Below are 57671 nucleotides of genomic sequence, written 5' to 3'. Positions count from 1 at the left end.
CCTGGATGACCTTCTCGATGACCGCCTTGCCCTCGGTCGGGTGCTCCTCGAGCCAGGTGCCGAGCGCTTCGTTGACAAGCCCTTCAACCACCGGGCGGACCTCGGACGACACCAGCTTGTCCTTGGTCTGCGAGGAGAATTTCGGGTCGGGAACCTTGACCGACAGCACCGCGGTCAGCCCTTCGCGGCAATCATCGCCGATCAGCGCCACTTTTTCCTTCTTGGTCAGGCCCGAGGAGTCGCCATAGCCGGTTATCTGGCGCGTCAGCGCACCGCGGAAGCCTGCCAGATGCGTGCCGCCGTCGCGTTGCGGGATGTTGTTGGTGAAGGCCAGCACGTTCTCATGGTAGCTGTCGTTCCACCACATGGCGACTTCAACCGTGATGCCGTCGCGCTCGGCGCGGATCGAGATCGGCTTGTCGAGCAACGGCTTTTTCGTCCGGTCGAGATATCGGACGAACTCTTCCAGCCCGCCATCGTAGTGCAGTTCATGGCGCACGATGTCGGCATGGCGGGCATCGGTCAAAACGATGCGCACGCCGGAGTTCAGGAAGGCGAGCTCGCGCAGCCGATGCTCCAGCGTACCGTAGTCGAATTCGACCATGGTGAAAGTCTCGGACGACGGCAAAAACGTGATTTCGCTGCCGCTGCGCCCTTCATAGGTGCCGGGGACCTTGTCTTGTTCATAACTGCCGGTGATGCGAAGCGGCGCGTCGGCATTGCCATGCGTGAAACTCATCTCGTAGATCTGGCCGTTGCGGCGGATCTTCAGTTTCAGCCAGGCCGACAGGGCGTTGACGACCGACACGCCGACGCCGTGCAGGCCGCCTGAGACCTTGTAGGAGTTCTGGTCGAACTTGCCGCCGGCATGCAGCTGCGTCATGATAACTTCGGCCGCTGAAATGCCTTCGCCGGTGTGGATATCGGTCGGAATGCCGCGGCCATTGTCGATGACCGTCACCGATCCGTCCGGATTGAGCGTCACCGTCACCAGGTCGGCATGGCCGGCCAGTGCTTCGTCGATGGCGTTGTCGACCACCTCATAGACCATGTGATGCAGGCCCGAGCCGTCGTCGGTATCGCCGATATACATGCCCGGCCGCTTGCGAACGGCATCCAAGCCCTTCAAAACCTTGATGGAATCGGCGCCGTATTCGGCTTCAACGCCGTTGGCGATGTCGGTCTGGTCGCTCATGAAAACCTGTCTGATTGATGCCGTGTGCAGAGCGCGAAAAATCGGCTTCGAATCGCGCATTTCTAATGTCGTAGATATAGGCGCAAAAGGCGGTTTTTCCAAGGTTTGCAGGCATTTCGGAACGGAATGACCATCGCGTGAGCCGGCTATCGGCGCCTGGCTTCGATCCTGGCCAGCCGCTCACGTAAAAACTTGATCATGAACTTGTGGCGCGGTGCCAACCGCCCGCTCCGGTCGAGCTCTCGCGTCATGTCGAGCGCCTTGGAAAGCACAGCCTTCGGGTCCTTTGCGACTTGGGCGTAGTCGATATAGGCGACCACCAGGTCGCGCTGCCAGGTGGCGTTGTCCGGATCGGACCGGGCAAGTTTCTCGCGAATGGCCAGGCTGTCCTGAAGGGCTTGCCGGGCGCCCCTGACGTCGCGCTGCCTGAGGCGCAGCGTGGCGACTTCGGACAGCGTTATCGACAAGTCCCGCTGCCAGTCGGAATTGGCGGGATCGAGCTTGGCCAGCCTCTGCGCAATCGCGTAGCTGTCCAGATAGGCTTTCAGCGCGCCTTTGTGGTCGCCCTGTATGGCCAGGATGCCGGCGACTTTCTCGATGCACACGGACAGGTCGCGCTGCCATTCGGTGTTGTTCGGGTCGCCGGCGGCGAGCACGCTGGCCTGCGAAAGTGCCTCACGATAAGCCGAAAGTGCCGCCGGCCAGTTCTGCTGGTCGCTTAGCGCATTGCCGATTTTGGCGTTGCCGACCGACAGGTCGCGCTTCAACTCGGTGTCGTCCGGATCGCGTTTCGCCAGTTGTTTGACGATCGCCAGACCTTCCTTGTAGGCCGCCAGCGCCCCGGCGGCGTCGCCGCGTTCGCGCAACAGGTCGCCTATCGTATCGTGGCTGACCGAGACGTCACGCTGCCGGTCGGCGTCTCCCGGTTTGTCCGCCGCCAGCGCCAGCCGCACCTTCAGGCTCTCTTCATAGGCCGCCTGTGCGTTGTCCAGTTGGCCTGCGATATGGGCAAGGTGACCGATCTCATCGTAGGTGATGGTCAGGTCGCGCTGCAGTTCGGCACGGTCGGGCTCTCCGGCGGCGAGCTGCTTCTTGATCGACAGGCTTTCCTGGTAGACCTCTGCGGCGCCGGCCAGATCGCCTTGCGTCGCCAATACGTTGCCGATCTTGTCGTCGGCCATGGCGAGGTCGCCGAACCACTCCAGATTGTCTGGTTCTGCCTCGGTCAGGCCCTGCAGAATGGTCTTGGCGGTCTCATAATTCTGCAGCGCTGACGGCAGATTGCCTTGCGCCATCCGCACGTTGCCGAGCTTGACGTGGCTGACGGCGAAGTCGCGCTTCACGTTGGGATCGGTTTCATGATGCGACCGCCGCTCGAGATCGGCTTGCAGCGCCTCGAAGGCACGGCCAGCCGCATCGATATTGCCGACCGTGGTATAGAGCTTGCCGAGCTCGTCCAGCGTGCGGATCAAGCGGTCGGCGTCGTCGAGCGACAGCACCACCTGTCCGGCTTCGCCATAAAGCGCCAGCACGGACTCATAGTCCCTGATGGCTGTGGCGTAGTCGAGGTCGGCGCGCGCGGCCCCGCCGGACAGATAGCGCGTTGCGGCCTCGGAGAGCGTGCGGCTGACGAAATTGGCCTTCAGCGCGTTGCGCGAGACATTGTCGATCTCGGCTGCCTCGGCGAGCTTTTTACGCGCGGCATCGAACGCTCCCAGCGAAAGCTGCTCTTCGGCCTGCCGGCGCAACGCTGCCACCCGCAGATCGTCGGAGCCAAGCGTCTGCATTTCGCTCCGCACCTTGACGAAGGCGTCGGCTGCCTCACGCAGCCTGGCGTTCAGACTGTCCGCGGAGAGGTGGCCGGCATCGGAACTGATCAACGCGCCATAGAGCGGTGCCAGCGGCATGTCGGCGTCGCTGGCGATCTTCTCCACTTCGCCGCGCATCGCGGGCGTCACCTCGGCCATGGCCAGCAACAGGCGTTCGCGTTCCGGCAATTTCTCCTTGGCCGAGGCGGCAAAGAACAGCTGCGGCAGGCCGCTCTCGACATAGGGCAATTGCTTGCCGCGCGAGAGGTCGTAAACCTCCTGCTGCACGAGCGTCAGCACGGAGCGGATCTCGAGACCTTCGGTGCCGAGGTATTTCGTCAGCGCCGCGGTAAACGGCGAATTCTGGTCCGTCCCATCCGCGGCGGTCTCGCCGGGCGCCGCCGAGAAGGCAAACAGGATGTTTTCTGCCCGCCCGATGCGGCCAAGACCCGGCCGGACCTTGTCGCTGACCTCTTTTACCAGCGCCGTTGCGCCGCGGCCTTCGCCGCCCGTAGCCGCAAACGGATCGCTGCGGCAGGCATCGAGCACGATCAGTCCGACCTTGCTGGTGGCGGCGACGGTCGCGCGGATCTCCTCCAGCGGCAGGCTGGTCCTTTCCAGCGTAGCGAGCGACGACGCGTCTGCATCGACCGGCAGGAGCCGATTCTCGCCGGCTATCTCGACGCCGTGGCCGGAGAAGAACACCAGCGCCACGTCGGCGCCTTTGGCATCCTCGCGGAAATCGTCAAGCGCCCGGCGCATGCGCCGCAGGTCGCGGTTGGTTTCGAGGAAGACCTCGAAACCGAGCTTCCTCAGCACCGTTTCCATGATCTCGCCGTCATTGACGGGATTGGCGAGCGGCCGGATCAGCCGGTAGTCGTTCTCGGCGATGACCAGCGCAGCGCGCCGCTCCGCCATTGCAGCGGAGGCCGTCGAGAGGATCAGCAGCAAGGCAAACAGAAAACGCAAATCGAACCGCCCCGGCCCGGTCATTTGCCGGAGCATTCCATCTCTTTATGGCATGAGCAAGTTACGGCATCGGCAAGCCGGGCCGTTCGCGTTGTCAGCCAACCCGCATCGGCTTCAGCGCTTCGCTCCAGCGGAACAGCTCGTCCAGCATGGTTCTGGCCCCGCCGAGCACCTGCTCGCTGGGCAGGAAGGCGCCGGTCTCGTCGAGCAGCTTCTGGTACATCGGCAGCGCCACGCCTTCCGGAATCGGCATGACACCGACGGCGGTCAGCAACGGTTTGACCGCCTGCGCCGCTCGTAAGCCGCCGGAGACACCGCCGTAGCTGAGGATGGCGGCCGGCTTGTATCGCCATTCCCTGAGCAGGTAGTCGACCGCGTTGACGATCGCGGGAGCGGTGAAATAATTGTACTCCGGCGCCACGAAGACGAATGCGTCGGCGGCGTCGATTGCTTTCGACCAGGCTTTCGTGTGGCTGTTTTCGTATTTGCCGAGTCTCGGATGATGCGGCTCGTCCAGCACCGGCAGGTTGAATGCGGCGATGTCGGTGAGCACCGGCTCGAATTTGCCATGCTCGCGCGCAAAGCTCTCCAGCCACTTTGCGAAAGCGGGTCCGGCGCGGCCCGGCCGCGTGCTGCCGATGATGACGTTCAACTGGTGCTTCAAGGCAGGCTCCCGCCGGTTCTGACATCTGTGGTGCTGCCACCTAAGACACGCAGCCGGACACAGCAAGCAGGCACTTTCCGGTGCCCGGGTCACATTCCAGAGAGCGGATGCATCACCTTGTCGTCCGCTCACATGGACGCCTGCCTTGCCCGCCACTACATTGAGGTGTCAGCGGAGCAAGTCATGGACAGTCAGCCCGTCCCCTTCGTCCCGCCGGCGCCGAAGCCGCGCACCGCGCCGCCCTCGACGCTGGAGATGATCCGCATCGTCTACCGCAATCCGCTCGAACTGTGGGGCGAGCCGACCTACAACGAGCCCTGGATTTCGGTGACCGGCATCGGCGGGCCGCTGGTCATCGCCAACGACCCCGGTCTCATTCGCCACGTGCTGGTCGATAACGCCAAGAACTACAAGATGGCGACGGTTCGCCAGCTGATCCTGCGGCCGATCCTGCGCGACGGCTTGCTGACCGCCGAGGGCGAGGTGTGGAGGCGTTCACGCAAGGCCATGGCGCCGGTGTTCACGCCGCGCCATATCTTCGGTTTTGCCGAGCCGATGCTGAGGCGCACGCGGGAGTTCGTCACGCGCTACGAGGGCGGCGGCACGTTCGACATCGCTCACGACATGACGCTGCTTACCTTTGACATCCTGGCCGAGACGCTGTTTTCCGGTGAGATTTCAGGCGAGCCGGGCAGCTTTGCCAAGGAGATCGACCGCCTGTTCGAGACCATGGGTCGGGTCGATCCGCTCGACCTGTTGCGGGCACCCGATTGGCTGCCGCGTCTGACCCGCATCCGCGGCCGCAAGACCATGGCCTACTTCCGCAAGATCGTCACCGACACGGTGCAGATGCGCGAGGCGCGGTTGAAGCGTGATCCGGACACGGTGCCGCAGGATTTTCTCACGCTGCTGTTGAAAGCGGAGGGACCGGGCGGGCTGACCCGGGCCGAGGTCGAGGACAACATCATCACCTTTATCGGCGCCGGCCACGAGACTACGGCCAGGGCGCTCGGCTGGACGCTCTACTGCCTTGCCGAAGCGCCGTGGGAGCGCGAAAAGATCGAGCACGAGATCGATGCCGTGCTGGCGCGTGAGCCCGACCCGACGAAATGGCTCGACGCTATGCCGCTCACCCGTGCCGCCTTCGAAGAGGCGCTCAGGCTCTATCCGCCGGCGCCATCGATCAACCGCGAACCGATCGAGCCCGAAACCTGGAACGGCCTCTACATACCGCGACGTGCCGCGGTGCTGGTGATGCCGTGGGTCGTCCACCGCCATCGCAAGCTGTGGGACAGGCCCGACGCCTTCATGCCGGAACGCTTCCATCCGGGAAACCGCGAGAAGATCGACCGTTTCCAGTATTTGCCGTTCGGCGCCGGGCCTCGCGTCTGCATCGGCGCCAGCTTTGCCATGCAGGAGGCAATCATCGCGTTGGCGATCATGCTGTCGCGCTATCGTTTCGATACCACCGCGCAAACCCGCCCCTGGCCGGTGCAGAAGCTGACGACGCAGCCGCAAGGCGGGCTGCCTATGCAGGTTACCAGGCGCGCGGCGTAGGCAACCCGACGTCCGTTCGTGTTATGCGGCGGACTTGCGTTGGAACTGGCCGGCGGCGCGGTAGCGCCAGAGATAGCTGGGCAGGATGGTTCCGATCGACCGCGGCTGGATACCGAGGCCGGCGAGCGTCCTGTTGTCCTTGACGGCGGCATCCGACACCACATTGTGCTGGCGCAACAGCAGGACCTGGTCCTTGGTCAACAACGGATTGGGCAGCAGCCCGAGAATTGATGCCTGGAAGTTCGCCAGCCACCATGGCACGGGCAGCAAAAACCGCTTGCGTTCGATGATGACAAGCAGCTCTTGCATGCATTCCTTGAAGCTAAGCACCTGCGGCCCGCCGAGTTCATAGATCCGGCCGCCCTGGACCTTGCCGTCGACCGAGTGTGCCACCGCTTCGGCGACGTCGCCGACATAGACCGGCTGGAATTTCGTCTGCCCGCCGCCGATCAGCGGCAGCACTGGGGAAAAGCGAGCCATGTTTGCAAAGCGGTTGAAGAAACCGTCCTCCGGCCCGAAATTGATCGATGGCCGAAAGATCACGGCGTCCTGGACCGTCTCAAGAACGGCCTTTTCGCCGAGCGCCTTGGTACGCGCGTAGTCCGATTGCGCGTGGAGATCCGCACCCAGAGCCGAGATATGGGTGAGGCCGGCGCCGACGGCGCGCGCCGCTTCAGCGACAGCCCGCGCGCCGAACTCGTGGACGGCAGTGAATTTCTGCCGGCCGGCCTCATGCGCGATCGCCACCAGATTGACGACATGGTCCGCGCCTTGCACGGCGCGGTCGACCGACCAGCGCACCCGGACATTGGCTTGCACCGGCTGGATCTGCCCGACATTGCCGAGCGGCTGCAGGTGGCCGGCGAGATCGGGCCGGCGGCAGGCGACCCGGATGCGGTAGCCGCGCTTGGCCAGCGCCCGCACGACATGACGGCCGACAAAGCCGGAGCCGCCGAACACGACCACGAGCTTTGGGGTCTGCAGGATTTCGGTCATGGCTGGCTCCGGCGGCTATCCAGATGGCTTGGTTGAAGCCGTTTCATAGTCGGTTTCGCGCCAAAGGCAAAGGGCGACCATCGGTCGCCCGGCATTGTTGAAGCATGATTTCCAGTATCCGTTGGAAACGGCAGAAAACCCGCCGACGCCGGGCTTTAGGGTAACTCCATTCGGGACAGGAACCTTTGTTCCGGCCGGCGATTTTAGGATGTATGGTTTGATTCCGAATGGAGGATATTGCCGATGACGACAAAACGCGTTGCGATCTTCGCTCTGGCTTTCGCAACAGGCTGCAGCATTGGTGCCTCGGCATTCGCGGCAAACCGGCATCACCACCAAGCTCAACCCGAACGCTACGTTCCGGCCAACGGCAACATCATCGACATTCTGTTCGGTGGCCCGCGCTACTATGACAACCACCTGTTCACGACGGCCGCCGAACCCTGCTCCTACAACAGGGTAGGGCCGGACGCGAATGCGGCGAACGTCATCAACGATCATTATTGCGGGAAGTAGGCTCGCGCTGCCGGATCGGCAGGCGTTCTCAGCCGCTCATCGGACAAACGAATTTCTTCAGGACGAATAGCGGGCGGCGAATTCGGAAATGCGCTGCACCACGGCTTTCGGCGCGCTTATGCCGCGCGCCGCCGCCTTCTCCGCGGCCTCGGCCCGGGCACGCCCCGGCACATGCACGCCATAGCGCCGCCGCAGCCGGTCGAGTTGATCCTTCATCCGCTTTTCGAAGTCCGGATCGAGCAGCTTGGGCTCGAGGGCAAGCACGAAAAGGCCGGTCCCCGGACTGTCCGGCCCGCCGCTGAACCATGGCGCATCGAGCGACCAGTTGGCGCCCGACAGGCCCGCAGCCAGCACCTCGACCATCAGCGCGATGTTGGCGCCGCGCTGGCCGCCGAAGGCAAGCATGGCGCCCTTCATTGCAGCTGCCGGGTCCGTGGTCGGATTGCCGCTCGCATCCAGTGCCCAGCCTTCGGGTATCTTCTTGCCGTCCTCGGCCGCCTTGCGGATGTTGACGAAGGCGGTGGCGCTCGACGATTGGTCGATGACCAGCGCCGCCCCGTCCGCGGCGGGTGCCGCAAAGGACATCGGGTTGGTGCAGTAGACCGGCTTGACCGAGCCCGAGCCGGCAAGCACGGCCGGGCCGTTGGTGGCGGCGAACGACACCAATCCCTGCGCGGCCAGCCTTCCGGTGAAATAGCCGAGCGCGCCGCACGTATAGGCATTCTTCTGCGAAAAAATCGCGACGCCGAACAGCCGCGCCGCCTTGGCGAGTTCATCGATCGTGCGGTCGAAACCGGTATGCGCCAGTCCGCCGCGCGCATCGGAGAGATAGACCGCGAGCGCCGGCCTGGTGATCACCGGATCGGCGTTGCCGTCGATGCGGCCGGCTTCCAGCGCTTCGAGATAATCGATGAAGTGCGACAGCCCAACGGTCGACAGTCCTTCCGCCTCGGCCGCGACGATCGAGGCAGCCAGCGACTGCGCCGCCTCTTCGTTGGCGCCAGCGCCAAGTGCGGCCATCCGGCACAGCCCTGTCGCCTGGTCGAGACTGAGTTGCATTGTGATTGCCATGGATATCTGAGGGAATGGGTGAATAGTGAATGGTGAGTGGGACTTAGCCGGTAACACTACGGGCTACTCACTACTGACTATTCACCATTCACTATTCCCTAACCAACCTTGTTCGGAATCCGCGCCTCGATCTTGCCCAGGGTGAAGACGAGGATGCCGGTGATCGCCATATAGATCAACGCCAGGAGCAGCAAGGGTTCATAGGTGAGGTAGGTATCCTGACGCACCTTTGAAGAGACGGCGAATATATCGATCACGCTGATGGTCGCCACCAGCGGCGTCGATTTCAGCTGCAGCACGGTTTCGCCCGTCAGTGTCGGCAGCGCGCGGTAGAAGGCCTGCGGCAGCCAGATTCGCTGGAAAATCCTCCAGCGGCTCATGCCGAAGGCGCGGGCGGCTTCCAATTGGCCTTTCGGCACGCCGGCGAAAGCGCCTCGCATCACCTCGCCCTCATAACCAGCGAAGGACAGCGTCAGCCCGAGGACGCCATAGGGCCATGCCTGCCTCAGATAGGGCCACATCCAGGACTCGCGAATCCATGGATATTGTGGAAACAGCGAGCCCAGCCCGTAATAGAGCAACCAGAGCTGCAGCAGCAGCGGCGTCCCTCTGATGACGGTGCAGAAGACCTTGGCGGGTGCCGCGAACCAGAACGAGCCGGCAGCCTGCGCCAGACCGAGCGGCACGGCGAGCAGGAAACCCAGCGTGCAAGTGACGGCGAGAATCCACAGCGCGCGCCAGATGCCGAGCAATCCCATCCCGTAATATTTCGGCAGCCAGTCCCAGCGCATGAAGACGGCCGCCGCCAAAACCAGCCCCAGCGCGATCAGGATCAGCGCGATACGATGCGGCTTCAGCCACAGCGAAGCGCGTGCGGCTATCTCGACGGCCGCTTCGCCAGTCATCGCCGGGCCTCCTTGAGCGACGGCATGCCGCGGCGGGCCCATGTCTCGATGCGGCCGATGATCAGATTCGAAACCAGCGTCAACAGAAGGTAGATCGCGCCGGCGGCGATAAAGAATGTCAGATAGGCTTTGGTCACGCCGGCCGCCTGCCGTGTCGCCAATGTCAGCTCGAAAAAGCCGACGACCGCCAGCAGGGCTGTGTCCTTGGTGGCGATCAGCCAGAGATTGGCAAGGCCGGGTATGGCGAACGGCAGCATCGCCGGCAGCGTGATGCGCCGCAGCAGCAGGCCGGGAGACATGCCATAGGCGCGCGCGGCTTCGATCTGGCCCTGCGGAATGGCGAGGATCGCCCCGCGGATCACCTCGGTCGAATAGGCGCCCTGGACGAAGCCGAGCACGGCAATGCCGGCCGCCAGCCCGCTAATGTCCATGCGCTGATAGCCCATTGCCGTCAGCATCTGATTGATCAGGTCGGTGCCGGCGTAATAGAGCAGAAGGATCAGCACCAGCTCCGGCACGGCGCGCACGACTGTCGTATAGACTGCCAGGAGATCTCGCACCACCGGACCACCATACAGCTTGCCGGAGGCGCCGCCGATGCCGATCAAAAGGCCGAGACAGGTGGCGCCGACCGCGATCTCGATCGTATGGAGCAGCCCGACGATGAGCGTTCCACCCCAGCCCGGCGGCGTGGGCGAGAGAAGCGCGATGGCAGAGGCGGCCCAAGCCGGAACAAATGCGTCGATCAGCGTCGCCCTCGAATTGCTGGCGCTAAAACCGCCGGCGATCTCCGCCCGCGGAAGCACGCGTCGATGGATTTCGACTAACCACGCGGCTCTATCGGGGCCGCGTGGTTAATCGCTCATGGATGAGGTCGTCAGTTCGACTGCGTGTCGGCGCCGTAAATGTCAAAGTCGAAGTACTTCTTCGAAATCTCGTCATATTTGCCATTGGCGCGGATGGCCTTGATGCCGGCGTTGATCTTTTCCTTCAACTCGGTGTCTTCCTTGCGGACGCCGGCGCCGACGCCGGGCCCGAGAATGGCCAGATCCGGCGCGACCATGCCCTTCAGATCGCAGCATTGCTTGCCCTGGTCCGATTTCAGGAAGGCGTCGAGGGCAATGGAATCGGCCTGCACCGCGTCGACCCGGCCGGCGGCAAGATCCTGGTTGGCCTCGTCCTGGGTCTGGTATTCCTTGATTTCCGCCGCGTCGGCGAAGTGCTTCTTGGCGTAGTCGGCGTGTACGGTCGAGACTTGGACGCCGATGATCTTGCCCTTGAGGTCCTCCGGTGTTGAGCCGAACTTCTGGTCCTTCGGCCCGATGATCGCAGTCGGGGTGTTGTAATATTTGTCCGAGAAGGCGATCGTCTTCTCGCGCTCGGCGGTGATCGACATCGAGGCGGCGATAAGATCGATCTTCTTGGTCGTCAGCGCCGGAATGATGCCGTCCCAGGCGACGGGGGTGATGACGCAGTCGAGCTTCTCCTCGGCGCAGACGGCATCGATGAATTCGATCTCCCAGCCGACCCATTTGCCGGAAGCGTCCGGCGAGGCGAAGGGCGGATAGGGTTCGGCGGCGACGCCGATCTTGACCGGATCGGCCTTGGCCACGCCCATCGCGGCAACGCCGAGCAGCAGCGCTGCGGCAAAGGTCTTGAGAATAATCTTCATCGTCATGACTCCCAGTTTTGTTGTTGTTCCCGGTTTTCGTCCGCCCACAGTTTAACTGACGTTGCGGATGAACTGCTTCAGCCTTTCGGATTTCGGCGCGCCGAAGATCTGTTCCGGCGGCCCTTCTTCCTCGACCAGCCCGTTGTGGAGGTAGACGACATGCGTCGCGACCTCGCGGGCAAACTTCATCTCATGGGTGACCAGCACCATAGTGCGGCCTTCGCGCGCCAGGTCGCCGATCACCTTCAGCACCTCGCCGACCAGCTCCGGGTCGAGCGCCGAGGTCGGCTCGTCGAACAGCATGACGCGCGGGTTGATCGCCAACGCCCTGGCAATCGCGGCGCGCTGCTGTTGGCCGCCTGACAGATAGGCGGGATAGACGTCGCGTTTTTCGGCCAGGCCGACGCGGGCGAGCAATTGTTCCGCCTCGCCGATCGCCACATCGCGCTTGACGCCGAGCACATGCACGGGAACCTCGATGACGTTCTCGATCAACGTCATGTGGCTCCACAGATTGAAGTTCTGGAAGACCATGCCGAGCTTGGAGCGGATGCGTTCGATCTGCTTGCGGTCGGCGGGTACGGTGTGGCCGTAGCTGTCGGCCTTCAGCTTTATCTCTTCGCCATTGACCCGGATGATGCCGCTGGTCGGGTTCTCCAGGCAGTTGATGCAGCGCAGCAGCGTCGATTTGCCCGAGCCGCTGCCGCCGATGATGGCGATCACCTCGCCATCGCGCGCCGACAGCGAAACGCCCTTCAATACATGCAGCTTGCCGAAATTCTTGTGCAGGTTCTCGACGTGGATGGCTTCGGCAGCGCCGTTCTGCGCCGTATGCTTCAGGGCGGTGGCCGGCGCTGTCATCGTCGCGGCGCCCCGCGGAGCAGCCGAGGCAGTCCTTGCTGGAATTTTTTACCCATTACCCGTCACTGGACAGCGTTCCGATTCTCAAGATGGACCGTTCCGCTTGCCTCCGTCAACCGCAGTTTTTGGACCATTGATCACGGCCTGCCGAGTGGCTATTGGCAGGAGGGGCGCGTTTCAGGAGAATTTAGTGGGCAAAGCATACGGGTCGCAGTCGATGGCCGGGCCGCTGCAGCGCGTGCTGATGCGCTCCGCCGCCAGCGCCATGCGTCGGGCCGAAGCGCTGGAGTGGCACTATGGCCCCGGCTTCGATCCACAAAAAGCGGCGGCCCAGCATGATGCGCTGGCCAGGCTGATTTCTGTCTCAGGCGCCGATATCGAATGGCTGAGCGACGCCGATGACGGGCTTGCCGATTCGGTCTTTACCCACGATCCGTCGCTGATGACCGACCATGGCGCGGTCATCCTTGCCATGGGCAAGGCGCTGCGCCGGCGAGAGCCCGGCCTGCACGAGGCAGCCTATGGGCGCATGGGCATCCCCGTCCTCGGCCGAATCGAGGCTCCCGGCCAGGTCGAGGGCGGCGACTGCGTGTGGGTGGATGCAAACACGCTGGCCATCGGCCGCGGCGTGCGCACCAATCAGCACGGCATCCAGCAGCTCTCCAACCTGCTTTCGCCCAAGGGCATCCAGGTCTATGGCTTCGACCTGCCGCTCTGGCAGGGCGAGGAGGCCTGCCTGCACCTGATGTCGGTGATCAGCCCGCTCGCCGACGATCTGGCGCTGGTCTATGCGCCCCTCCTGCCGGTCGCCTTCCATCAGATGCTGCGCGAACGTGGCATTCGGCTGGTCGACGGCGATGCCGACGAATTCTTCGCCTCGAATGGGCTCAGCCTCAATGTCCTGCCGACCGCGCCGCGCCAGGTTATCGCCGTTGCCGGTTTTCCGAAGACGGCGGCTGCCATGCAGGCCGCTGGCTGTACGGTCTCGACATTCGAGGCCGATGCGCTGTGCATTGCCTGCGAGGGCGGCCCGACCTGCCTCACACGCCCGGTGCTAAGACAATGACGACCATTGGCGAAGCGCTCATCACCTTGCTCGAAGCGCACGGCGTCGACATCGTCTTCGGCATCCCCGGCGTGCACACGGTCGAGCTCTACCGCGGGCTGGCGCGGTCGAAGATCCGTCACATCACGCCGCGCCACGAGCAGGGCGCCGGCTTCATGGCTGACGGCTATGCGCGCGCCAGCGGCAGGCCGGGTATCGCCTTCGTCATCACCGGGCCGGGGCTGACCAACACCATCACCGCCATGGGCCAGGCGCGCGCCGATTCGGTGCCGATGCTGGTAATCTCGGGCGTCAACGCCACACCGACGCTGGGCAAAGGCCTTGGCCATCTGCATGAACTGCCGGACCAGCGCGGCATGATGGAGAAGGTGGCGCTGTTTTCGCACCGTGTCACCGAGGCCGGCGAACTGCCCGGCGTGCTCGCCCGCGCCTTTGCGCTGTTCTCATCCTCGCGTCCGGGTCCGGTGCACATCGAGATCCCGACCGATGTCATGAGCCTGCCTGCCAACGGCATCGTGCCGCTGCTGCGGAGTTCAGCGCCGCCCGAGCCGGATGTGGCGGCGATTGCCGAGGCGGCAAGGCTATGCGCGTCTGCCCGCCGGCCGCTTATCCTGGCCGGCGGCGGCGCCAAAGCGGCCGAAGCGCCGTTGCAGCACCTGGCCGAGAGGCTGGGAGCGCCGGTCGTCCAGACCGCCAATGCGCGCGGCCTGCTCTATCGTCATCCACTTGGCGTGCCGGCCAGCCCCAGCCTGAAGGCGGTGCGTGCGCTGATCGCCGATGCCGACCTGGTCATTGCCGCCGGCACCGAATTCGGTCCGACCGACTATGATGGCTATGGCGACGGCGGTTTTGTCCTGCCCGCCAACCTGATCCGCATCGACATCGGCGCCGACCAGCTTGCCCGCCGGCCTGCGCGGATTTCGATCCAGGCCGATTGCGGAGCGGCGCTCAAGGCGCTGCTTGCCGAAATCGGCACGCACGAGACGCCATTGGATGATGGTTCAGCCCGCGCCGCCGCGACGCGGCAGGCGGCCTTTGCCGAGATCGGCCCGGCCATGCAGGCGCAATTGCGAGCCGTCGAGACGATCCGCGATGCGCTGCCTGGCGCGATCATCGTCGGCGATTCGACCCAGCCGGTCTACGCCGCCAACCTCTATTACGATCACGACCGGCCGGGCGGCTGGTTCAACGCGGCCACCGGCTTCGGCGCGCTCGGCTATGGCCCGCCGGCGGCGATCGGTGCCGTCCTTGCCAGGCCTGAGGCGCCGGTCGTTTGCCTCACCGGCGACGGCGGCTTCCAGTTCACCCTGCCGGAACTGGGCGCCGCGCTCGACGCGGCGGCGCCGGTGATCGTCGCCGTCTGGAACAATCGTGGCTACCGCGAGATCGAAACCTCGATGCTCGACGTCGGCGTCGAGCCGGTCGGCGTCTCCCCGGCACCGCCGGATTTCTGCAAATTGGCCGAAGCCTACGGCATTGCCGCCGAGCGGATTTCTGGCACTGGCGGCTTGGCGGACGCGCTCGGGCGCGCGCGGGCGACTGGACGACCTTACGTCATCGAGATTTCGGTTGAGTGATCGCGCGAAAGGCGCGACCTTCCGCATCGGCGGCGCGCAATGACGGAGCGGTCGAATATGACGGAAACACTGGACGGCAGACATATCGTGGTGACCGGCGGCACCGGTGCCCTTGGCGGCGCGGTCGTAGGAAAACTGCTGGAGCAGGGCGCGATCTGCCATGTGCCCAATGCCCACGCTGCCGCGCCTGCGCATTTTCCCTTTCCGGCGCATGACCGCGTCAGGCTGGCGCACAATGTCGACCTTGCCGACCCTGCCAAGGTCGACGCCTTCTATGCCAGCGTTCCGAATTTATGGGCATCGGTGCATCTGGCCGGCGGCTTCACCGCCGCGCCGGTCGAGAAGATCGAGCCCGCCTCCTTCGCCGAGATGATGGACACCAATGCCCGCACCACCTTCCTGTGCTGCCGCGCGGCGATACGCTCGATGCTGGAATCTTCCGTGCCGGGCCGCATCGTCAATGTCACCGCGCGAGCCGGGCTCGATCCGCGGCGCGGCTCCGGCAAGGTGGCCTACGCCGCCGCCAAGGCGGCAGTCGCCGCGATGACCGTGGCGATAGCCGAAGAGCTGAAGGGCAACGGCATCCTGGTCAACGCCGTGGCGCCCTCGACGCTCGACACGCCGGCCAACCGGGCTGACATGCCGAACGCAGATTTCAGCAGATGGGTCAGCCTTGAAGCGGCCGCCGAGGCCATTGCCTATCTCGCCTCGCCGGCCAACATGGCGATCAGCGGCACGCTGGTGCCACTCTACGGCCGGGCCTGAGCCTGCGGTCCGTCGCAAGCAAAAGGTCACAAGCAAAAGCCCCGCCGGATCGTTCCGGCGGGGCTTTTGTTTCGTTTATAACCCGCGCGAGGCGCGGTGTTGGCTTAGCTGCCCTGCTTCTTCAGCGCGGCACCCAAAATATCGCCCAGCGAAGCGCCGGAGTCGGTCGAACCGTATTGGGCGACCGCTTCCTTCTCTTCGGCGATTTCCAGGGCCTTGATCGAGACCTGCAGCTTGCGGGTCTTCTTGTCGAAGGCGATGACGCGGGCGTCGACTTTCTGGCCGACGGTGAAGCGCTCGGGGCGCTGCTCGTCGCGGTCACGGCTGAGATCGGAGCGCTTGATGAAGGTCTCGATGCCGCTGTCGACCAGCCGCACTTCCAGACCGCCATCCTTCACGCCGATAACCTCGCAGGTGACGACTGCGTTCTTGCGCAGTTCGCCTGACGTCGCTGCTTCGCCGACCGTGTCCTTGGCCAGCTGCTTGATGCCGAGCGAGATGCGCTCCTTGTCTATGTCGACGTCGAGCACCTGCGCCTTGACCATGTCGCCGCGATTGTACTCTTCGATCACCTGCTCGCCCGGACGGGTCCAGTCGAGGTCGGAAAGGTGGACCATGCCGTCGACGTCGCCTTCGAGGCCGATGAACAGGCCGAACTCGGTCTTGTTCTTGACCTCGCCCTCAACCTGGCTGCCGACCGGGTGGCTGCGCGCGAAGGCCTCCCACGGGTTCTCCAGCGTCTGCTTGAGGCCGAGCGAGATGCGGCGCTTGGCCGGATCGACTTCGAGCACCACCACGTCGACTTCCTGCGTCGTCGACAGGATCTTGCCGGGATGCACGTTCTTCTTGGTCCACGACATTTCCGAAACGTGGATGAGGCCTTCGATGCCCGGCTCCAGCTCGACGAACGCGCCGTAGTCGGTGATGTTGGTGACGGTACCCTTGATCTTCTTGCCGATCGGGAACTTGGTGCCGATCTCGGACCACGGATCGCTCTCGAGCTGCTTCATGCCGAGCGAGATGCGGTGGGTTTCCTGGTTGATGCGGATGATCTGCACCTTGACCGTCTGGCCAATATTGAGGATTTCGGTCGGATGGTTGACGCGGCGCCATGCCATGTCGGTGACGTGCAGAAGGCCGTCGATGCCGCCGAGGTCGACGAACGCACCATAGTCGGTGATGTTCTTGACGACGCCTTCGACCACCTGGCCTTCTTCGAGGTTCTGCACGATTTCCGAACGCTGTTCGGCGCGGCTTTCCTCGAGCACGGTGCGGCGCGACACCACGATGTTGCCGCGGCGGCGATCCATCTTGAGGATCTCGAAGGGCTGCGGGTTGTGCATCAGCGGCGAGACGTCGCGGATCGGGCGGATGTCGACCTGGCTGCGCGGCAGGAAGGCCACGGCACCGTCGAGGTCGACGGTGAAGCCGCCCTTGACCTGGTTGAAGATGACGCCTTCGACGCGTTCGCCCTTGGTGAACTTCTCTTCGAGACGGACCCAGCTCTCTTCGCGGCGGGCCTTTTCGCGCGACAGCATGGCTTCGCCAAGCGCGTTCTCGATACGCTCGACATAGACCTCGACCGTGTCGCCGACCTTGAGCGTCGTGTCCTTGCCCTTGACGCCGAATTCCTTCAGCGGCACGCGGCCTTCGACCTTGAGGCCGACGTCGATGATGGCCATGTCCTTCTCAATGGCGGTGATGATGCCCTTGACGACCTGGCCTTCGCCGGAATGGCCGGCGGAAAATGATTCTTCGAGCAGGCTCGCGAAATCATCGCGAGTGGGATTTGCAACTGACATAGTTTCTCCTGGAATGCCCCGCAATCTGTCGCGGGGCGGGCGCCGTGGGTTAGCGTTGCGTTGGCCTGCCAGCGTTCCGGGCAAAAAGCCCTTGGCCGCCCTTGAGCGGCAATTCCGGCGCATGAAGAATGCTGGCAGGCTGGTTCATACCCGATATGGGAAGTCTTTTTGTCGCCGGCAATCGGCGGCGGCAGGAAAACCCGGCTCAGGCTTCGTTTCTCTTGGCCAGGACATCGTCGATGATCGCCTGAGCTGCCAGAAACGCGGCTTCTATAGCCATTTCCGACGTGTCGAGCAAGTGCGCATCGGCGGCCGGCTTCAAGGGCGAGTCCATGCGGCCCATGTCGCGCTCGTCGCGGCGCACGATATCGGCAAGGATTTCATCGAAATTAGCGGTGCCGCCGATGCTCTCGATTTCATCCAGCCGCCGCTTTGCCCGCACTTCGGCACTGGCCGTGACATAGAGCTTCACGTCGGCATTGGGACAGACGACAGTGCCGATGTCGCGGCCGTCGAGCACCGCGCCAGGCGGTGTTCTTGCGAATGCACGCTGCTTGTCGACCAGGATGCGCCGTACCGACGGGATGACAGCCACTTTCGAGGCAGCCTCTCCGACGGCGTGTGCCGCCAGCACCGTCCGGTCGAGCTTTGCCAGATCGACCTGCCGGGCCGCGGTTTCAGCGGCCGAAACATTGTCGAGCGGCAGGCCGAGCCGGAGCAGCGCATGCGCCACCGCGCGATAGGTAAGGCCGGTGTCGAGCAGGTTCAGCCGGTAGTGATCGGCGAGTCGCCGAGCGAGGGTGCCTTTGCCGGCGCCGGCAGGTCCGTCGATGGCGATGGTGAAAGTTGAGGTCATTGGCCGCCCACCGGAATCGAAAAGCGCAATGATCCAGATAGGCGTGGCGATCCTTCGCGCCCCCCTCTGTCCTGCCGGACATCTCCCCCACTTGGGGGGAGATCGGCGGCCATCGCGGCTTTCGCCAATTGTCTACGTCGCAGGATTAAGCGGAGCGCCGAAGCTGCCAATCTCTCTCCTTGTGGGGGAGATGTCCGGCAGGACAGAGGGGGGCGCTGTCCCGCCGACGTTCCAGTTTGGCCCCAACCCCCAAGGCTATTGATTGCCATCAAGCTACTCGATCTTCGCGCCGAGCCCCTTCATCAGGCCCATGAACTCCGGAAAACTCGTCGCGATCATCGCCTGGTCGTCGATGGTCACCGGCTTTTCCGTTGCCAGCCCCATAACCAGAAAACTCATGGCGATGCGGTGGTCGAGATGGGTCTGGACGATGGTGCCCTGTCCGTTGGGGTGTTGGCCGAGGCCCTTGCCGCCGGGTTTTCCGCGCACGACAAGCGAGGCCCCGCCTTCGCTGCAATCGACGCCGTTGAGCTTCAGCCCTTCGGCCACTGCCGACAGCCGGTCGGATTCCTTCACGCGCAGCTCTTCCAGGCCAAGCATCAGCGTTTCGCCCTCGGCAAAGCTGGCCGCCACGGCAAGCACCGGATACTCGTCGATCATCGTCGGCGCCCGTTCCGGCGGTACGGTGACGCCTTTCAGCTCGGAATAGCGTACGCGCAGGTCGGCGACGTCCTCGCCACCTTCGTTGCGCGGATCGATTATGTCGATCCAGGCGCCCATTTCCTGCAGCGTCAACAGAAGTCCAATGCGGGTCGGGTTCATCAGCACGTTTTCGATGGTAATGTCCGAACCCGGCACGATCAGCGCCGCCACCAGCGGAAAGCCGGCCGAGGAGGGGTCGCCAGGCACCGCGATCGTCTGCCCCATGAGCTTGCCCTGGCCTTCGATGAAAATGTGGCGCACGCCGCGCTCGTCGGTCTCGACCGACAAATTGGCGCCGAACCCCTTGAGCATTTTTTCGGTATGGTCGCGCGTCATAACCGGCTCGATTACGGTGGTGATGCCCGGCGTGTTCAGCCCGGCCAGCAGCACCGCCGACTTGACCTGCGCCGATGCCATCGGCACGCGGTAGGTGATCGGCGCGGCGTGCTTGGGCCCGTGCAGCGTGATCGGCATGCGGTCGCCGGGCGTCGCCTTCAGCACCTGCACGCCCATCTGGCGGAGCGGTTCGAGCACCCGGCCCATCGGCCGGCCCGACAGCGAGGCGTCGCCGATGAAGGTGGTTTCCATGTCATAGGTGCCGACCAGGCCCATGGTGAGGCGTGAGCCCGTGCCGGCATTGCCGAAATCGAGCGGGCCTTCCGGCTGCAGCAGCGCGCCGTTGCCGGTACCGCGGATCACCCACTCAGCGCCATGCTTCTCGATATGGGCGCCCATGGCCTTCATGGCAGCGCCCGTACGCATCACGTCCTCGCCTTCCAGCAGCCCGGTGATACGGGTTTCGCCGGAGGCCAGGCCACCGAACATGAACGAGCGGTGCGAGATCGACTTGTCGCCCGGCACCCGTGCCGCGCCTGAAAGGCCAGATGATTTGCGGGCGGTGGCCTGCTTCGGGGCGGCAGTGTGCGACATGGTTCTTTCCTGGAAACGCCGGCGGCCGGCCATTTTCTGCTGGTTTGCGGGGTCTCCTATCATGGCGTACCGAAATGGTCATCCCCTTGGTATGAAGGCCTTCGAATTCAAGCTTTTTGGGACGCCGGCTTTTCGCTTTGACAGCGCCGTAAACTCTGGTTAAGGGGACCAAACTTTCATCGACGAGGCTTGCTGTGGCAAAACCCGAACTTGGCACCAAACGCATCGACCCGGAGACGGGTCGAAAATTCTATGACTTGAACAAGGACCCGATCGTCTCGCCTTACACGGGCAAGAGCTATCCGCGCTCCTATTTCGAGGAAGGCAAGATCGCCGCCCTCGAGGAGGAAGAGGAAGTTGCCGAGAAGGAAGTGGACGCCGAGGAGGAAGAGGGCGTCGAGGTCGTCTCGCTCGAAGAGGCGGACGAGGACGCGAAGGCCGACGAGCTTCCCGATCTCGGCGATGACGAAGACGACGTTGACCTTGGCGATGACGAGGATGACACGTTCCTCGCCGACGAGGAGGAAGAAGACGACGACGTTGCCGACATGATCGGCGTCGGCGAAGACGACGACGAAGTCTGAGCGAACCGCATTCGCCGGCTTTCGCGGCGCTGCCTAGAAAAAGCGGTTCTTGAAGGCTTGATATTGACTGAAGGCGGGGTTAGAAGCCGCCTTCACTAACGGCGCGGTCTAGAACCCGCGCCGGATCTCTTCGCCGGAAACGGCGCCGGTGAACTGCCGGAGTGGGGCCATAGCTCAGTTGGGAGAGCGCTTGAATGGCATTCAAGAGGTCGTCGGTTCGATTCCGATTGGCTCCACCAGTTCTCTCCGCGAAAATCAGCAGAACGCCCGCCCGTCCGGGCTGGCCGCCGCCTATCGCAGAACCCAGCTGAGACTAGTGTAATCGGCCGCTCTACTAGGGCTCGCCGATCCATTCAGAAGTAATGAGCCCGTGCCCGGTCTGTGCATGTTTCTGGCTGTGGTTTGAACCGCGAGCACCGGTCTGGACCAGGCAGCGGGCTGAAATGACGGCTGAGCAAAACGCCGTTACTTGTTGCAGTTCTGCATATCCGACGTCATGGCGCCGCTGGGGGTATTGTTGTCGGTATCGCTGCTCGCCGTATCCTTACAGCGGTCCTCCATACCGTTTGTCTGCGGCGTGGTGGCGCTCGTTGCGTTCGGATCGATCGTGTTCGGGGTAGTTGCGCTGCCAGTCCCGGTGTTGCCGCCGGAAGTGCCTGTGTTGACGCCGGTATTGGGGTCGTTACCGGTCCCGGAGCCCATGGATTGTGCCATGGCAGATGTGGCCAGGCCGATAGCAAGTAGGGATGCAGAGAGAATTTTCATCATCTTAGTGTCTCCATCGAGTTGCATCGCTCTATCGCGATCTATACCAACGAGAGTTTTTTCGAGATGTTCCGTTGGGCAGAAATATTGATCGATACAATCATTATGGATCTTTGTTGCTCGTCGTTTCGTGAATGCGGCTGCGAAATTCCTGCCGCATAGCGGCAATTTCGTCTGGAACCAAATCGAGCATGCCGCGTTCTTGCGCTTGCGGGGAGTTGTGTCGGCCGCAGGGGACAGTTTCACCAGGACATTCAAGAAATCCGTGAGCTGGGAGGGGCGCTGTGAGCGTGCTTGCATCCACAAGGCAATTGGACCACCGTCAAATACTGAACGCGCTGAAGGCTTTTCGGAGCGGTGACTTCTCCGTTCGCATCGACAATATCTATTCTGGCCTCGATTCGGAGATCGCCGACACCTTCAACGAAATCGTCGAGCTCAACGATCAGGTCACGCGCGAGTTTGAGCGCCTCAGCAAGGTCGTCGGCAAGGATGGCCGGATCGGCGAACGCGGCCGTGTCCGCAACGCCACCGGCAGTTGGGAATCGAGCGTCCGTTCCGTCAACGATCTGATCGAGGACATGGTTCAGCCGACGGCCGAAGTGGCGCGCGTCATCGGCGCGGTGGCCAAGGGTGACCTGTCGCAGACGATGATGGTCGAAATCGACGGCCGGCAGCTGCGCGGCGAGTTTCTGCGGATCGGCAAGATCGTCAACACCATGGTCGGGCAACTGGCCTCCTTCGCCTCGGAAGTGACGCGCGTGGCGCGCGAGGTCGGCACCGAAGGCAAGCTCGGCGGCCAGGCCCGCGTGAAAGGTGTGGCCGGGACCTGGAAGGACCTGACCGACAACGTCAACGCGATGGCGACGAACCTGACCGGGCAGGTGCGCAACATCGCCGAGGTGACGACCGCCGTCGCTTCCGGCGACCTGTCGAAGAAGATTACCGTCGACGTGAAAGGCGAAATCCTCGAACTCAAGAACACCATCAACACGATGGTCGACCAGCTCAATTCCTTCGCCTCGGAAGTGACGCGCGTCGCGCGCGAAGTCGGTACAGAAGGCAAGCTCGGCGGCCAGGCGCGCGTCGAAGGTGTCGGCGGCACCTGGAAGGACCTGACCGACAACGTCAACCTGATGGCCGAGAACCTGACCGGCCAGGTGCGCAATATAGCCGAGGTGACGACGGCTGTGGCGCTTGGCGACCTGTCGAAGAAAATCACGGTCGACGTCAAGGGCGAGATCCTCGAACTGAAATCGACCATCAACACCATGGTCGACCAGCTGAACTCATTTGCCGGCGAGGTGACGCGTGTCGCCCGCGAAGTCGGCACCGAGGGCAAGCTCGGCGGCCAGGCTCAGGTGCGCGGCGTCGCCGGCACCTGGAAGGACCTGACCGACAACGTCAATTCGATGGCCGAGAACCTGACCGGCCAGGTCCGCAACATCGCCGAGGTGACGACCGCCGTCGCTTCGGGCGACTTGTCGAAGAAGATCACTGTCGCCGTGCAGGGCGAAATCCTCGAGCTCAAGGACACCATCAACACGATGGTCGACCAGCTCAATTCCTTCGCTTCGGAAGTGACGCGTGTGGCGCGCGAGGTCGGAACCGAAGGCAAGCTCGGCGGCCAGGCCGAGGTGAAAGGGGTCGGCGGCACCTGGAAAGACCTGACCGATAACGTCAACCTGATGGCCGCCAACCTGACCGGCCAGGTCCGCAACATCGCCGAGGTGACGACCGCCGTTGCCCGCGGCGACCTGTCGAAGAAGATCACCGTCGACGTCAAGGGCGAAATCCTGGAGCTCAAGGACACCGTCAACACGATGGTCGATCAGCTCAATTCCTTCGCCTCGGAAGTGACGCGTGTGGCGCGCGAAGTGGGGTCGGAAGGCAAGCTCGGCGGCCAGGCGCATGTCGAGGGCGTCGGCGGCACCTGGAAGGACCTGACCGACAACGTCAATGCCATGGCCGGCAATCTGACAGTGCAGTTGCGCGACGTCTCCAAGGTGGCGACGGCAATTGCGACCGGCGATTTGACCCAGAAGATCACCGTCGATGCATTGGGCGAGATCCTGCAGATCAAGGACGTCATCAATACGATGGTCGACCAACTGAATTCCTTCGCTTCCGAGGTGACGCGCGTGGCGCGTGAGGTCGGTTCGGACGGCAAGCTCGGCGGCCAGGCGCAGGTGCGCGGCGTTGCCGGCACCTGGAAAGACTTGACCGACAATGTCAATGCGATGGCTGCCAACCTGACCGGCCAGGTGCGCAACATCGCCGAGGTGACGACTGCGGTGGCGCTGGGCGACCTGTCGAAGAAGATCACGGTCGATGTGCGCGGCGAGATCCTCGAGCTCAAGGACACCATCAATACGATGGTCGACCAGCTGAATTCCTTTGCCTCGGAGGTGACGCGCGTTGCGCGCGAGGTCGGCACCGAAGGCAAGCTCGGCGGACAGGCGCAGGTGCGCGGCGTTGCCGGCACCTGGAAGGATCTGACCGACAATGTGAATTCGATGGCCGAGAACCTGACCGGCCAGGTCCGTAACATCGCCGAGGTGACCACCGCTGTGGCGCGCGGCGACCTGTCGAAGAAGATCACCGTCGACGTCAAGGGCGAGATCCTGGAGCTGAAATCGACGATCAACACCATGGTCGACCAGCTGAACTCCTTTGCCGGCGAAGTGACGCGTGTCGCCCGCGAGGTCGGCACCGAGGGCAAGCTCGGCGGCCAGGCGCGGGTCGAGGGCGTTGCCGGCACCTGGAAGGACCTGACCGACAACGTCAACCTGATGGCTACGAACCTGACCAACCAGGTGCGCGGCATCGCCGATGTCGTGACCGCGGTCGCGCAAGGCAATCTCAAGCGCAAGCTGACGGTCGATGCCAAGGGCGAGATCGCCTCGCTCGCCGACACCATCAACGGCATGATCGAGACGCTGGCGACCTTCGCCGACCAGGTGACCAACGTCGCCCGCGAAGTGGGCATCGAAGGCAAGCTCGGCGGCCAGGCCCGGGTGCCCGGCGCTGCCGGCCTTTGGCGCGACCTGACCGACAACGTCAATCAGCTCGCGGCCAACCTGACCACCCAGGTGCGCGCCATCGCCGAGGTGTCGACGGCGGTGACCAAGGGCGATCTGACCCGCTCGATCAGCGTCCAGGCCTCCGGCGAGGTGGCGGCGCTGAAAGACAACATCAACGAGATGATCCGCAATTTGAAGGACCAGACGCTGAAGAATGCCGAGCAGGACTGGCTGAAGACCAATCTCGCCCGCTTCTCGCGCATGCTGCAGGGCGAGCGCGACCTGGCCACGATCTCGCGCCTCATCATGTCCGAACTCGCCCCGCTGGTGAATGCGCAATATGGCGTGTTCTATGTGACCAACCGCGACGAGGATGAATTCTATCTGGAGCTCGCCGCCTCCTATGGCGCCGAAAGCAAGGCGGAAATCAAGCAACGCCTCGATCTGCGTGAAGGGCTTGTCGGGCAGAGTGCCGCCGACAAGCGCGCCATCATGCTGGACAATGTGCCGCCGAATTTCCTGCGCGTTACCTCCGGCCTTGGCAATGCCGCGCCGGCGAACGTGATCATTCTTCCGGCTCTGTTCGAGGACGAGGTGAAGGCCGTCATCGAACTCGCCTCGTTCAGCGAATTCCGCGACACGCACCAGTCGTTCCTCAACCAGCTGATGGAATCCGTCGGCATCGTTCTCAACACCATCGCCGCCACCATGCGCACCGAAGGCCTGCTCAAGCAGTCGCAGCTGCTGACCTCGGAATTGCAGGCGCGTCAGACCGAACTGACCAAGAAGCAGGAGGAGCTGCACGCCACCAATGAGGAGCTGCAGGAAAAGGCGCAGCTGCTCGAGAACGAAAAGAAGCAGGTGGAGAACAAGAACCTGGAAATCGAGATGGCGCGGCGGGCGCTGGAGGAGAAAGCCGAGCAGCTGGCGCTTACCTCGAAATACAAGTCGGAATTCCTCGCCAATATGAGCCACGAACTGCGCACGCCGCTGAACTCGCTGCTCATCCTTTCAAACCTGCTCGCAACCAACCAGCAGGGCAATCTCAACGACAAGCAGGTCGAGTTCGCGCGCACCATCAATTCGGCCGGCACCGACCTTTTGAGCCTCATCAACGACATCCTCGACCTGTCGAAGATCGAATCGGGCACCGTCTCGATCGATATCAATGATATGCCCGTGGTGCATCTTCGCCAGCATATGGAGCGAACCTTCCGGCAGCTGGCGACCGACAAGGGACTTGGCTTCACCATCAATGTCGACCCCGAGCTTCCGGAGACCGTCCGCACCGACGAGAAGCGCTTGCAGCAGATCGTGCTCAATCTTTTGTCGAACGCCTTCAAGTTCACCTCGCAAGGCGAGGTCCGCTTGAATTTCCGGGCCGAAAAGACGGGCCGTCACAACGGCTCGGCGCAACCGATGGAGGCGCTCGCGATCGTGGTCAGCGATACCGGCATCGGTATTCCGCAGGACAAGCAGAAGCTGATTTTCGAAGCCTTCCAGCAGGCCGACGGCACCACCAGCCGCAAATATGGCGGCACCGGGCTTGGGCTCTCGATCAGCCGGGAGATTGCCCGGCTGCTCGGCGGCGAATTGCGGGTCGAGAGCACGCCGGGCAAGGGTTCGACGTTCACTCTGGTCATTCCATTCGACGGACCCCGGATGGCCTTGGCCCCGCAAGCGGCGTTGCTGCCGGCGATGGAGGTGGCCGCGAGGACAGCGCAGCCGAGCCCGCCGTCCTCCGAATTGCTCGATGACCGCGACACGATCTCGTCGGAAGATCGGGTCGTGCTGATCGTCGAGGACGACCCGACCTTCGGCGGTTTGCTGCTCGGCCTTGCACGTTCGGCCGGGCTGAAAGGCGTCCTGTCGACCGCGGGCTCCGGCACGCTGGCTTTGGCACGCAAGCTGGTTCCCGACGCGATTACGCTCGATCTCGGACTATCGGATATCGACGGCTGGGTGTTGTTCGATCTGCTTCGCCATGACCCGAAAACCAAGGACATTCCCGTTCATGTCATCTCGGGCGCCGAAGACATCGAGGTGCTTGCCCGCAAGGGTGCATCCAGCATTTCAACCAAGCCCGTATCGTCGGACGAACTGATGAAGGTCTTCCAGGATATTCATTCCAGAAAGCTCCGCGTCCAGAGCCGCGTCCTGATTGCCGATCCCGATCCCGAGCGCCGCCTTTCGCTGATCGAGGCGATCCGCGACGGCGTCACCTCGGTTACGGCCATCGGCCGCGTCGCGGCGAATGCGGACGAAATCGGCATCGCCAACTATGATGCCGTTGTGCTCGGCTTTGGCCGCTCGGCCAAGGACAACGCCCAGATGCTGGATGAGATTGCCGTCCTGTTCGGGCAGTCGGTGTCGCGACTGCTGTTCTTTGCGCCTCATCCGGAAGCGCTGCAACAGTCGCTCGCCTTGCATCCGGCATTGGCGGATGTTCCGCGGGCGGAGAATTTCGCGCAGCTGGCTCTCCTGATGTCGGCAACACTCCCCGGGCGAGGCCACGAAAACGATGGTGCGGCAGCCGAACAGCCGGACAAATTCGACCTCGCCGACGCAAAGGTCCTCATCGTCGACGACGACATCCGCAACATCTATTCGCTCACCAGCGTTCTCGAGACCTATGACATCCAGGTGCTGCATGCGGAGCGCGGCCGGGAAGGTATCGCGCTTCTGGAGCAGAGCCCCGATATCGATGCGGCACTGATCGATATCATGATGCCGGAAATGGATGGCTACGAGACGATGCGGCAGATCCGCAGCATGCCGGCGATCGCCCATATCCCGTTGATCTCGGTCACAGCCAAGGCAATGAAGGGCGACCGGCAGAAGTGCCTCGACGCCGGCGCCTCCGACTACATCGCCAAGCCTGTCGACCTCGATCTGCTGTTGGCATTGCTGCGTGTCTGGATCGGCCGTTCGCGATCCCGTGTCCATGGTCCGGAAAAGACGCTCATGGCAGTGAACTGACGGCCGCTCGATGCAGAAGCTGTCGAGAAACGGAGCAAGGAAGCTGGAGGTCATGGCGCCGGCAGCGGGGCCGGCAAAGGCGCGCATCCTGGCCGTGGATGACGACGAGCGCAATCTGCTGGCGATCGGCGAGGTTCTGGCCCCTATCGGTGAAGTCGTTTGCGTGCAGTCGGGCGAAGAGGCGTTGCGCGCACTGCTGAAGGACGATTTCGCCGTCATCCTGCTGGATGTGCTGATGCCCCGGCTGGACGGCTACGAGACCGCTGGATTGATCCGCCAGCGCGAGCAATCCAGGCGAACGCCGATAATTTTTCTCACCGCCATCAACAAGGAAGACGCGCACCTGCTGCGCGGCTATGACGCCGGCGCGGTGGATTACGTGTTCAAGCCTTTCGACCCGGCCATGCTGCGTTCCAAGGTCGCCGTGTTCGTCGAACTTCATGAGAAGACGCTCGAAATCCAGCAAAAGGCGGCTGCCGAGCAACGGCTGCTGGCCCAGGCACTGCAGGCGCAGAAGGAAAAGCTCGAGGCCGAGCGGGCGCTGCGCAGCGCACAGGAGCGGCAGCATGCCATTTTGAGCTCTCTTCCGGTCTGCTTCCACGCAAGGGCGGCGGAGCCGCCGTTCGGCGCCAGCTTTGTCACCGAAGGGGTCGAACGCCTGACCGGCTTTCCTGCGGAACGGCTGACCGCCGATCCAGGCTTCGGCCTGAGCCGCGTTCATCCCGACGATCTGCCGAGAGTGAGGGAGGTCCTGCTCGCAGCCAAGGCCACCGGCTCCTACACCTGCGAATTCCGCTGGCAATGCGCCGACGGCAATTACCGGATTTTTCTCGACCAGGGCGTCCTGTCGAATGGCTCCGACGGCCGGAAGCCCGAGATCCTCGGCACATTGCTGGACGTTACCGAGCGGCGCGAGCTTGAGGACCAGCTGCTGCAGTCGCAGCGCCTCGACGCGATCGGCAAGCTTACCGGCGGCCTGGCGCATGATTTCAACAATCTGCTTGCCGCAATTCTCAGCGGATTGGGATTGCTCGAGCGCCATGCCGAGTTCGACGGACAGACCAGGCAGGTTCTGGAACTGACACGCCGGTCGGCAAAACAAGGCGCCGAGCTCGTCAACCGCATGCTTGCCTTCTCGCGCCGCCAGACGCTGAGGCCGCAGGCCGTGCGCCTCGCCGCGCTCGGCGATACAATGAACGGGTTGGTGGCCCCGGTCCTGGGCGGCCTGATCCGTTTCGATTGGCTTGTCGACGACGCTGTGTGGCCGGCGCATGTCGATGCCAGCCAGCTGGAGCTCGCGCTGATGAACCTGGTCTTCAACGCGCGCGATGCCATGCCGTCCGGCGGCACGATAATCGTGGAGGCACAAAATCGAACGCTAGGCCGTGCAGCCGAGGATATTTCGGCGGGCGACTATGTCGTGGTCACGGTCAAGGACACGGGGTCGGGCATACCGGCTGACATTCTCGCCAAGGTCGTCGAACCGTTCTTCACCACAAAACCGGTCGGCAAAGGCACTGGCCTCGGTCTGAGCACGGTGCATGGTTTCGTCAAGCAATCGGGCGGCACGCTTCGCATTGAAAGCACCGTCGGCAGTGGAACATCCGTCCAGCTCTGGCTGCCGCGTTCAATCGAGCGTCCGGTCGAAATCCCCGAGAAATCCGATGCCGACGATACCGTCGTGAATGCCGGCGAGGACTATCCATCGGTCCTGCTGATCGACGACAGCAATGTACTGCGGGAACTGACGGCCCAATCGCTTCGCCAACATGGCTTTGCGGTTACCTGTGCCGGGGGCGGTGCTGAAGCGCTGGCGATGATCGAGCGGGCGCCGTACGATTTCGATGTCATCGTCACCGATTTTGCCATGCCGCTGGTCTCGGGCCTGGAGGTCATTCGGTTCGCCCGCAATCTGCGGTCCGATTGGCCGGCGGTGATGATAACGGGATATGCCGATGCCGACGCGATCGCCGACCGGCCCCCCGACGTGCCGCTGCTCGGCAAACCGCTGCGCGACAAGGATCTGGTGGAGAGCATTCTTGCAGCGGCCGCGCGCGCCGGCTCGCAGAAAGCCAGGCAGGCCCAGCCGGTGAAAGGCGGGTACCGGTTTTCGACCTGAGGAGACAAGCCTCATCGAATCGAAACGGTACGTTCCGTATCCTCGATCGTCCGCGACATCCAGCCTGTGCGCAACACGGAGCGCCGGCCATGCCGCGCTCGACGGGCTGTGATGCGATTGATAAGCCCTCTCCGCAAGGAGAGTCGAGACATGACCGTTGCGATCGAGATGGGCCAGACGAGCGCAGGCGCCCCGGCGGCGCTGGATCTCGAGGAGCTGCTGGCGACCCGCCTTTTGGTGCAGGGCAATTCGGGCTCCGGCAAGTCCCACCTGCTGCGCCGGCTCTTGGAGCAGAGCGCGCCCTGGGTGCAGCAGACCATCATCGACCCCGAAGGCGACTTCGTGACGCTGGGCGACCGTTTCGGCCACCTGGTGATCGACGCCGAGGAGCATACCGAGCGCGGCCTGCAGAGCGCCGGCGAGCGGGCGCGCATCCACCGCGTCTCCACGGTGCTCAATCTCGAGGGGCTCGACGCCGAGAACCAGATGCGGCGCGCCGCCGCCTTTCTCGGCGGGCTTTTCGAGGTCGCCCGCGACCACTGGTACCCGATGCTGGTGGTGGTTGACGAAGCGCAGCTGTTCGCGCCGGCTGTCGCCGGCGAGGTTTCCGACGAGGCGCGCAAGCTCTCGCTCGGCGCCATGACCAATTTGATGTGCCGCGGCCGCAAACGCGGGCTGGCCGGCATCATCGCCACCCAGCGGCTGGCCAAGCTTGCCAAGAACGTCGCCGCCGAGGCTTCCAATTTCCTCATGGGCCGGACCTTTCTCGATATCGACATGGCGCGTGCCGCCGACCTTCTCGGCATGGAGCGCCGCCAGGCCGAGGCTTTTCGCGACCTCGAGCGCGGGCAATTCATGGCGCTCGGCCCGGCGCTGTCGCGCCGTCCGCTCGGCTTGCGCATCGGCCCGACCGATACAAGCCCGCGCAACGCGACCCCGCGCCTGATGCCGCTGCCGGAAGCGGCGTTGGAGGATGCCCGCGCCATCATCCTGGCGGCCCCGTCGCCCGAAACCGTCCGGCCGCAGCGCCGCTCGTCGCCGGACCTGCTCGATCAGCTGATGGCGGCGAAGTCGGCGGCGCTGGAAATCCGCCCCGAACCGGTGGAGCCGCCGATCAGCGCCGAGGATCTGGCGGAGCGGCGCGAGCGCGTCGACCGGGTGCTGCGCGCCGTGCTGGCGCAACCCGATGCCGGCTTCCGGGTCATCGGCGTGCTTCATCAGGAGTTCGTGGTCCGCTGCCGCATCGAGGGCCTCGCCTCGGTCGTGCCGGACCTGCCCGAGTTCCGCCGCATGCTGACGCGCGCCCGTGCCGGCCTCGGCTCCGACATGGCGGGCGACGACGCATGGCAGGACGTCTCGGTGCGCGCCTCGCTACTGCCCGAGGATATGCAAGGCGTGTTTATGATGATCGCTCGCGCCGCCAAGGAGGGCTGGCCCTGCCCGAGCGACGCGGCAATCGCCCGCGCCTACGGCTCGCACTCGCTACGCCGCGCCCGGCGCCTGCTGACCTATATCGAGGAACAAGGCCTGATCGTCTGCCAGCTTGATGGCACTGGAAGGCGGACGGTGACGCTGGTGGAGCTCGCCTGGGCGACGGCGCCGGGCGATCCGAATGCGGCGGAGGCGGAGCAGGGGAGGGTGGCTGTTTGATTGGGGTGGTTTAGGCCAAAACTGACGTTACTCAACATCAGCAAAGCGCCATATCCGGACCTTGCCAGTGATGCCGTGAATGTTAAGTCTCGGCTCCGATGCGGACGTTCCGCCCGAGTTCAAAGACTGACCGCGACCGTTCTGCGGCCTTCGCATCGATAGCGCCAATGAGCGGCGTCCCACATCCACTCCTTGTGTCCATTGGGAGGGGTCGATGTGGACCAAGCCCTACTACCCAGGCTTGTGACGAAGCCGATCCAGCGCGTCTCGAAGTGCATTGGCGGCATCGCCACGCTCGTCAGGGGACATCAGCTCCGGTTCAAGTTCCAACCTGAAGTGCGGCAGCTCGGTTCGAACAGCACGACGAGCGGCCGCCAAATTGGCCTTCAGATCGATGACGCGGTAGGTGGCGACGGGATAGGCGATCCCCTTGACCTGGACTTGCCCCAGTTCCTCACAGTCGATTGCGTCCTTCACTTGCGCAAACGTCTCGTAGGAAATGAGGATGGCCCCCGGCGGCGCCTCCTGCTCCAGGCGCGAGGCGAGATTCACGGCGCCGCCGATTATCGTGTAGTCCATCCGGTCCTCGCTGCCGAAGTTACCGACGGTGCAGTAGTCGGTATGGATGCCGATGCGACAGCGCAGCGGTGTTTCGATCCCCATGTCCCGCCAGACTTCGGCAAGCTCGCTAATCCGCTTTTGCATTGCAAGTGCCATCTGCGCGCAAGCCAGCGCGTCCTCCTTGACGCCGCGAGTCTCGGGATCGCCGAAAAACATCAGGATCGCGTCGCCGACATATTTGTCGATCGTCGCGCCGTGATCCGAAGCAATTTTCGACATTTCTGTCAGATAGTGATTGAGTAGTTGGGTGAGATCCTCGGATTCCATTTTGTCAGTGGTCTCGGTAAAGCCGGCGATATCGGAGAAGCATATTGTCAGTTTCTTCCGCTGGCTGGCGATCCTGACCTCCTGGCGGCCGGTGAATATCGAGCGATACACCTGGGGCGCCAGATACTTCGCCAGCTTGCTGGAAAGCGCCTCCAGAACCACGGATTTCTCGGCGAGGTTCTCCTCCCTTTGCTTCAGCTCAGTGATGTCCGAATAGACGGCGACCGTGCCGCCGGCGCTGATCCGCCGCTCGCTGACCATGACCCATCGCCCGTCGCCTCGCCTCTGCACCCAAGGTTCGCCAGGGTTGCGGTGCCGCGAGAGGCGCTCGGCGACCCACTCCTCGACCCGCCCCTCGGCGTCCCTGATGTAGCCGCGCTCAGCGGATCGGCGAATGATTTGCTCGAATGTCGTGCCGGGCGTCAGTTCGGTCTCCAGACCGGTGTAGAGCAATTCGCGGTAGCGGCTGTTGCTGAGGACGAGCCGGTCCTCCCAGTCGTACAGAGCGAATCCTTCGGAGATGCTTTCGATGGCATCGATGAGCCGCTGACGAGCTTCCGCAACGTCGCGCAGGTTCTTTTCCTCGACCTCGACAGCAGTATCCCGGAAGAGTCTCAGCGCTTCGGCCATGCGCCCGATTTCGTCGCTGCCCGCGGCTGGCAGCGGCGCACGAAGATTGCCCCCCGCAATCGCGAGCATGCCTTGGCTCACGGCCCCCAGTCGGGCGAGGAGGCTGCGGTCGACATAGAGCCAGACAACCAGAACCGAACTCAGGAGGCTGAGAAAGGCGGAGCCGAGTACAACCGCGGTGCCGTAGCGCTGGACGAGCGCGGCTTCGCGACCGGACGCAGCGATCTCCTGATCTGCCGTGGCGACCAGGCGATCGACGCCAGCGGTGAGATTGCGCGACAGTCGATTGTTCTCGGCCAGAAGCCTTTCGCCCTGTGCCAGGACAGCAAACTCGTCCTCCCGCACCTTGGGGATGCTGTCCTCGCCGTCGGTCAAACCCCTGAACTCGTCAACACGCTGCCGGAAGCGGGTCCGCAGCTTTTCGTCGATCTCCGTGGAAACCTTTTCAAGAGCAGTGAGCGAACGGCGTAGCGGAAAAAGGATCAACGCCAGGTCGCCCGGCGTCGGCGCGTTCGCGACCTTCACCAGCGCGTCGTTGACCGCCGAGATCTCCAGCTGCGCCTTCTGCTGGGGAATGTAAGCCGCAATCGCCTGGACCAGGTCGGCCATCGCCGCTGCGCGTCGATCGGGCGACAGCGACGTGTCGGCCGCGACCGCCCGCCATTGCGGGAGCCTGGAATCCATTACTAGGATGCCGGTGGCCACAAGGCGCTGGCTTCCGGTCGTCGTCGCGGCGAGGCGGTTCAGGAGCTCCTCCTTGCGGGCGACCACGTCGAGCCGGGCGACAACAAGAGAGTCGAGCTCCTTCAGGTTGCGCCTCAGAACAATCGCGGCTTCCTCGATCTCGGCCAAAGGCACTGTGCCCAACGTGGCATCCCGGAGGTCCGTGCGCAGGGCCTCGAGGCGGGACATCTCGAGCGCGACGGCAGCCGAGACCTCGCTGTGCTGAGCCCTGCTTGTCGCTGCTAGCACCGATGGCGCGGCAGCAGCGACCCGTTCGGCCTGGCGCGACAGCTGGAGGGAGGCGAGCGCCGACGGCACTCGATCCGTGGTAATTCGGTCCACGACGTCGCCAACCTGGAGGAAGGCATAAAGCGCCGCAGCGGTTGCCAGCACCGCAAGGGCGCTGATCCCGAAAAAGGCGAGCAACAGCCGGCCGCGTATGCCGAGGCGTTCAAGCTCGGCGAGTCGGAACAGTCCGGCCACACTGGTCTGCATCAGACTAGACATCTCAGCCGGCACGCCGGCGATCAGCGAACCCTATTCAACCGGCACGTACTCTCCGCCGCGCCAGACGTACCAAACCCAACTCTGCTTCGTGAGGTCGCCCTTGTCGTCGAAATCGACCCGGCCGATGACGGTGTCGAATTCCTGTTCGTGCAGTGCCGCAATGATGGCCTTCTGCTCCAGCGAACCTGCCTTCGAGACTGCCTGGGCCCAAACCTGGACCGCGCAGTAGCTCAACAGCGTGTAGCCCGCGGGTTCGAAATTCTCCGCACGGAACTGCTCAACGACCGCGGCCGCTTCGGGGCTTCGCCTCGGGTCCGCCGGGAACGTGAAGAGGGTCCCCTCCGCCGCGGGGCCGGCGATCAGGGCAAATTCCTCGGTCGCCAAAGCATCTCCGGATATGAGCTGAACCGTGTAGCCACTGTCGTGTGCAGCGCGAGCAATCAGCGCAACCTCGGCATGATACCCACCCACATATAAGGCGGAGACGCCGGCGGTCTGCAACGTAGCGACCTCGGCCGAATAGTCGTCCTTCCCGGGAATGTATGCGTCGTAAACGGCCTCAGTCACGCCCCGCTTGTTCAGCTGCTTCCTGGTCTCGTCGGCGAGACCCTTCCCATAGGTCGAATTGTCGTGGAGGATCGCAATCTTCTTGTTGCCCCAGCGATCGGCAAGGTAGTTGCCGGCGATGAAACCTTGCGCGTCGTCGCGGCCAATAGTGCGAAAGACATTGGCACGGCCCTGTTCGGTCAGCTGCGGATTGGTCGAGCCTGGGGATATCTCAACGACGCCTGCCTCCTCGTACACTTTTGATGCGGGGATCGAGGCCCCGGAGCAATAATGCCCGACGACGAGCACGACCCCGTCAGCCACCAGCTTCTTGGCGGCCGCCACAGCTTGCTCGGGATCGCAGAAGTCATCGACCGAGATGAGCCTCACCTTCTGGCCGAGCACGCCGCCCGCCGTGTTGACGTCGGCCACTGCCATCTCCGCGCCGCGCTGTCCCTGCTCGCCGATCCAGGCGAGCCGTCCCGTCATCGCAGCCGAGACGCCGATCAGCACCTCCGCCCGCGCGGAGCTGAACACGGCCGGGAGAACTAAGATCGCTATGGCGATGATGCGGTGCATGTGTGCACCCCCTTAACTGTAGCTTACGCCAATCCCGTCAAAGCCGACAGCCCCTTCGGCAAGCGCGACTGTCTCGGGCTGCTATTGCAGTGCACACCCAATTTGGCGAAGCAAGCATACACTGGAATGGCGTGTCATAACTTCGTTCGCTGAGGTCGGAATCGCGCGCCAAATCCGGACGTTACCACTGACCGGAGTAAGCGTCGTGATTGGGTCAAAGCAGCCCCCCGCCTCAGCTTCCCCCTATCTCTCCTCCACAATCCGCAAATAGGCCGCCGTCACAAACAGCACGATTAACCCAAACAATATCCACCACGCCCCTTCCGGCATCTGCAAAATCGTCAGCAGCGTCGTCAGCGCGGTGGGGATCAGCGCCGTTGATCGTGCCGGTGCAGCCGCCGCGGCCGCCGAAGATCGAGGTGCCGCCGACGACGGCGGCGGCCACCCAAGGCAGCACCAGCGGGTCGGCGAGCGACGGCCTTGATCAGGCCGATGTAGTGCAGTGCCGACGAGCACGCTCGAGATAACGTAGAGCGCGGTGATCACCTGCCAGCAGCGTACGCCGGACAGGCGCGTTGCCCGTTCGTTGTCGCCGACCGCCGCCCGCGACGCTAGCCGTCGCGTCCAATTCCTCAGGCGGCGCCTGGACGCCGGCTTTGTTTCCGTGAATCTCGCGATGCCGCATTGCACAATCGTCTCGCCTGCGCAAAATGCGGCATGATCCGCAAATCCCTCACTGTCCTGGTGATCGATGAGAACCACATCCGCGCTTCGATAATCGAAGCGGGATTGCGGGAGGCCGGGCATCAGCAGGTCACGGTCATCCATGACGTCGCCGGCATAGCGCGGCGGATCGCCGAGATCGAACCCGACGTGATCGTCATCGATCTCGAAAATCCCAACCGCGACATGCTCGAAAACATGTTCCAGCTTTCGCGCGTGGTGAAGCGGCCGATCGCCATGTTCGTCGACCGCTCCGATCAGGCTTCGATCGAAGCAGCGGTGGAAGCCGGAGTGTCGGCCTATGTCGTCGACGGCCTGCGTCAGGAGCGGGTCAAGCCGATCCTCGACATGGCAATCAGCCGCTTCAATGCGTTTTCGCGCATGGCGCGCGAACTGGAAGAAGCCCGCAGCGAATTGGAAAGCCGCAAGGTGATCGATCGCGCCAAGGGCATCCTGATGAAGTCGCGCGGCCTGTCGGAGGACGCGGCGTATACGCTGCTGCGCAAGACCGCCATGAACCAGAACCGCAAGATCGCCGAGATCGCCCAGAGCCTGGTAACGGCGGCAGGCCTGCTGGATCCCGAGGAGAGTTGAGAATGGCGGCCGAGCACCGGATCAATGCTGGCTTCATGCCGCTCTTCGACAGCGCTGTCCTCGTTGCGGCAAAGGAAATCGGCTTCGCCCTGCGCGAAGGCATCGACCTGACGCTAAACCGGGAAACGTCCTGGGCCAACATCCGCGACCGCATCGCCATCGGCCATTTCGATCTGGCGCATATGCTGGGGCCAATGCCGATCGCCTGCAATCTGGGGCTGACGCCGCTCGCCTCCGATACCGTCGTGCCGTTCTCGCTCGGCCTCGGCGGCAATTGCGTGACGGTTTCGAACGCGGTCTGGGTGGGCATGGCCGCGCACGGCGCCCAACCCGATCTCGATCCGGCGCGGGCCGGCAAGGCGTTGGGAGCGCTGATTCGTGAACGGGCGAATGGCGGCGGCGATCCGCTTCGCTTCGCCGTCGTCCATCCGCACTCCGGTCACAATTACGAATTGCGCTACTGGCTCGCCGCCTGTGGCATCGACCCGTCGCGTGAAATCGAGATCGTCATCGTGCCGCCCCCCTTCATGGCCGACGCACTCGCCGCCGGCAGGATCGACGGCTACTGCGTCGGCGAACCCTGGAACAGCGCCTCGGTCGTCACCGGCACCGGCCATGTCGCCACGGTCAAGGCGGCCATCTGGAAGACCAGCCCCGAGAAAGTCGTCGGCGTGCGCATGGCATGGGCGGAAAGAGAGCCGGACGCGCTTTCAGCCCTGCTGCGTGCGCTTCATCACGCGGCGCGCTGGTGCCAGGATCCGGCAAACCGTGACGAACTCGCGGCCCTGATGGCGCAGCCGGCCTTCCTCGGGCTTGCGCCGGCGCTGCAGATGCCGATCCTTAGCGGGCATCTGGCGCTCGGCGGCGGCGCCGAACTGAGTGTCGGCGACTTCTTTCTGCCCTTCAACAAGGCGGCGAACTTCCCGTGGAAGAGCCATGCGCTGTGGTTCTACACGCAGATGGTGCGCTGGGGGCATGTCGCGCACACGCCGGAAAACCTCGCTATTGCCCGCGACTGCTACCGCCCCGATCTCTACCGCTCGGCGTTGAAGCCGCTTGGCGTGGCGCTTCCCGGTGCCAATGCCAAGGTCGAGGGCGCGCTGAAGTCCGCGACTCCGGTCGGTTCGGCGGGGGCAAGCCTGGTGCTCGGTCCCGATGGTTTCTTCGATGGCCAGATCTTCGATCCCGACGAGATCGACGCCTACATTGCCGGCCAGAAATTGGCGCGCGCCGAAGTCTGATCATTTCGGCGGCATTCTTGTGCGCTGCACAAAAAATGTGCGTGCAACTGCGCTAATGAACAATCCTTGGCTTGCTCGCCCAGCGGGCCGGCGCGCCGACGATTTTGGCATGTCGTTGATCTCGTTGATGTTTGTCGTCCATTTCGAAACTGGCACGGTTCCTGCTTTGTAATAGGCAGACTCTTCTCGGAGTCACGGAATGCGCGTCCAATGGCGGGCGCTACAGGCAAAGCTGCCGCTCAGGTCAACACGCGATCCCGGATGGACGGACGCGCGCGGCCTGGCCGGCGGCTTTTTTGTTTTGGTCGAACACGCAATCGACGGCGCCGATCCCAAGCCGCGCCCAACCGGAGATGACGATGACGAAAAGCACCAATAGCCATTCCGCCCAAACGGCGATCAGCCGCCGCGATTTCCTGAGGATCAGCGCGGCCACCGCGGCAACGCTGGCCGCAGCGCGTGCGCTGCTGCCCTCCGGCGCCTATGCGGCGACCGCCTTACCGGAAGTCACGGGCGCCAAGCTCGGCTTCATCGCATTGACTGATGCAGCACCGTTGATGATCGCCAAGGAGAAAGGCCTGTTCGAGGAATTCGGCATGCCCGATGTCGAGGTGCTCAAGCAGGCCTCCTGGGGGGCGACGCGCGATAATCTGGTGCTCGGCGGCGAAGCCAACGGCATTGACGGCGCCCATATCCTGACGCCGATGCCTTATCTGATGCACACCGGCAAGGTGACGCAAAACAAGCAGCCGCTGCCGATGGCGATCGTGGCCCGCCTCAACTACGACTGCCAGGGCATTTCCGTCGCCCAGGAATATGCCGGCACCGGCGTCGGCCTCGACGCCTCAAAGCTGAAGGACGCCTTCGCGGCCAAGAAGGCCGCAGGCAAGGAGGTGAAGGCCGCCATGACCTTCCCGGGCGGCACGCACGATCTTTGGCTGCGCTACTGGCTGGCCGCCGGCGGCATCGATCCCGACAAGGACGTATCGACCATCGTCGTGCCGCCGCCGCAGATGGTCGCCAACATGAAGGTCGGCAACATGGACGTGTTCTGTGTCGGCGAGCCGTGGAACGAGCAGCTGGTTCACCAGGGCGTCGGCTTCACCGCCGCCACCACCGGCGAACTGTGGAAGGGCCATCCGGAAAAGGCGCTCGGCCTGCGCGCCGCCTTCATCGACAAGTACCCGAACGCCACCAAGGCGATCCTGATGGCCGTCATGGAAGCCCAGCAATGGTGCGAAGCCAAGGAAAACAAGGACGAGATGGCCGCCATCATCGGCAAGCGACAATGGATGAACGTGCCGACCGCCGATATCATCGGGCGCCTCAAGGGCGACGTCAACTACGGCAATGGCCGCGTCGCCAACGGCACCGATCTCTACATGAAGTTCTGGCAGGGCGGCGTGTCCTATCCCTTCAAGAGCCACGACAGCTGGTTCCTCGCCGAAAACATCCGCTGGGGCAAGTTCGCGCCGACCACCGACATCAAGGCGCTGGTCGCCCAGGTCAATCGCGAGGATCTGTGGCGAGAAGCGGCCAAGGATCTTGGTGTCGCCGCGGCCGATATCCCGGCGTCTTCATCGCGCGGCGTCGAGACCTTCTTCGACGGCAAGGTCTTCGATCCGGAGAACCCGTCCGCCTATCTCGACAGCCTGAAGATCAAGGCATCGGCCTGAACGGTGCAAACGGCGCTCGCGCCGTTTGTCGCCACAAGCGCAACGGCGCCGCTTGTCGCCAAATGCCAAAGGAACGTTCGAGAAATGTCTATCCAAGCCATCGAGGACCGCAAGGTGAAGCCGTTCCCCGCGCCTGCCAAGCCCGCCGAAATCATCGCCTTCACCGCCAGGGCGCGGCGCCGCTTCGACCCGGCCGCGATCGCAGGCAAGCTGGCCAGCACGCTGGTGCCGCCGGTCATCGTCATCACCATTATGCTCGTCGTCTGGCAGGTCGCCTGTTCGTCGCCCACAGCCAGCCTGCCACCGCCAAGCCAAGTTTGGAACGAGGCCTATGACCTGATCGCCCATCCGTTCTTCAACAATGGCCCGCAGGACATTGGACTCGCCTGGCGGGTGCTGATCTCGCTGCAGCGCGTCGCCATCGGCTTCGGCCTGGCAGCAATCGTCGGCGTCGCGCTCGGCGCGCTCGTCGGCCAGTCGATCTGGGCGATGCGCGGTCTCGATCCGGTCTTCCAGATCCTGCGCACGGTGCCGCCGCTCGCGTGGCTGCCGCTGTCGCTGGCGGCGTTCCGCGATTCCAGCCCGTCGGCGATCTTCGTCATCTTCATCACCTCGATCTGGCCCATCATCATCAACACCGCGGTCGGTGTCCGCAACATCCCCGAGGACTACCGCAACGTCGCCCGTATCCTCCGGCTCAACCAGTTCGAGTTCTTTGTGAAGATCATGGTGCCGGCGGCCGCGCCCTACATCTTCACCGGCTTGCGGATCGGCATCGGCCTGTCGTGGCTGGCCATCGTCGCCGCCGAAATGCTGACCGGCGGCGTCGGTATCGGCTTCTTCATCTGGGATGCCTGGAATTCGTCGCGGCTGCCCGACATCATCGTCGCACTCGCCTATATCGGCGTCACCGGCTTTTGCCTCGATCGCCTGGTCGCGACGGTCAGCGTCTTCGTCACCCGCGGCACAACGGCAAAGTGAGGAGAGGGACGATGACGGCCTATCTGAAACTCGACCACATCGACAAATCCTTCGCCCGCGGCAGCCAGGTCAGCGACGTGCTGAAGGACATCCGGCTGACCATCGACAAGGGCGAATTCGTCTCGATCATCGGCCATTCCGGCTGCGGCAAGTCGACCTTGCTCAACCTGATCGCCGGCCTGACCAAGGTCTCGGCCGGCGCGGTTCTGCTCGAAGACAAGGAGGTCGATAGTCCCGGCCCGGAACGCGCCGTGGTGTTCCAGAACCACAGCCTGCTGCCATGGCTCACCGTCTACGAAAACATCAATTTGGCAGTCACGAAGGTCTTTGGCCGGAGCAAGAGCCGGGCCGAGCGGCATGAATGGATCATGCGCAATCTCGATCTCGTGCAGATGGCGCATGCCAAGGACAAACGTCCGGCCGAGATTTCGGGCGGCATGAAGCAGCGCGTCGGCATCGCCCGGGCGCTGGCCATGGAGCCGAAGATTCTTTTGCTCGACGAGCCGTTCGGGGCGCTCGACGCGCTGACCCGCGCGCATCTGCAGGACGCGGTGATGGATATCCATTCGAGGCTCGGCTCGACGATGATCATGATCACTCACGATGTCGACGAGGCGGTGCTGTTGTCCGACCGCATCGTGATGATGACCAACGGCCCGGCGGCCACCATCGGCGAGGTTCTTGCCGTGCCGCTGGCCCGGCCGCGCCGGCGCATCGAGCTTTCCTCCGACCGCACCTTCCTGCGCTGCCGCGAGGCGGTGCTGAAATTCCTCTACGAACGCCACCGCTTCGTCGAAGCCGCGGAGTAAGGCCATAACGGGAAAACTCGTCATCATCATTGGCAATCTGCATCGGCAATGGGCAATCTACCGCATTGCACAAATATTATGCTGCTGTGCAAGGCATTTTGACTAATCTTTGATCCGCTGCCGAGCTTGGTCAAAAGTCGCGCGGCTGCGGTTCATATTGATTTCATTCGATAATTAAGAGCGCTGTCGAATTGGCACGCTTCCTGCTTTCCGAAATGCAGGGTCCGCAAGGGCCAAGTGAAACGGCGTCCAATGGCGGGCGCCACAGGCAAAGCTGCCGCTCAGGTCCACACGCGCTCCCGGAACCCGGACGCGAAGACCTGGCCGGCGGCTTTTTTGTTTTAACGCAATCGACGGCGCTGGTTCCAAGCGGCGTCCAACCGGAGACGACGATGACGAAACGGATCGGAACTGCCGCGTCCCTCGCGGACTTCACGCGCCGCGATTTTCTGGCCGTCAGCGCGCTGACGGCGGCGCTGTTCACCGCCGCGCTCCTCCTCTTTCCCGCCGGCGCCAAGACTGACGGCAAGGGTCTCGAAGTGACCGCGCAAAGGTCGGGTTCAACCAGTTCGCCGATGCTGCGCCGCTGACAGTCGCGAACGAACAGACAAGGGCGGTGCCTCCCACGCCGCAAACCGGAGCCAGAAAATGACCGCAAATCTCCCAGCCGCCCCCAGCCAGGACAGCGCTCCCCGGCAGGCGCTTGCCATGTCCACCATCGCCTTCACCGTCTGCTTCGCGGTGTGGACGATCTTTTCAATCATCGGCGTGCGCATAAAGCAGGAGCTGGGGCTGAACGAGACGGAGTTCGGCCTGCTCGTCGGCACGCCGATCCTCACCGGCTCGCTCGTGCGTATGGTGCTCGGTGTCTGGACCGACCGTTTTGGCGGACGGCTGGTATACACCGCGACCATGGTTGCGGCGGCGGTCGCGACCTTTCTGCTCGCTTTTGCGCACACCTACGGGCAGATGCTGGTCGCCGCACTAGGCGTTGGGCTCGCCGGCGGTTCCTTCGCCGTCGGTGTCGCCTATGTCTCGCGCTTCTTCCCGGCCGGCAAGCAGGGTACGGCGCTTGGCATTTTCGGTGTCGGCAATGTCGGCGCCGCGGTCACCAAGTTCCTCGCACCGTTCGTGCTTCTCTCCTGGGGCTGGCAGTCGGTCGCGCTGATCTGGGCGGCAGCACTCGTCGTCATGGCCGCCGTCTTCTGGTTCACGACCGGCGACGATCCGGTCATCCGCGAGCGCCGCGCCGGCAAGGCAGCGCCCGCGAGAAGCTTCTTGCAGGAATTCGCGCCGCTCAAGAACCTGCAGGTCTGGCGCTTCGCCTTCTATTATTTCTTCGCCTTCGGTGCATTCGTGGCGCTCTCGCTGTGGCTGCCCCGCTACCTGATCGGCGTCTACGGCTTCGGGCTTGCGACCGCCGGCATGATCGGGGCGGCCTATTCAATTCCGGCAAGTATTTTCCGCGCCTATGGCGGCGTGCTTTCCGACCGGATCGGCGCCCGCACCGTGCTCTACTGGACCTTCGCTGTCAGTGCCGCCGCGACTCTCGTTCTGTCTCTCCCCTCGGCAGATTACGTCGTGCGCGGTGTCAGCGGGCCGATCGCCTTCCATTTCGAGGTCGGCCCGCTCGCCTTCATAGCCGTTGCCTGTGTGCTCGGCTTCTTCATGAGCCTTGGCAAGGCTGCCGTCTACAAGCACATCCCGGCTTACTATCCGCAGAGTGTCGGCGCGGTCGGCGGCGTTGTCGGCATGATTGGCGGGCTCGGCGGCTTTATCCTGCCAATCGTCTTCGGAGCGCTCAACGACCTCACCGGCGTCTGGTCGAGCTGCTTCATGCTGCTCTTCGTCATCGTCGCCACCTGCTTTGTCTGGATGCATTTTTCCATCCGGCGGATGGAGCGCACGGCGTCTGACGAAGCCTCAGGCCTTTCCTACGCGGCTGAGTGAGACCGGAGTGGATCAGGACATGACCGAGAAGCTCGTTATCATTGGCAACGGCATGGCCCCCGGGCGCATGCTGGAGCACCTCCTGGAAAAGGCGCCTGGGCGCTACCAGGTCACCATCTTCAACGCCGAGCCGCGCGTGAACTACGACCGCATCATGCTCTCGCCGGTTCTGTCGGGCGAAAAGGCCTATGAGGAGATCATCATCCATGGCGACGGCTGGTACATCAAGCACGGCATCACCCTCTACAAGGGCCACAAGATCGTCGCCATCGACCGGCAGGCAAAGACCGTCACCTCCGATCATGGCGTGACCGAGCCCTACGACAAGCTCGTCATCGCCACCGGCTCGGTGCCGTTTATCATTCCGGTGCCAGGCCATGATCTGCCCGGCGTGCTCACGTATCGCGATCTCGACGACGTCCGGGCGATGATGCTTGCCGCCCAGTCGCGGGCCAAGGCGGTGGTCATCGGCGGCGGCCTGCTCGGCCTGGAAGCGGCTGCGGGTCTGAACGCGCAAGGGATGGACGTCACCGTGCTGCACGTCATGCCGACGCTGATGGAGCGTCAGCTCGATCCGGCCGCCGGATATCTCCTGCAGCGCGCCGTCGAGCAGCGCGGCATCAAGGTCATCACCAAGGCCAACACCCAGGCGATCACCGGCAACGGCAAGGTCGAGCGGGTGGAGCTTGCCGACGGCACAGTCATTCCCGCAACGCTCGTCGTCATGGCGGTGGGCATCAGGCCGAATGCGGCGCTGGCGAAGGAAGCCGGCATTGCGGTCAATCGCGGCATCGTCGTCGACGCCGGCATGCGCAGCAACGATCCCGATATCTACGCAATCGGCGAATGCGCCGAGGTCAACGGCCAGGTCTACGGGCTGGTCGCGCCGCTCTACGAGATGGCGCGCGTCGCCGCCAGCCATCTGGCCGGCAATGAGGCGGCGGCTTTCGTCCACATGGACACGCCGACCAAGCTCAAGGTCACCGGCATCGAGCTGTTCTCGCTCGGCGACTTCGCCGAGGGCGATGACCGCCAGGAAATCGTGCTGCGCGATGCCGCGGCCGGCGTCTACAAGCGCCTGGTACTCAAGGACGACCGCATCATCGGCACCGTGCTCTATGGCGAGACGGCGGACGGCGCCTGGTTCAACGACCTCAAGAAGAAGCAGACCGACATATCCGAGATGCGCGATACGCTCATCTTCGGCCAGTCCTACCAGGGAGGCGCCCCCCTGGACCCTATGGCGGCCGTTGCAGCCTTGCCGGATGATGCGGAAATCTGCGGTTGCAACGGCGTATGCAAGGGAAAGATCACCGGCGCGATCACGGCCAGGGGCTTGACCTCGCTCGACGATGTGCGCGCCCACACCAAGGCGTCGGCCTCCTGCGGCTCCTGCACCGGGCTGGTCGAAAAGCTGATGGTGCTGACCATCGGCGACAAATACAACCCCGCGGCGGTCCAGCCGATGTGCAGCTGCACCGCGCTTGGCCACGACGAGGTCCGCCGGCTGATCAAGGCCAAGGGCTTGAAGACCATTCCCGCCGTCATGCAGGAACTGGAGTGGAAGACCTCCTGCGGCTGCGCCAAATGCCGGCCGGCGCTCAACTATTATCTCGTCTGCGACTGGCCCGACGAATACGCCGACGATTACCAGTCGCGCTTCATCAACGAGCGCGTCCACGCCAACATCCAGAAGGACGGCACCTATTCGGTAGTGCCGCGCATGTGGGGCGGCGTCACCAACGCCGCCGAATTGCGCGCCATCGCCGACGTCGTCGACAAGTTCGAGATCCCGATGGTCAAGGTCACCGGCGGCCAGCGCATCGACATGCTCGGCATCCGCAAGGAAGACCTGCCGGCGGTATGGGCCGATCTCGGCCAGGCTGGCTTCGTCTCTGGCCACGCCTATGCCAAAGGACTGCGCACCGTGAAGACCTGTGTCGGCTCGGACTGGTGCCGCTTCGGCACGCAGGATTCGACCGGCTTGGGCATCCGTATCGAAAAATTCATGTGGGGCTCGTGGACCCCGGCCAAGGTCAAGATGGCGGTGTCGGGCTGTCCGCGAAACTGTGCCGAGGCGACCTGCAAGGATGTCGGCGTGATCTGCGTCGATAGCGGCTACGAGATCCATTTCGCCGGCGCCGCCGGTCTCGACATCAAGGGCACCGAAGTGCTCGGCCTGGTCAAGACCGAGGACGAGGCGCTGGAGCATATCGTGGCGTTGACGCAGATGTATCGCGAGCAGGGCCGCTATCTCGAGCGTATCTACAAATGGGCCAAGCGCGTCGGCATAGCTGAGATCAAGCGTCAGATCATGGACGATGGCGAGAAGCGCAAAGCCTATTTCGACCGCTTCGTCTTTTCGCAGAAATTCGCCCAGGTCGACCCATGGTCGGAACGTGCTTCCGGCAAGGACAAGCATGAATTCCGGCCGATGGCTTCGGTCGGCTTTGCCCAGGCGGCGGAGTAGGCGCGTGTTCCCGAAAAGTGGAATGCGGTTTTCGGACAAGAACACGCGCAAAAGAGGAATGGCCACATGAATTGGGTATCGATCGGCACGCTCTCGGACATTCCGCGTCGCGGCGCGCGCTGCGTCGCCACGCCGGAAGGAAAGATCGCCGTCTTTCGCACGGCCGACGATCAGGTCTTTGCCATCGACGACCATTGCCCGCACAAAGGTGGGCCGCTCAGCCAGGGCATCGTCCATGGCACGGCGGTGACCTGTCCCTTGCACAATTGGGTGATCTCGCTGGAGACAGGCAAGGCGCTCGGCGCGGACGAGGGCGCGGTGCGCACCATTGCGGTGCGGATCGACGGCGAGCGGCTGTTCATTGCGCTGGAAGCGCTGGCCAGCCGCGCGGCGTGAACCATGCAGATTGATGAAGCGCGCGAGGTGAGGACCACCTGCCCCTATTGCGGGGTGGGTTGCGGCGTGCTGGCGAAGGTCGCCGCGGACGGTGAAATAACCGTTCGCGGCGACCCGGACCACCCGGCGAATTTCGGCCGGCTCTGCTCCAAAGGCTCGGCGCTAGCTGAGACCATCGACCTCGACGGCAGGTTGCTATACCCGGAGATCCACGGTCGCCGCACCGACTGGGACGAAGCGCTCGACCTTGTCGCTTCGACCTTCTCGCAAACCATTGCCGAACACGGCCCCGGCTCGGTCGCCTTTTATGTTTCCGGCCAGTTGCTGACCGAGGACTATTACGTCGCCAACAAGCTGATGAAAGGCTTTATCGGCTCGGCCAATATCGACACCAATTCGCGTCTGTGCATGGCCTCGTCGGTCGCCGGCCACCGCCGCGCCTTTGGCTCGGACACCGTTCCGGGAAATTACGAGGATCTGGAACTTGCCGACCTGATCGTGCTGGTCGGCTCCAATCTCGCCTGGTGCCATCCGGTACTCTACCAGCGCATTGCCGCCGCCCGGGAAAAGCGGCCCGAGATGAAGGTGGTGCTGATCGACCCTCGCCGCACCATGACCTCAGACATCGCCGACATGCATCTGGCGATCGCGCCCGATGGCGACGTCGCTTTGTTCACCGGGCTGCTCGCCTATCTCGGCCAGCACAACGCGCTGGACCGCACCTATATCACGGCGCACACGACCGGCTTCGGGCAAGCGCTTTTCGCCGCCTCGGCGCTCGATCTTGCCGGCATCGCGGCTGCCACGGGTCTCAGTGAGGACGAACTGGCCCGCTTCTACAGCCTGTTTGCCGCGACGGCGAAGACGGTGACCGTCTACAGCCAAGGCGTGAACCAGTCGTCTTCGGGCACCGACAAGGTCAACGCCATCATCAACTGCCATCTAGCCACCGGCCGCATAGGCCAGCCCGGCGCCGGGCCGTTCTCGGTGACCGGCCAGCCCAACGCCATGGGCGGCCGTGAGGTCGGCGGCATGGCCAACATGCTGGCCGCCCACATGGAGATCGAAAACCCCGAGCACCGCGAACGCGTGCAGCGCTTCTGGAATGCCCCAACCGTCGCCGAAAAACCCGGCCTGAAAGCGGTCGAGATGTTCCAAGCGGTGGCCGACGGACGCATCAAGGCGCTGTGGATCATGGCCACCAACCCAGTCGATTCGATGCCGGATGCCGATGCCGTCGAAGCGGCGATCAAGGCCTGCCCGTTTGTTGTGGTCTCGGACGTGCTGGCCAAGACCGACACGGTCCGCCACGCCCATGTCCGGCTGCCGGCCACCGCATGGGGCGAAAAGGATGGCACCGTCACCAATTCGGAGCGCCGCATCTCGCGCCAGCGAGCCTTTTTGGCCACGCCTGGTGAGGCAAGGCCAGATTGGTGGATCATCGCTGAAGTCGCCAAGCGGATGGGCTTCGGCGAGGCTTTTTCGCATGTGTCGCCGGTCGACATCTTCGCCGAGCATGCCGCGTTGTCGACATTCGAGAATGACGGGGCACGCGATTTCGACATCGGCGCCTACGCCGGGATCGATGCAGGGACGTATGAGGAGTTGGCGCCATTCCAATGGCCAGCGCCGAGCCAGGGCACCCCCCTCTGGCCTGGCGGCCATCTCCCTCTCAAGGGGGGAGATTGGATGTCGCCACCGGTTTCGCCAATCGTTGCCATTGCTGAAAAGGCGGTGCGGGCAAAACTGTCAATCTCCCCCCTTGAGGGGGAGGTGGCCGGCAGGCCAGAGGGGCGCGCGCGGCGCCAGCTGGAGGACAAAAGCACCCGCTTCTTCGCCAACGGCAATTTCTACACACCCGACGGCAAGGCACGCTTCATTGCCATCCGCCCAGCCGCACAAACCCGCACCAGCCCGGACTTCCCGCTGGTGCTCAACACCGGGCGCGTGCGCGACCATTGGCACACCATGACGCGGACCGGCAAGAGCCCGCGCTTGTCGCAGCACATGGCCGAACCGTTCGTCGAAATCCACCCGTCGGATGCGCAGCACTTCGGCATCGGCGATGCCGAGATCGTCCGCGTCTCGACTGCCCATGGCGAGGTGCTGGTCCGCGCCCTGGTGACGGTGCGCCAACGCCAAGGCTCTGTATTCGTTCCGATGCACTGGACCGATCAGTTCTCCGGCCGCGCGCGCGTCGATGCACTGGTCGCGCCGACGACCGATGCGATTTCAGGCCAACCGGCCTCGAAGAATGTTGCCGCCCGCATCGAGCGGTTCGCCGCCACAGCCTTCGGCTTCGCCGTGCTTGCCGAACGGCCCACATCGATCGACGCCGATTACTGGAGCCTCGCCCGCGGCCCCGCCGGCTGGCGGCTTGAAATTGCGCTGCAGGACAGCCGCGACTGGACCGGGTTTGCCGCCGCGCTATTAGGCATGGAAGGCGAGACGCTCGCCTATCACGACATCGCCGGCGGGCACCATCGCTTCGCCCGTTTCGCAGGCAATAGGCTGGTCGGCGCGCTCTATCTTGCGCCAACCCCGGTGGCGGTGTCGCGCGGCTGGGCAGTCGAACAACTTGGCGCTGACCATGCCAATCGGCAGGCGCGGCTGGCGATTGTCGCCGGGCGGCCGGGCGGCAACAGCGTCGACCGCGGTGCCATCGTCTGCGCCTGTTTCGGGGTTGGTGCCAACCAGATCGCGGAAGCGGTACGCGGCGGCTGTACCAGCGTCGCGGCAATCGGCGCCGTCCTTCACGCCGGCACCAATTGCGGCTCTTGCCGCGCCGAGATCAAGACCATTATCGACGGGCGGCGTCTGCAAGCTGCGGAGTGAATGCGCCGAGAAACTCTGCCGTGCCGCCGCATGATGCTTACTAGCAATTTACAAACCATGGGCTACCAACGTCCTGACTTCGATTCGCTCGGAACGGGAGCCTCATGAGCAAAGCCCTGACCTCATTCGCGCTTGCCGCCGCGCTGGCGGCCTTGCTGATGGCGCTCTGCCTGATGGTGGCCAGGCATGGCTATCCCTATGGCGCGATCGGCGCCAAGCGCTTGAGCGACATCGCCGATGCGGGGACGTTCATTCCGCTCGCGGCGATGTATTTTTTCAGCGCACTGCTGATGATGGTTCTGCCGATCAGGCTCGCTGGCATCGTCCTGACACATGCCGCCGATGCGATCTTCTGGACGGTCATCTTGTTGTTTGCGGTCATCGTTGGATGTCTCGCCGCGAGATTTGCTTTCGGTCAGCGCGATGTGCTCCCGGCACTGCTGAACTGGCGGTTCCTGTTTGTCGCAGCCGTCGTCGGATGCCATCTCTTCATCAACGAGCTGCGCCGGAACATCCTGTTGCGAAGCCTGTTCTTCGTCGTCTTCGCCGCAGCGACACTGGCCTGCCTGTTTTGGTCCTTCACCATCTGAGCATGTGCGACCCGTCGGGCAGACGGCCTAATTCTTGTCGACCGGCTTCGAACGCATTCGCGAAACGGTCTCACGCTCGGCCCGCTTCGAACGCATCGGCGGCAGGCCGCGGTCGACCAGGTCCATGTCTTCCAGCACCATGTCGCCCATCCGCTTGAAAGCGATGTCGAGCGCACCCGCCCGGTGGGCGGAGCGCAGGAACCCCGGCAATGTGCGGACCGGGTGATCCTGGGCAAGCGGCTCCTCAGGAAAAACATCGCTGGCGGCGACGATATGGCCGCTGCGGACGACGTCAATCAGTGCCGGGAAATCGACCACGCCGGCTCGGCTGAGCAGGATGAAAGCGGCTCCCTTGCGCATCCTGGCAAACGCCTCGGCGCCGAGGAAGCCCTGGTTTTCGCTAGTCACCGAAGCGACGACGAAGACGAAATCGCTGTTCGACAGAACGTCGTCGAGAGAGGCGGGCTCGACGCCGTTTTCGATCAGGATCGACGGCGGCAGCCACGGGTCGAAGACTTTTGTCCGCGTGCGAAAGCCTGACAGCAGCCGGTTGAGCGCACGGCCAAGATCGCCGAAGCCGATAATGCCGACATCCGCGCCGGAAAGAAGCCGCGCCGCCCGGTTGCCGTCGCCGCCCCACAGCTCCTTGCCCTGACGAAAGGCGAGGTCGGCGTCGACGATGCCGCGGGCGAGGTTGAGCGCCATGGCAAGGCCGAGCTCGGCCACCGGTTCGGCAAACACCAGCCCGGTGGTGACGACATGGATGCCGCGCGAAAACAGCGTCTCGTAGGGCATGTTGTTGATGAGGTTGCTCTCGACATTGAAGATGCAGCGCAGCGCCTTCATTCTTTCCAGCGTCTCCGGTGTGATAGGTGGCTGGCCGACGATATAGCGCGCCTCGGCAAGGATATCGGCCGGCAGCGCCGCCACCGCTTCGGGCGATATTTCGACGATGCGGTATTTCGATCGAAATTTCGCCAGCGCAGCCGGCGTGAAGATCAGGTCGAGCGTGCGCGGTTCGGGTGCGCTGATCACCAGCGGCAAGGCGCTGTTGGACATGATGCTTTCCTCCCGTGCGATCCGCGTCGCACCACACTGGAATCGTCTTTCCCGCCCCGACACCTATCACATGCCTGTCGAGGAGGAGAAGTTTGCCTGGCTTCGGCCTTGCGGTGCGGCGGTCGGTGGTCCAGATAGACGGCGATCGAAGGACGACAAGGAAGACAGCGACATGATCCCGTTTCGAAAGAACCTCATCGATGGAGAGTGGGTAGGCGATGCCGGCTCCCGTAACATCAACCCGTCCAATCTCGACGACGTGGTCGGCGAATATGCATCGGGAGGCGCCGAGCACGCCCGGCAGGCCATCGCGGCGGCGAAGGCGGCATTTCCGGCGTGGTCCCGATCGGGCCTGCTGGCCCGCCATGCGGTGCTGAGGAAGGCGTCGGACGAGATCACCGCGCGGAAAGATGAAATCGGCCGGGCGTTGGCGCGCGAGGAAGGCAAGACGCTGGTCGAGGGCATCGGCGAGACTGTCCGCGCCGCCCAGATATTCGACTTCTTCGCCGGCGAGACGCTGCGCCTGTCGGGCGAGCTGGTGCCGAGCGTGCGGCCCGGCGTCGGCGTCGAGATCACCCGTGAAGCGGTCGGCGTCGTCGGCATCATCACGCCGTGGAATTTTCCGATCGCCATTCCGGCTTGGAAAATCGCTCCGGCGCTGGCCTACGGCAACACCATCGTCTTCAAGCCGGCGGAACTCGTTCCGGAGAGCGCCTGGACTATTGTCGACATCCTGCACCGCGCCGGGCTGCCCAAGGGTGTGCTCAACCTGGTGATGGGCAAAGGTTCGGTGGTCGGCCAGGCCATGCTCGACAGTCCTGACCTCAACGCGATCACCTTCACCGGATCGGTCGGCACCGGCAAGCGCGTCGCCGCCGCCAGCGTCGAGCACATGCGCAAGTTTCAGCTCGAAATGGGCGGCAAGAACCCGCTTGTCGTGCTCGACGATGCCGACCTTGCCGTCGCTGTCGACTGCGCCATCAACGGTGCCTACTTCTCGACCGGCCAGCGCTGCACGGCGTCGTCCCGGCTGGTGGTGACGGACGGCATTCACGACCGCTTCGTCGAGGCGCTCAAGGACCGCATGGCCAAGTTGGTCGTCGGCGACGCTCTCGATGCCAAGACCCAGATCGGGCCGGTTGTCGACCAGAGCCAGTTGAAACAGGACGAGGACTATATCGCCATCGGACGTCAGGAAGGTGCCGATCTCGCCTTCGGCGGCGAGCGGCTCGATCGTGAAACCCGCGGCTTCTATTTGCAGCCGGCGCTGTTCACCGAAACCACCAACGCCATGCGCATCTCGCGCGAGGAGATTTTCGGACCGGTCGCCAACGTCATCCGCGTCAAGGATTATGACGAGGCGCTGGCGGTGGCCAACGACACGCCGTTCGGCCTGACCTCAGGCATCTGCACCTCGAGCCTCAAGCATGCCACGCACTTCAAGCGCAATTCGGAAGCCGGCATGGTCATGGTCAATCTGCCGACGGCGGGCGTCGACTTCCACGTGCCTTTCGGCGGGCGCAAGGGATCGAGCTACGGCCCGCGCGAGCAGGGCCGCTATGCCGCAGAGTTCTACACCACGGTGAAGACCGCTTACACGTTTGCCGGCTAAGAAAAGGCGGCAGACCAGTCAGGCAGCGAGCAAGTCGATGGCATCTGAGAATACGGACCTGACCTGGCTCAATCCGCCGCCGCACCACGCCTTCGGCAACAATACGGTGCATGTACGGACCGGCGAGGAGACCGACTTCTGGCGCGAGACGTTCTACGGCTTCTGGCGCGACAATGGCCATTTCCTCTATCGTGAGGTCGAGGGCGATTTCAGCGCCGAAGTCACCGTCAAGGGGCACTATGAGGTGCTTTACGATCAGGCCGGGCTTATGGTCCGCCTGAGCGAGACGCACTGGATCAAGGCCGGCATCGAATACACCGACGGGCTGATGTATTTTTCCGTCGTCGTCACCAACGATGCCTCCGACTGGTCGCTGGCCAGCATTCCGGCCGATCCGGACGGGGTCAGGATCCGCATGACCCGCCATGCCGAGACGATCCGCGTCCAGTATCGCGACCCATCTGACAAGCACTGGAAACCGGTGCGGCTTGCCTATTTCCCCCCGTCGAAAACGGTCGATGTCGGCATGATGTGCTGTTCGCCGCAGCGCGAGGGCTTCGAAGTGACATTCAGCGACTTTTCGATCGGCCCGCCGATCTCGCGGGAGCTTCACGACTGAGGCGCCGCGATCCGGTCGGGCGGTTTGCGTCCGGCCCCGCCTCAGTAGGTCGCCCGGCCGCCGGAGACGTCGAAGACGGCCGCCGTTGTGAACGAGCATTCCTCGGACGCGATCCAGCAGATCAGCGCCGCCACCTCCTCGACCTCGCCGAACCGCGCCATCGGTATTTTGGACAGCATGAAGTCGATGTGTTGCTGGCTCATCTGCTGGAAGATCGCGGTGCGCACGGCCGCCGGCGTGACGCAGTTCACCGTTACTTTGGTCTTGGCCAGTTCCTTGCCGAGCGATTTGGTCATGCCGATCACCGCCGCCTTGGAGGTGCTGTAGGCCGAGGCGTTCGGGTTACCTTCCTTGCCGGCAATCGAGGCGATGTTGATGATCCTGCCGTAATTGCGTTCGAGCATATGCGGGACCAGCGCCTTGTTGCAGAAGAAGACGCCGTTGATGTTGATGTCGGTGACCCGGCGCCAATCCTCCACCGAATACTCCCAGGTCGTCATGTTCGGCCCGGTGATGGCAGCACTGGTGACAAGGACATCGACTGCGCCAAGCGCTTCGATCGTCTCTCCGGCGGCGGCTTCGACCGCTATGGGGTCGGCGACGTCTAAGGTGACGCTGTGCAGGCCTGGAACAATGGCCTTGGCCTGCTCGATCTGGGCGGCATCGCGATCCCAGACCGAAACACGCCCGCCTTCGCCAGTGATCCTTTGCGCGACGGCCAGGCCGATGCCTGAGGCGCCGCCGGTGATAACAGCAGATCGTCCGGCAAATCGTCCCGCGAAACTCATCGGCATGTGGTCTTCCTCCCAATTGGCGGCGAATGTGAAGTCAACGGCGGACAAGTTCAAGCGCGGACTTGCAACCTCAGAACAGCTTATGATGGGCCAGCACCGGTCAATTGTACGGCACTGCCTTCTGGCCAAATCGTCTGGCCCGGTATGGAGAGAACGGCTGGAACGACGCGCCCGGTTGGCATCCGGGTGACAGGCGGCGCCGGATGGGTTATATTGCACTGCACAATGCGAGCGCCTGCAGGCGAGGCTCCCATCGATCCGACGAATCGGCCCACGAGCGGCCCATGAAATCGGCATTGAGCTGCAAGGACGGAAAACCGCTATCGAGATGAAGATTCCAAAATCTCTGTTGATCGATCCGGACAAGAACACGGTCTATGGCAGCTTTGCCGTTGCCGTCTCGATCTGGGCGTTTTCCTACTCGACCATTTTCGGCCAGGCCATGATCCTGGCCTACTATGCAGTCTGGCTACCGCTCATCCTGGTCGACTACCGCAAGATATTAAGGCACGCTTCCAGCGCCTGGCTTCCGCTGGCCTTTGCAACCTATGTCTGCTTCTCGGTGTTCTGGTCGGCGGCTCCCGGCACCACGGCAAGAACGGCCGTCCAATATTGCTCCCATATCGCCTGCGCCTACATTGCCGCGCGCACCGTCAGCGTCCGGACCTTGACCATAGGCGCCCTGATCGGGATTTTCGTCGTCCTGCTCTACTCGCTCAAGGTCGCGAGCTATTCCTACGACGTTCTCGATGGGACGTATAATTTCGTCGGCGCGTTCAGCTCCAAGAACCAGATCGGCTTTGTCGCATCGCTTGGCATCTATTTCTGCGTTGTCTACCTGGCCTTTCTCAGGCGCGGCCGGATAAGCTGTTTGTTGATCGTACCGATTGTCCTTCTATCGGGCTATCTGCTGGTGGTGTCGCATTCCGCCACTTCGATGGCATCTACCCCCGCGGTTCTCGCTCTGGTCGCCCTGCTTTCCATCGGCAAGCTGCTTTCGCTCCGCCATCGCCGGGTGATTTTCATGATCGGTGCGGGCGGGCTGGTCGCCTGCACCGTGATTGCGCTGAATCTCGGGCTGATGGACTTTGTCCTTGGCCTGTTCGGCAAGGATTCGACGCTCACCGGACGAACCTACCTCTGGCAGCAGGGCTGGAATGCCGCGCAGCAATCGCCCATCCTCGGCGTCGGCTACGCGGCTTATTGGGTGCAGGGCTTCTCCGAGGCCGAGCGGCTGTGGAACGAATTCTATATCGCCGCGCGAAGCGGCTTCCACTTCCACAACACCTACATCGAGACCTTGGTGGAACTCGGCTTCGTCGGCGCGACACTGCTTTCGCTGATCATCCTGCGCACGCTCTGGGGTCACGTCTCGGCGCTGATATTCAGGACATGGCAAGCCGAGTCCGTGATTCTTGCCGGCGTCATGGTGCTTCTGTTCATCCGATCCTTCGTCGAGGTCGAGACCCTCAATCCCTACATCATGGGATCGTTCCTGCTGTACTACAGCTACTTCAAGCTGGTGAGGGTGCCGGCCGTCGCTCCTTCCCGGTGGAGCGCCGTGAACCATCTCGAGGAACCGGACGCCGTGCGAGGCTAGAGCGGGCGGATCCAGGCGGTTCGTTGCCCGAAGGCCGCCTTGTTTTCTGACCCATAAGATCCCAAACGCAAAAACCCCGCAGACCGCTGCCTGCGGGGTTGGTGCTTTGCTCCGGTGGAAAGAAGCTACTGGATGGCCAGGGGCGCCGGTTTGACCTTGATCACGTCCCCTGGCAGCACCGGCGTGTCTTCATCGGCGGTGATTTCGCTGGTCTTGCCGTCGACCACCCGCACCAGGGAAAATGACAAGGCCGCTGGTTGGTTGTTGCCGTAGAATTGCGGCATGGGGCTGCCCGACAAGGCTTCGGACATCAAGGCCTTTTCCATATTCAGCTTCAGCGTCGCCTCGTTGAGATCGGCTTCCGTCTGTTGCCGGTCGGTCGCGAGGCTGGAGTTCTGGGTGTTCTCGAGATCGATGGCGTCCTGGGTGGCCTTGCTGATCGACTGCTTGGCCGTGAGAATCGCCGTTTCGTAATCCAGGATCTGGCCCTCGAGGTCGGCGATGGTTTGCTGCGAGTTCAAAACCCGCGTGTTGACGACCAGGCCCTTTTGCGCCAGCGAGCCGATGCCGTTGAGCTGCTCCTTCGCCAGATCAACCTGCTTCTGCTGGTTGACGATCTTTTTCTGCAGCGAATCGATCTCGCTCTGCAGCAGCGCCTTCAAATCGTCGAGCGCCTGCAAGCGCAGCTTGAGTTTCTTCTGGTCGGCCGCCAGGATCGCCGTCTCATCGGCAACGATGCTGGGCAGCTTCGGATCGTCGGCCACCTCTTTCGGCACCGCGAATGTCGGCTTGTCCGCCAGTTCCGCTTCGATGCGGGCGCGCTTGACGGTCAGCCTGACCAATTGGTCTTGTAGTACGTCGAAATTGCCCTTGGCATTGATCAGGTCGCGGTCGTAGCGCTGTCCGCTCTCCGGGTTCCGCCGGGCTCCGCCGGCAATGCTCATCGCTTTCAGCACGGACAACCCAGGCACACAAGGATACTGGCCGGGCGATTGCACCTCGCCAGAGATGTAGAATGGCCGGTACTGCGCCATTTCGACGGAAGCCTCCGGCTTGTCGGCCAGAGCGAGCTTGCGCTGCAGCGCCTCGCCGAGCGATGCCGCGATCTCCGAAGTCGTCTTGCCGGATGCGGGCATCTCGCCGACGAAGGGAACCGACAAGGTTCCAGCGGGGCCGACCGTGTATTCTCCATTGATGGCCGACCAGTCACGAAACGTGCCTTCGACGGTCTGCCATTCCGCCACGCGGATGGTCAGCTTGTCCTGTGCTCCAAGCCGATAGTCGTCGGCGAAGGCAAACTGTGGCAAGGCTAGCGACAGGGTCAGGCCGGTCGCCATTGTAAGGCAAGTCGTCAAAAGCCGTACTCGCCGCATGCGTCTGGAGAGAATGCCGGTGCAAAAGATATCGATTATATCTGCTTTCAACTGAGCGTTTCCGATCTGGTTTGCCCCGCCCGATGAGCTGCCGATGCCTGAGTTAGGGGCCTGAGTTCCGGGCCCGAATTCTGGACAGCCGCTCCTCGATGCACGGCCAGCAAGCGGCCGTCAGTAGCAGCCTCGCGACATCCAGACCGCAGGTACGGTCTTGATGATGATGCGAATGTCTTCGAACATCGACCAGTTCTCGACATAGTGCCTGTCGAATGCGACGCGGCTGTCATACGAAACATCGTTGCGTCCGCTGACCTGCCAGAGCCCGGTGAGGCCGGGGCGCGATTTCAGGTAATAGACGGCCGAATTGCCATATATCTCCAGCTCATCGCGCACCACGGGACGAGGCCCGACCAGGCTCATATCCCCTTGCAGGATGTTGATGATCTGCGGCAACTCATCGAGGCTGAGCTTCCTCAGCACCGCTCCGACGCGCGTGATCCGCGGGTCGTTCTTCAACTTGCGGGTCGCTATCCATTCGGCGTTGGCCTCCGGATTCGCGGCGAGATAGGCAGCAAGCACCCGCTCGCCGTCTGCAACCATGGTGCGGAACTTGAGGCACGGAAAAATCCGTCCTCCGCGGCCGATTCGGCTGTGACCATAGAAAATCGGCCCGCCATCGGAAAACCTGACAAGCAGCGCTATCATTACGAACAGCGGGCTGAGAGCGACCAGGCCGATCAGCGAACCGACAATATCGAAGCTGCGTTTGAGCAGGCCGCCAATCGGTGGCGGAAAATCGACGCCGGCCTGCGAAAAATCCGCATCGGCCGGCTTGGCTACGTCCCTCATGCGTAAACTCCATACGTTGACCGGATGGTTTACCGCACGATACCAAAAAAATGTTGCAGCGCAACACACAATTTCTCAGACGGCTGTAATAGTCGCGTCATGAACTGACTAAATAATAAACTCGTCCTGCACAAAATTTCCCATTTATGTCGCAAAAGAGACAGATTATGGGCAATTTTGGAAAAGCTAGTCCAATTTTTGGGCTGATTTTAGGCGAATCGCTCTTTATACCCTCCTGTGGAGCTTTGCCGTCATTTAGAATTTCAAGATAATGACTGATGTTATGATAAAATACTATTCAATATTATGAATCATACTGGAGCGAGTCGATATCCGGCAATCAGTGGTGATGCCGACGTGTGCGTTGCACCATGGCGGAGTCGATCCCGAGGATTCGTTTAAAATTTATTCCGCAGCTGCCCTTGCCGCCTATTGCGCGGCTCAATAGAGTTGCAAATTGTTTCTGTCGGACTATGGACAGATTGGGCTAGGCCGGAAGCAACCGGCCAGAAGCGGGCAACCTAAATAAGCTCGCAGAGTTTAAGGGAGGTGCTCGGGGTGGGCTTGTCGACATTTTTTCCCGAGCCGGTTGATG

General features: G+C 63.3%; 44 protein-coding genes, 1 tRNA gene and 1 pseudogene (2 of these 46 cut by a window edge). 25 read left to right on the top strand and 21 right to left on the bottom strand.

Translation table 11 applies throughout. From position 1 onward, the window contains the following. The 3 genes from gyrB to NKJ91_RS05265 all read right to left on the bottom strand — a co-directional run. A protein-coding gene (gyrB, locus tag NKJ91_RS05275; protein WP_352453677.1) for a DNA topoisomerase (ATP-hydrolyzing) subunit B crosses the window boundary here: on the bottom strand, positions 1-1195 show its 5' portion. 1277 nt of this gene lie to the left of the window's left edge; 1195 of the gene's 2472 nt are visible here — the first part of the coding sequence; its start codon is at positions 1193-1195; the stop codon falls past the left edge of the window. A gap of 146 nt (positions 1196-1341) precedes the next feature. Beyond that, a complete protein-coding gene (locus NKJ91_RS05270) occupies positions 1342-4008 on the bottom strand; it encodes a caspase family protein (protein ID WP_352454724.1) in 2667 nt (888 codons plus the stop codon). 58 nt (positions 4009-4066) lie between these two features. Continuing rightward, the gene (locus NKJ91_RS05265) at positions 4067-4636 is read right to left on the bottom strand and encodes an NADPH-dependent FMN reductase (protein ID WP_352454723.1); all 570 of its coding nucleotides are present in this window, start codon (positions 4634-4636) and stop codon (positions 4067-4069) included. Between the two features lie 183 nt (positions 4637-4819). Between NKJ91_RS05265 and NKJ91_RS05260 the strand changes: the two genes are divergently transcribed. After that, positions 4820-6193 (top strand): cytochrome P450, encoded by a 1374-nt coding sequence (locus tag NKJ91_RS05260; protein WP_352454722.1) that lies wholly within the window; start codon positions 4820-4822, stop codon positions 6191-6193. Between the two features lie 21 nt (positions 6194-6214). On the opposite strand, the gene NKJ91_RS05255 is transcribed toward NKJ91_RS05260, so the two are convergent. After that, positions 6215-7189, bottom strand: coding sequence for a complex I NDUFA9 subunit family protein (locus NKJ91_RS05255; protein ID WP_352454721.1), 975 nt, complete (start codon positions 7187-7189; stop codon positions 6215-6217). 243 nt (positions 7190-7432) lie between these two features. Here NKJ91_RS05255 and NKJ91_RS05250 point away from each other — a divergent pair, with 243 nt between their 5' ends. Then, positions 7433-7705, top strand: coding sequence for a hypothetical protein (locus NKJ91_RS05250; protein ID WP_352454720.1), 273 nt, complete (start codon positions 7433-7435; stop codon positions 7703-7705). 57 nt (positions 7706-7762) lie between these two features. Here the strand turns inward: NKJ91_RS05250 and NKJ91_RS05245 are convergent, their stop codons facing one another. The 5 genes from NKJ91_RS05245 to NKJ91_RS05225 all read right to left on the bottom strand — a co-directional run bounded on the left by NKJ91_RS05245 (position 7763) and on the right by NKJ91_RS05225 (position 12214). Beyond that, positions 7763-8764 (bottom strand): Ldh family oxidoreductase, encoded by a 1002-nt coding sequence (locus NKJ91_RS05245; protein ID WP_352454719.1) that lies wholly within the window; start codon positions 8762-8764, stop codon positions 7763-7765. A 110-nt stretch (positions 8765-8874) separates the two neighbouring features. Further along, complete coding sequence (locus NKJ91_RS05240; protein ID WP_352454718.1) at positions 8875-9681, bottom strand: ABC transporter permease; 807 nt, start codon at positions 9679-9681, stop codon at positions 8875-8877. Next, on the bottom strand, positions 9678-10346 hold the full coding sequence (locus NKJ91_RS05235; protein ID WP_352454836.1) for an ABC transporter permease: 669 nt from the start codon (positions 10344-10346) through the stop codon (positions 9678-9680). The genes NKJ91_RS05240 and NKJ91_RS05235 overlap by 4 nt, the downstream gene beginning before the upstream one ends. A 212-nt stretch (positions 10347-10558) precedes the next feature. Continuing rightward, positions 10559-11353, bottom strand: coding sequence for a transporter substrate-binding domain-containing protein (locus tag NKJ91_RS05230; RefSeq protein WP_023676273.1), 795 nt, complete (start codon positions 11351-11353; stop codon positions 10559-10561). Between the two features lie 51 nt (positions 11354-11404). Further along, positions 11405-12214 (bottom strand): ABC transporter ATP-binding protein, encoded by an 810-nt coding sequence (locus tag NKJ91_RS05225; RefSeq protein WP_352454717.1) that lies wholly within the window; start codon positions 12212-12214, stop codon positions 11405-11407. A 217-nt stretch (positions 12215-12431) separates the two neighbouring features. Here NKJ91_RS05225 and NKJ91_RS05220 point away from each other — a divergent pair, with 217 nt between their 5' ends. The 3 genes from NKJ91_RS05220 to NKJ91_RS05210 are packed head-to-tail and all read left to right on the top strand — an operon-like array spanning position 12432 to position 15622. Beyond that, complete coding sequence (locus NKJ91_RS05220) at positions 12432-13280, top strand: dimethylarginine dimethylaminohydrolase family protein (protein ID WP_352454835.1); 849 nt, start codon at positions 12432-12434, stop codon at positions 13278-13280. Further along, positions 13277-14857, top strand: a complete 1581-nt coding sequence (locus tag NKJ91_RS05215) for a 5-guanidino-2-oxopentanoate decarboxylase (RefSeq protein WP_352454716.1) — start codon at positions 13277-13279, stop codon at positions 14855-14857. The genes NKJ91_RS05220 and NKJ91_RS05215 overlap by 4 nt, the downstream gene beginning before the upstream one ends. 57 nt (positions 14858-14914) lie before the next feature. Beyond that, positions 14915-15622, top strand: coding sequence for an SDR family NAD(P)-dependent oxidoreductase (locus NKJ91_RS05210; protein WP_352453685.1), 708 nt, complete (start codon positions 14915-14917; stop codon positions 15620-15622). Positions 15623-15726: 104 nt separating this feature from the next. Here NKJ91_RS05210 and rpsA read toward each other — a convergent pair whose 3' ends face one another. The 3 genes from rpsA to aroA all read right to left on the bottom strand — a co-directional run bounded on the left by rpsA (position 15727) and on the right by aroA (position 19912). After that, on the bottom strand, positions 15727-17424 hold the full coding sequence (gene rpsA, locus NKJ91_RS05205; RefSeq protein WP_023676278.1) for a 30S ribosomal protein S1: 1698 nt from the start codon (positions 17422-17424) through the stop codon (positions 15727-15729). Between the two features lie 205 nt (positions 17425-17629). Further along, positions 17630-18280 carry a (d)CMP kinase gene (cmk, locus tag NKJ91_RS05200; protein ID WP_352448426.1) on the bottom strand — a complete coding sequence of 217 codons (651 nt, stop codon included), beginning with the start codon at positions 18278-18280 and terminating at the stop codon, positions 17630-17632. Between the two features lie 273 nt (positions 18281-18553). Beyond that, positions 18554-19912, bottom strand: coding sequence for a 3-phosphoshikimate 1-carboxyvinyltransferase (gene aroA, locus NKJ91_RS05195; RefSeq protein WP_352448427.1), 1359 nt, complete (start codon positions 19910-19912; stop codon positions 18554-18556). Between the two features lie 194 nt (positions 19913-20106). On the opposite strand from aroA, the gene NKJ91_RS05190 reads away from it, so the two are divergent. Together NKJ91_RS05190 and NKJ91_RS05185 are read left to right on the top strand one after the other, a co-directional pair. Next, positions 20107-20496 (top strand): TIGR02300 family protein, encoded by a 390-nt coding sequence (locus NKJ91_RS05190; protein WP_023676282.1) that lies wholly within the window; start codon positions 20107-20109, stop codon positions 20494-20496. 163 nt (positions 20497-20659) lie between these two features. Further along, positions 20660-20735: transfer RNA gene (locus tag NKJ91_RS05185), tRNA-Ala, on the top strand. Positions 20736-20961: 226 nt separating this feature from the next. Here NKJ91_RS05185 and NKJ91_RS05180 read toward each other — a convergent pair. Continuing rightward, on the bottom strand, positions 20962-21507 hold the full coding sequence (locus NKJ91_RS05180; protein ID WP_352454715.1) for a hypothetical protein: 546 nt from the start codon (positions 21505-21507) through the stop codon (positions 20962-20964). A 44-nt stretch (positions 21508-21551) separates the two neighbouring features. On the opposite strand from NKJ91_RS05180, the gene NKJ91_RS05175 reads away from it, so the two are divergent. From NKJ91_RS05175 to NKJ91_RS05165, 3 genes are all read left to right on the top strand, one after another. Next, the gene (locus NKJ91_RS05175) at positions 21552-27263 is read left to right on the top strand and encodes a HAMP domain-containing protein (RefSeq protein WP_352454834.1); all 5712 of its coding nucleotides are present in this window, start codon (positions 21552-21554) and stop codon (positions 27261-27263) included. A gap of 52 nt (positions 27264-27315) precedes the next feature. Continuing rightward, positions 27316-29382 carry a PAS domain-containing hybrid sensor histidine kinase/response regulator gene (locus NKJ91_RS05170; protein ID WP_352454714.1) on the top strand — a complete coding sequence of 689 codons (2067 nt, stop codon included), beginning with the start codon at positions 27316-27318 and terminating at the stop codon, positions 29380-29382. Positions 29383-29532: 150 nt separating this feature from the next. Further along, positions 29533-31032, top strand: a complete 1500-nt coding sequence (locus NKJ91_RS05165; RefSeq protein WP_352454713.1) for a helicase HerA domain-containing protein — start codon at positions 29533-29535, stop codon at positions 31030-31032. Between the two features lie 231 nt (positions 31033-31263). Here NKJ91_RS05165 and NKJ91_RS05160 read toward each other — a convergent pair whose 3' ends face one another. From NKJ91_RS05160 to NKJ91_RS05150, 3 genes and pseudogenes are all read right to left on the bottom strand, one after another. Further along, positions 31264-33768: an adenylate/guanylate cyclase domain-containing protein gene (locus tag NKJ91_RS05160; protein ID WP_352454712.1), complete on the bottom strand. Its 2505-nt coding sequence runs from the start codon at positions 33766-33768 to the stop codon at positions 31264-31266. A 42-nt stretch (positions 33769-33810) separates the two neighbouring features. Then, complete coding sequence (locus NKJ91_RS05155; protein WP_352454711.1) at positions 33811-34905, bottom strand: branched-chain amino acid ABC transporter substrate-binding protein; 1095 nt, start codon at positions 34903-34905, stop codon at positions 33811-33813. 243 nt (positions 34906-35148) lie between these two features. Continuing rightward, positions 35149-35505, bottom strand: a pseudogene (locus NKJ91_RS05150) (ABC transporter permease subunit); the annotation flags it as partial. Positions 35506-35622: 117 nt separating this feature from the next. On the opposite strand from NKJ91_RS05150, the gene NKJ91_RS05145 reads away from it, so the two are divergent. Further along, positions 35623-36222: an ANTAR domain-containing response regulator gene (locus tag NKJ91_RS05145; RefSeq protein WP_023676288.1), complete on the top strand. Its 600-nt coding sequence runs from the start codon at positions 35623-35625 to the stop codon at positions 36220-36222. A 2-nt stretch (positions 36223-36224) separates the two neighbouring features. Continuing rightward, complete coding sequence (locus NKJ91_RS05140) at positions 36225-37463, top strand: CmpA/NrtA family ABC transporter substrate-binding protein (RefSeq protein ID WP_352454710.1); 1239 nt, start codon at positions 36225-36227, stop codon at positions 37461-37463. A gap of 244 nt (positions 37464-37707) precedes the next feature. Here NKJ91_RS05140 and NKJ91_RS05135 read toward each other — a convergent pair whose 3' ends face one another. Continuing rightward, a complete protein-coding gene (locus NKJ91_RS05135) occupies positions 37708-37836 on the bottom strand; it encodes a hypothetical protein (RefSeq protein WP_352448433.1) in 129 nt (42 codons plus the stop codon). Between NKJ91_RS05135 and NKJ91_RS05130 the strand changes: the two genes are divergently transcribed. The 9 genes from NKJ91_RS05130 (at position 37823) to NKJ91_RS05090 (ending at position 49170) form a co-directional block, all read left to right on the top strand. Further along, positions 37823-39139, top strand: a complete 1317-nt coding sequence (locus tag NKJ91_RS05130; RefSeq protein WP_352454709.1) for a CmpA/NrtA family ABC transporter substrate-binding protein — start codon at positions 37823-37825, stop codon at positions 39137-39139. The two genes, NKJ91_RS05135 and NKJ91_RS05130, sit on opposite strands and share 14 nt — an antisense overlap. Positions 39140-39223: 84 nt before the next feature. Then, positions 39224-40120, top strand: a complete 897-nt coding sequence (gene ntrB, locus NKJ91_RS05125) for a nitrate ABC transporter permease (protein ID WP_352454708.1) — start codon at positions 39224-39226, stop codon at positions 40118-40120. An 11-nt stretch (positions 40121-40131) separates the two neighbouring features. Beyond that, on the top strand, positions 40132-40929 hold the full coding sequence (locus tag NKJ91_RS05120; RefSeq protein WP_352454707.1) for an ABC transporter ATP-binding protein: 798 nt from the start codon (positions 40132-40134) through the stop codon (positions 40927-40929). 392 nt (positions 40930-41321) lie between these two features. Then, positions 41322-41519 (top strand): twin-arginine translocation signal domain-containing protein, encoded by a 198-nt coding sequence (locus NKJ91_RS05115; RefSeq protein ID WP_352454706.1) that lies wholly within the window; start codon positions 41322-41324, stop codon positions 41517-41519. A gap of 58 nt (positions 41520-41577) precedes the next feature. Further along, positions 41578-42879, top strand: a complete 1302-nt coding sequence (locus NKJ91_RS05110) for an MFS transporter (protein ID WP_352454705.1) — start codon at positions 41578-41580, stop codon at positions 42877-42879. A 19-nt stretch (positions 42880-42898) separates the two neighbouring features. Continuing rightward, positions 42899-45349, top strand: coding sequence for a nitrite reductase large subunit NirB (nirB, locus tag NKJ91_RS05105; RefSeq protein WP_023676296.1), 2451 nt, complete (start codon positions 42899-42901; stop codon positions 45347-45349). Positions 45350-45415: 66 nt separating this feature from the next. After that, on the top strand, positions 45416-45745 hold the full coding sequence (gene nirD, locus NKJ91_RS05100) for a nitrite reductase small subunit NirD (RefSeq protein WP_023676297.1): 330 nt from the start codon (positions 45416-45418) through the stop codon (positions 45743-45745). A 3-nt stretch (positions 45746-45748) separates the two neighbouring features. Next, positions 45749-48580: a nitrate reductase gene (locus NKJ91_RS05095; protein ID WP_352454704.1), complete on the top strand. Its 2832-nt coding sequence runs from the start codon at positions 45749-45751 to the stop codon at positions 48578-48580. A 104-nt stretch (positions 48581-48684) separates the two neighbouring features. Further along, positions 48685-49170, top strand: a complete 486-nt coding sequence (locus NKJ91_RS05090; protein WP_352454703.1) for a hypothetical protein — start codon at positions 48685-48687, stop codon at positions 49168-49170. Between the two features lie 27 nt (positions 49171-49197). Here the strand turns inward: NKJ91_RS05090 and NKJ91_RS05085 are convergent, their stop codons facing one another. Further along, positions 49198-50229: a hydroxyacid dehydrogenase gene (locus NKJ91_RS05085; protein WP_352454702.1), complete on the bottom strand. Its 1032-nt coding sequence runs from the start codon at positions 50227-50229 to the stop codon at positions 49198-49200. A 175-nt stretch (positions 50230-50404) separates the two neighbouring features. On the opposite strand from NKJ91_RS05085, the gene NKJ91_RS05080 reads away from it, so the two are divergent. Beyond that, positions 50405-51841 (top strand): aldehyde dehydrogenase family protein, encoded by a 1437-nt coding sequence (locus tag NKJ91_RS05080; RefSeq protein ID WP_352454833.1) that lies wholly within the window; start codon positions 50405-50407, stop codon positions 51839-51841. A gap of 37 nt (positions 51842-51878) precedes the next feature. Then, positions 51879-52460 carry a DUF1349 domain-containing protein gene (locus tag NKJ91_RS05075; protein ID WP_352448444.1) on the top strand — a complete coding sequence of 194 codons (582 nt, stop codon included), beginning with the start codon at positions 51879-51881 and terminating at the stop codon, positions 52458-52460. A 41-nt stretch (positions 52461-52501) separates the two neighbouring features. Here NKJ91_RS05075 and NKJ91_RS05070 read toward each other — a convergent pair whose 3' ends face one another. Next, positions 52502-53254 (bottom strand): SDR family NAD(P)-dependent oxidoreductase, encoded by a 753-nt coding sequence (locus tag NKJ91_RS05070; RefSeq protein WP_352448445.1) that lies wholly within the window; start codon positions 53252-53254, stop codon positions 52502-52504. 328 nt (positions 53255-53582) lie between these two features. On the opposite strand from NKJ91_RS05070, the gene NKJ91_RS05065 reads away from it, so the two are divergent. Then, positions 53583-54854, top strand: a complete 1272-nt coding sequence (locus tag NKJ91_RS05065) for an O-antigen ligase family protein (RefSeq protein WP_352454701.1) — start codon at positions 53583-53585, stop codon at positions 54852-54854. Between the two features lie 125 nt (positions 54855-54979). Here NKJ91_RS05065 and NKJ91_RS05060 read toward each other — a convergent pair whose 3' ends face one another. Together NKJ91_RS05060 and NKJ91_RS05055 are read right to left on the bottom strand one after the other, a co-directional pair. Beyond that, positions 54980-56227, bottom strand: coding sequence for a polysaccharide biosynthesis/export family protein (locus NKJ91_RS05060; protein ID WP_502903559.1), 1248 nt, complete (start codon positions 56225-56227; stop codon positions 54980-54982). Between the two features lie 171 nt (positions 56228-56398). After that, on the bottom strand, positions 56399-57076 hold the full coding sequence (locus NKJ91_RS05055; RefSeq protein WP_352448447.1) for a sugar transferase: 678 nt from the start codon (positions 57074-57076) through the stop codon (positions 56399-56401). 558 nt (positions 57077-57634) lie between these two features. Here NKJ91_RS05055 and NKJ91_RS05050 point away from each other — a divergent pair. Next, positions 57635-57671, top strand: the beginning of a protein-coding gene (locus NKJ91_RS05050) for an exopolysaccharide production repressor protein (RefSeq protein WP_352454700.1). 284 nt of this gene lie beyond the right edge of the window; the window shows 37 of its 321 coding nt (coding positions 1-37); the start codon lies at positions 57635-57637; its stop codon lies beyond the right edge, outside the window.

The organism is Mesorhizobium sp. M0040 (assembly GCF_040323505.1).
Taxonomy (GTDB): domain Bacteria; phylum Pseudomonadota; class Alphaproteobacteria; order Rhizobiales; family Rhizobiaceae; genus Mesorhizobium.
This window is presented reverse-complemented; position numbering and strand designations above follow the sequence as displayed.

Coding starts and splice junctions, on each gene's coding strand:
- NKJ91_RS05085 (WP_352454702.1), bottom strand. CDS start 50,229: ATGTCCAACAGCGCCTTGCCGCTGGTGATCAGCGCACCCGAACCGCGC.
- NKJ91_RS05090 (WP_352454703.1), top strand. CDS start 48,685: ATGAGCAAAGCCCTGACCTCATTCGCGCTTGCCGCCGCGCTGGCGGCC.
- NKJ91_RS05270 (WP_352454724.1), bottom strand. CDS start 4,008: ATGCTCCGGCAAATGACCGGGCCGGGGCGGTTCGATTTGCGTTTTCTG.
- NKJ91_RS05245 (WP_352454719.1), bottom strand. CDS start 8,764: ATGCAACTCAGTCTCGACCAGGCGACAGGGCTGTGCCGGATGGCCGCA.
- NKJ91_RS05115 (WP_352454706.1), top strand. CDS start 41,322: ATGACGAAACGGATCGGAACTGCCGCGTCCCTCGCGGACTTCACGCGC.
- NKJ91_RS05095 (WP_352454704.1), top strand. CDS start 45,749: ATGCAGATTGATGAAGCGCGCGAGGTGAGGACCACCTGCCCCTATTGC.
- NKJ91_RS05075 (WP_352448444.1), top strand. CDS start 51,879: ATGGCATCTGAGAATACGGACCTGACCTGGCTCAATCCGCCGCCGCAC.
- NKJ91_RS05210 (WP_352453685.1), top strand. CDS start 14,915: ATGACGGAAACACTGGACGGCAGACATATCGTGGTGACCGGCGGCACC.
- NKJ91_RS05240 (WP_352454718.1), bottom strand. CDS start 9,681: ATGACTGGCGAAGCGGCCGTCGAGATAGCCGCACGCGCTTCGCTGTGG.
- NKJ91_RS05160 (WP_352454712.1), bottom strand. CDS start 33,768: ATGCAGACCAGTGTGGCCGGACTGTTCCGACTCGCCGAGCTTGAACGC.
- NKJ91_RS05165 (WP_352454713.1), top strand. CDS start 29,533: ATGACCGTTGCGATCGAGATGGGCCAGACGAGCGCAGGCGCCCCGGCG.
- NKJ91_RS05065 (WP_352454701.1), top strand. CDS start 53,583: ATGAAGATTCCAAAATCTCTGTTGATCGATCCGGACAAGAACACGGTC.
- NKJ91_RS05070 (WP_352448445.1), bottom strand. CDS start 53,254: ATGCCGATGAGTTTCGCGGGACGATTTGCCGGACGATCTGCTGTTATC.
- NKJ91_RS05055 (WP_352448447.1), bottom strand. CDS start 57,076: ATGAGGGACGTAGCCAAGCCGGCCGATGCGGATTTTTCGCAGGCCGGC.
- NKJ91_RS05260 (WP_352454722.1), top strand. CDS start 4,820: ATGGACAGTCAGCCCGTCCCCTTCGTCCCGCCGGCGCCGAAGCCGCGC.
- ntrB (WP_352454708.1), top strand. CDS start 39,224: ATGTCTATCCAAGCCATCGAGGACCGCAAGGTGAAGCCGTTCCCCGCG.
- NKJ91_RS05155 (WP_352454711.1), bottom strand. CDS start 34,905: ATGCACCGCATCATCGCCATAGCGATCTTAGTTCTCCCGGCCGTGTTC.
- NKJ91_RS05255 (WP_352454721.1), bottom strand. CDS start 7,189: ATGACCGAAATCCTGCAGACCCCAAAGCTCGTGGTCGTGTTCGGCGGC.
- cmk (WP_352448426.1), bottom strand. CDS start 18,280: ATGACCTCAACTTTCACCATCGCCATCGACGGACCTGCCGGCGCCGGC.
- NKJ91_RS05250 (WP_352454720.1), top strand. CDS start 7,433: ATGACGACAAAACGCGTTGCGATCTTCGCTCTGGCTTTCGCAACAGGC.
- NKJ91_RS05170 (WP_352454714.1), top strand. CDS start 27,316: ATGGCGCCGGCAGCGGGGCCGGCAAAGGCGCGCATCCTGGCCGTGGAT.
- NKJ91_RS05215 (WP_352454716.1), top strand. CDS start 13,277: ATGACGACCATTGGCGAAGCGCTCATCACCTTGCTCGAAGCGCACGGC.
- NKJ91_RS05110 (WP_352454705.1), top strand. CDS start 41,578: ATGACCGCAAATCTCCCAGCCGCCCCCAGCCAGGACAGCGCTCCCCGG.
- NKJ91_RS05120 (WP_352454707.1), top strand. CDS start 40,132: ATGACGGCCTATCTGAAACTCGACCACATCGACAAATCCTTCGCCCGC.
- NKJ91_RS05220 (WP_352454835.1), top strand. CDS start 12,432: ATGGCCGGGCCGCTGCAGCGCGTGCTGATGCGCTCCGCCGCCAGCGCC.
- rpsA (WP_023676278.1), bottom strand. CDS start 17,424: ATGTCAGTTGCAAATCCCACTCGCGATGATTTCGCGAGCCTGCTCGAA.
- NKJ91_RS05230 (WP_023676273.1), bottom strand. CDS start 11,353: ATGAAGATTATTCTCAAGACCTTTGCCGCAGCGCTGCTGCTCGGCGTT.
- NKJ91_RS05130 (WP_352454709.1), top strand. CDS start 37,823: ATGACGAAAAGCACCAATAGCCATTCCGCCCAAACGGCGATCAGCCGC.
- aroA (WP_352448427.1), bottom strand. CDS start 19,912: ATGTCGCACACTGCCGCCCCGAAGCAGGCCACCGCCCGCAAATCATCT.
- NKJ91_RS05225 (WP_352454717.1), bottom strand. CDS start 12,214: ATGACAGCGCCGGCCACCGCCCTGAAGCATACGGCGCAGAACGGCGCT.
- NKJ91_RS05145 (WP_023676288.1), top strand. CDS start 35,623: ATGATCCGCAAATCCCTCACTGTCCTGGTGATCGATGAGAACCACATC.
- NKJ91_RS05060 (WP_502903559.1), bottom strand. CDS start 56,227: ATGCGGCGAGTACGGCTTTTGACGACTTGCCTTACAATGGCGACCGGC.
- nirB (WP_023676296.1), top strand. CDS start 42,899: ATGACCGAGAAGCTCGTTATCATTGGCAACGGCATGGCCCCCGGGCGC.
- NKJ91_RS05140 (WP_352454710.1), top strand. CDS start 36,225: ATGGCGGCCGAGCACCGGATCAATGCTGGCTTCATGCCGCTCTTCGAC.
- nirD (WP_023676297.1), top strand. CDS start 45,416: ATGAATTGGGTATCGATCGGCACGCTCTCGGACATTCCGCGTCGCGGC.